The sequence below is a fragment of the Candidatus Avoscillospira sp. LCP25S3_F1 genome (genome assembly GCF_052117125.1).
Lineage (GTDB): Bacteria > Bacillota > Clostridia > Oscillospirales > Oscillospiraceae > Avoscillospira_A.
On the sequence record NZ_JBQKJT010000006.1, the window covers coordinates 111,857 to 169,527 of the forward strand.

The 57,671-nt window shown below is 58.0% G+C and carries 49 protein-coding genes, 1 tRNA gene and 1 riboswitch (2 of these 51 running past the window's edge); of the genes, 25 read left to right on the forward strand and 25 right to left on the reverse strand.

Features of this window, described 5'->3' with window-relative positions; genetic code table 11:
• The 3 genes from ACTQ33_RS07045 to arcC form a co-directional block, all read left to right on the forward strand.
• Window positions 1-1,376: the 3' portion of a YgeY family selenium metabolism-linked hydrolase gene (locus tag ACTQ33_RS07045; RefSeq protein ID WP_441463371.1), read on the forward strand. It extends 37 nt beyond the left edge of the window; 1,376 of the gene's 1,413 nt are visible here — the last part of the coding sequence; the start codon falls outside the window, past its left edge; the stop codon is at window positions 1,374-1,376.
• A gap of 47 nt (window positions 1,377-1,423) precedes the next feature.
• Window positions 1,424-2,617: a knotted carbamoyltransferase YgeW gene (gene ygeW / locus ACTQ33_RS07050; protein ID WP_441463373.1), complete on the forward strand. Its 1,194-nt coding sequence runs from the start codon at window positions 1,424-1,426 to the stop codon at window positions 2,615-2,617.
• A 70-nt stretch (window positions 2,618-2,687) separates the two neighbouring features.
• On the forward strand, window positions 2,688-3,629 hold the full coding sequence (arcC, locus tag ACTQ33_RS07055; RefSeq protein ID WP_441463375.1) for a carbamate kinase: 942 nt from the start codon (window positions 2,688-2,690) through the stop codon (window positions 3,627-3,629).
• Window positions 3,630-3,801: 172 nt separating this feature from the next.
• Here the strand turns inward: arcC and ACTQ33_RS07060 are convergent, their stop codons facing one another.
• Complete coding sequence (locus ACTQ33_RS07060; RefSeq protein ID WP_441463377.1) at window positions 3,802-3,948, reverse strand: hypothetical protein; 147 nt, start codon at window positions 3,946-3,948, stop codon at window positions 3,802-3,804.
• Window positions 3,949-4,308: 360 nt separating this feature from the next.
• Here ACTQ33_RS07060 and ACTQ33_RS07065 point away from each other — a divergent pair, with 360 nt between their 5' ends.
• The 4 genes from ACTQ33_RS07065 (at window position 4,309) to ACTQ33_RS07080 (ending at window position 9,313) form a co-directional block, all read left to right on the forward strand.
• Window positions 4,309-5,607 carry a BMP family ABC transporter substrate-binding protein gene (locus tag ACTQ33_RS07065; protein WP_441463379.1) on the forward strand — a complete coding sequence of 433 codons (1,299 nt, stop codon included), beginning with the start codon at window positions 4,309-4,311 and terminating at the stop codon, window positions 5,605-5,607.
• 75 nt (window positions 5,608-5,682) lie between these two features.
• Window positions 5,683-7,224: an ABC transporter ATP-binding protein gene (locus ACTQ33_RS07070; protein WP_441463539.1), complete on the forward strand. Its 1,542-nt coding sequence runs from the start codon at window positions 5,683-5,685 to the stop codon at window positions 7,222-7,224.
• A complete protein-coding gene (locus tag ACTQ33_RS07075; protein ID WP_441463381.1) occupies window positions 7,221-8,330 on the forward strand; it encodes an ABC transporter permease in 1,110 nt (369 codons plus the stop codon). The genes ACTQ33_RS07070 and ACTQ33_RS07075 overlap by 4 nt, the downstream gene beginning before the upstream one ends.
• The gene (locus tag ACTQ33_RS07080) at window positions 8,327-9,313 is read left to right on the forward strand and encodes an ABC transporter permease (RefSeq protein WP_441463383.1); all 987 of its coding nucleotides are present in this window, start codon (window positions 8,327-8,329) and stop codon (window positions 9,311-9,313) included. Before ACTQ33_RS07075 ends, ACTQ33_RS07080 begins: the two co-directional genes overlap by 4 nt.
• 106 nt (window positions 9,314-9,419) lie before the next feature.
• Here ACTQ33_RS07080 and ACTQ33_RS07085 read toward each other — a convergent pair whose 3' ends face one another.
• From ACTQ33_RS07085 to ACTQ33_RS07095, 3 genes are all read right to left on the reverse strand, one after another.
• Window positions 9,420-9,923 (reverse strand): hypothetical protein, encoded by a 504-nt coding sequence (locus ACTQ33_RS07085; RefSeq protein ID WP_441463385.1) that lies wholly within the window; start codon window positions 9,921-9,923, stop codon window positions 9,420-9,422.
• A gap of 247 nt (window positions 9,924-10,170) precedes the next feature.
• Window positions 10,171-10,707 carry a DUF4303 domain-containing protein gene (locus tag ACTQ33_RS07090; protein ID WP_441463387.1) on the reverse strand — a complete coding sequence of 179 codons (537 nt, stop codon included), beginning with the start codon at window positions 10,705-10,707 and terminating at the stop codon, window positions 10,171-10,173.
• 151 nt (window positions 10,708-10,858) lie between these two features.
• On the reverse strand, window positions 10,859-12,205 hold the full coding sequence (locus ACTQ33_RS07095; protein WP_441463389.1) for an MATE family efflux transporter: 1,347 nt from the start codon (window positions 12,203-12,205) through the stop codon (window positions 10,859-10,861).
• 222 nt (window positions 12,206-12,427) lie between these two features.
• Here ACTQ33_RS07095 and ACTQ33_RS07100 point away from each other — a divergent pair, with 222 nt between their 5' ends.
• From ACTQ33_RS07100 to ACTQ33_RS07125, 6 genes are all read left to right on the forward strand, one after another.
• On the forward strand, window positions 12,428-13,009 hold the full coding sequence (locus tag ACTQ33_RS07100) for a sugar O-acetyltransferase (RefSeq protein ID WP_441463391.1): 582 nt from the start codon (window positions 12,428-12,430) through the stop codon (window positions 13,007-13,009).
• Window positions 13,006-13,545: a flavodoxin family protein gene (locus ACTQ33_RS07105; RefSeq protein WP_441463393.1), complete on the forward strand. Its 540-nt coding sequence runs from the start codon at window positions 13,006-13,008 to the stop codon at window positions 13,543-13,545. The genes ACTQ33_RS07100 and ACTQ33_RS07105 overlap by 4 nt, the downstream gene beginning before the upstream one ends.
• Window positions 13,546-13,559: 14 nt before the next feature.
• Window positions 13,560-14,534 carry an alpha/beta hydrolase gene (locus ACTQ33_RS07110; protein WP_441463395.1) on the forward strand — a complete coding sequence of 325 codons (975 nt, stop codon included), beginning with the start codon at window positions 13,560-13,562 and terminating at the stop codon, window positions 14,532-14,534.
• An 18-nt stretch (window positions 14,535-14,552) separates the two neighbouring features.
• Complete coding sequence (locus ACTQ33_RS07115; RefSeq protein ID WP_441463397.1) at window positions 14,553-15,104, forward strand: cyclophilin-like fold protein; 552 nt, start codon at window positions 14,553-14,555, stop codon at window positions 15,102-15,104.
• A 14-nt stretch (window positions 15,105-15,118) separates the two neighbouring features.
• Window positions 15,119-15,871 (forward strand): carboxymuconolactone decarboxylase family protein, encoded by a 753-nt coding sequence (locus tag ACTQ33_RS07120; protein ID WP_441463399.1) that lies wholly within the window; start codon window positions 15,119-15,121, stop codon window positions 15,869-15,871.
• Window positions 15,872-16,442: 571 nt separating this feature from the next.
• Window positions 16,443-18,281: a methyl-accepting chemotaxis protein gene (locus ACTQ33_RS07125; protein ID WP_441463401.1), complete on the forward strand. Its 1,839-nt coding sequence runs from the start codon at window positions 16,443-16,445 to the stop codon at window positions 18,279-18,281.
• 408 nt (window positions 18,282-18,689) lie between these two features.
• Here the strand turns inward: ACTQ33_RS07125 and ACTQ33_RS07130 are convergent, their stop codons facing one another.
• The 8 genes from ACTQ33_RS07130 to ACTQ33_RS07165 all read right to left on the reverse strand — a co-directional run bounded on the left by ACTQ33_RS07130 (window position 18,690) and on the right by ACTQ33_RS07165 (window position 27,851).
• Window positions 18,690-19,799, reverse strand: coding sequence for a Gfo/Idh/MocA family protein (locus tag ACTQ33_RS07130; RefSeq protein WP_441463403.1), 1,110 nt, complete (start codon window positions 19,797-19,799; stop codon window positions 18,690-18,692).
• Between the two features lie 21 nt (window positions 19,800-19,820).
• A complete protein-coding gene (locus ACTQ33_RS07135; protein WP_441463405.1) occupies window positions 19,821-20,666 on the reverse strand; it encodes a carbohydrate ABC transporter permease in 846 nt (281 codons plus the stop codon).
• A gap of 2 nt (window positions 20,667-20,668) precedes the next feature.
• Window positions 20,669-21,556 carry a carbohydrate ABC transporter permease gene (locus tag ACTQ33_RS07140; RefSeq protein WP_441463407.1) on the reverse strand — a complete coding sequence of 296 codons (888 nt, stop codon included), beginning with the start codon at window positions 21,554-21,556 and terminating at the stop codon, window positions 20,669-20,671.
• Between the two features lie 67 nt (window positions 21,557-21,623).
• On the reverse strand, window positions 21,624-23,006 hold the full coding sequence (locus tag ACTQ33_RS07145; RefSeq protein ID WP_441463409.1) for an ABC transporter substrate-binding protein: 1,383 nt from the start codon (window positions 23,004-23,006) through the stop codon (window positions 21,624-21,626).
• A gap of 63 nt (window positions 23,007-23,069) precedes the next feature.
• Window positions 23,070-25,760, reverse strand: coding sequence for a sialidase domain-containing protein (locus tag ACTQ33_RS07150; RefSeq protein WP_441463411.1), 2,691 nt, complete (start codon window positions 25,758-25,760; stop codon window positions 23,070-23,072).
• 332 nt (window positions 25,761-26,092) lie between these two features.
• Window positions 26,093-26,968 carry an AraC family transcriptional regulator gene (locus ACTQ33_RS07155; protein ID WP_441463412.1) on the reverse strand — a complete coding sequence of 292 codons (876 nt, stop codon included), beginning with the start codon at window positions 26,966-26,968 and terminating at the stop codon, window positions 26,093-26,095.
• A gap of 155 nt (window positions 26,969-27,123) precedes the next feature.
• On the reverse strand, window positions 27,124-27,600 hold the full coding sequence (locus tag ACTQ33_RS07160) for a YhcH/YjgK/YiaL family protein (protein WP_441463414.1): 477 nt from the start codon (window positions 27,598-27,600) through the stop codon (window positions 27,124-27,126).
• A gap of 159 nt (window positions 27,601-27,759) precedes the next feature.
• Window positions 27,760-27,851 (reverse strand) — tRNA-Ser (locus tag ACTQ33_RS07165).
• A 161-nt stretch (window positions 27,852-28,012) separates the two neighbouring features.
• On the opposite strand from ACTQ33_RS07165, the gene ACTQ33_RS07170 reads away from it, so the two are divergent.
• A complete protein-coding gene (locus ACTQ33_RS07170) occupies window positions 28,013-28,357 on the forward strand; it encodes a hypothetical protein (protein ID WP_441463416.1) in 345 nt (114 codons plus the stop codon).
• On the opposite strand, the gene ACTQ33_RS07175 is transcribed toward ACTQ33_RS07170, so the two are convergent.
• Window positions 28,344-29,000: a GNAT family N-acetyltransferase gene (locus ACTQ33_RS07175; protein WP_441463418.1), complete on the reverse strand. Its 657-nt coding sequence runs from the start codon at window positions 28,998-29,000 to the stop codon at window positions 28,344-28,346. The two genes, ACTQ33_RS07170 and ACTQ33_RS07175, sit on opposite strands and share 14 nt — an antisense overlap.
• 53 nt (window positions 29,001-29,053) lie before the next feature.
• Here ACTQ33_RS07175 and ACTQ33_RS07180 point away from each other — a divergent pair, with 53 nt between their 5' ends.
• The gene (locus ACTQ33_RS07180) at window positions 29,054-30,232 is read left to right on the forward strand and encodes a class I SAM-dependent rRNA methyltransferase (protein WP_441463420.1); all 1,179 of its coding nucleotides are present in this window, start codon (window positions 29,054-29,056) and stop codon (window positions 30,230-30,232) included.
• 52 nt (window positions 30,233-30,284) lie between these two features.
• On the opposite strand, the gene ACTQ33_RS07185 is transcribed toward ACTQ33_RS07180, so the two are convergent.
• The 11 genes from ACTQ33_RS07185 to ACTQ33_RS07235 all read right to left on the reverse strand — a co-directional run bounded on the left by ACTQ33_RS07185 (window position 30,285) and on the right by ACTQ33_RS07235 (window position 43,311).
• Window positions 30,285-31,466 (reverse strand): sodium ion-translocating decarboxylase subunit beta, encoded by a 1,182-nt coding sequence (locus tag ACTQ33_RS07185; protein WP_441463422.1) that lies wholly within the window; start codon window positions 31,464-31,466, stop codon window positions 30,285-30,287.
• Between the two features lie 12 nt (window positions 31,467-31,478).
• Window positions 31,479-31,877 (reverse strand): biotin/lipoyl-containing protein, encoded by a 399-nt coding sequence (locus ACTQ33_RS07190; protein WP_441463424.1) that lies wholly within the window; start codon window positions 31,875-31,877, stop codon window positions 31,479-31,481.
• A gap of 1 nt (window position 31,878) precedes the next feature.
• A complete protein-coding gene (locus ACTQ33_RS07195) occupies window positions 31,879-32,220 on the reverse strand; it encodes an OadG family protein (RefSeq protein ID WP_441463426.1) in 342 nt (113 codons plus the stop codon).
• Between the two features lie 12 nt (window positions 32,221-32,232).
• Entirely contained in the window at window positions 32,233-33,618 is a 1,386-nt protein-coding gene (locus ACTQ33_RS07200; protein ID WP_441463428.1) for a pyruvate carboxylase subunit B, read from the reverse strand.
• A 161-nt stretch (window positions 33,619-33,779) separates the two neighbouring features.
• Window positions 33,780-35,384, reverse strand: a complete 1,605-nt coding sequence (gene pckA / locus ACTQ33_RS07205; protein WP_441463430.1) for a phosphoenolpyruvate carboxykinase (ATP) — start codon at window positions 35,382-35,384, stop codon at window positions 33,780-33,782.
• 476 nt (window positions 35,385-35,860) lie between these two features.
• On the reverse strand, window positions 35,861-37,357 hold the full coding sequence (locus tag ACTQ33_RS07210) for a xylulokinase (RefSeq protein ID WP_441463432.1): 1,497 nt from the start codon (window positions 37,355-37,357) through the stop codon (window positions 35,861-35,863).
• A 21-nt stretch (window positions 37,358-37,378) separates the two neighbouring features.
• Window positions 37,379-38,095 (reverse strand): MgtC/SapB family protein, encoded by a 717-nt coding sequence (locus tag ACTQ33_RS07215; RefSeq protein ID WP_441463434.1) that lies wholly within the window; start codon window positions 38,093-38,095, stop codon window positions 37,379-37,381.
• 16 nt (window positions 38,096-38,111) lie between these two features.
• Window positions 38,112-39,947, reverse strand: coding sequence for a polysaccharide deacetylase family protein (locus ACTQ33_RS07220; protein WP_441463436.1), 1,836 nt, complete (start codon window positions 39,945-39,947; stop codon window positions 38,112-38,114).
• Between the two features lie 12 nt (window positions 39,948-39,959).
• Window positions 39,960-41,516, reverse strand: a complete 1,557-nt coding sequence (locus ACTQ33_RS07225) for an MBOAT family O-acyltransferase (protein ID WP_441463438.1) — start codon at window positions 41,514-41,516, stop codon at window positions 39,960-39,962.
• 3 nt (window positions 41,517-41,519) lie between these two features.
• Window positions 41,520-41,747, reverse strand: a complete 228-nt coding sequence (locus ACTQ33_RS07230) for an acyl carrier protein (RefSeq protein WP_441463440.1) — start codon at window positions 41,745-41,747, stop codon at window positions 41,520-41,522.
• A 46-nt stretch (window positions 41,748-41,793) separates the two neighbouring features.
• Window positions 41,794-43,311, reverse strand: a complete 1,518-nt coding sequence (locus ACTQ33_RS07235) for an amino acid adenylation domain-containing protein (RefSeq protein WP_441463442.1) — start codon at window positions 43,309-43,311, stop codon at window positions 41,794-41,796.
• Between the two features lie 404 nt (window positions 43,312-43,715).
• Window positions 43,716-43,803: riboswitch (ZMP/ZTP riboswitch) on the forward strand.
• A gap of 55 nt (window positions 43,804-43,858) precedes the next feature.
• Between ACTQ33_RS07235 and purE the strand changes: the two genes are divergently transcribed.
• From purE to ACTQ33_RS07285, 10 genes are all read left to right on the forward strand, one after another.
• Window positions 43,859-44,353 carry a 5-(carboxyamino)imidazole ribonucleotide mutase gene (gene purE / locus ACTQ33_RS07240; protein ID WP_441463444.1) on the forward strand — a complete coding sequence of 165 codons (495 nt, stop codon included), beginning with the start codon at window positions 43,859-43,861 and terminating at the stop codon, window positions 44,351-44,353.
• A 43-nt stretch (window positions 44,354-44,396) separates the two neighbouring features.
• Complete coding sequence (gene purC / locus ACTQ33_RS07245; RefSeq protein WP_441463446.1) at window positions 44,397-45,113, forward strand: phosphoribosylaminoimidazolesuccinocarboxamide synthase; 717 nt, start codon at window positions 44,397-44,399, stop codon at window positions 45,111-45,113.
• Window positions 45,113-46,552, forward strand: a complete 1,440-nt coding sequence (purF, locus tag ACTQ33_RS07250) for an amidophosphoribosyltransferase (protein WP_441463448.1) — start codon at window positions 45,113-45,115, stop codon at window positions 46,550-46,552. Before purC ends, purF begins: the two co-directional genes overlap by 1 nt.
• On the forward strand, window positions 46,549-47,577 hold the full coding sequence (gene purM, locus ACTQ33_RS07255) for a phosphoribosylformylglycinamidine cyclo-ligase (RefSeq protein ID WP_441463449.1): 1,029 nt from the start codon (window positions 46,549-46,551) through the stop codon (window positions 47,575-47,577). The genes purF and purM overlap by 4 nt, the downstream gene beginning before the upstream one ends.
• Entirely contained in the window at window positions 47,574-48,176 is a 603-nt protein-coding gene (gene purN, locus ACTQ33_RS07260; protein WP_441463451.1) for a phosphoribosylglycinamide formyltransferase, read from the forward strand. The genes purM and purN overlap by 4 nt, the downstream gene beginning before the upstream one ends.
• A gap of 13 nt (window positions 48,177-48,189) precedes the next feature.
• Entirely contained in the window at window positions 48,190-48,930 is a 741-nt protein-coding gene (locus ACTQ33_RS07265) for an IMP cyclohydrolase (protein ID WP_441463453.1), read from the forward strand.
• 11 nt (window positions 48,931-48,941) lie between these two features.
• Window positions 48,942-50,117, forward strand: coding sequence for a phosphoribosylaminoimidazolecarboxamide formyltransferase (locus ACTQ33_RS07270; RefSeq protein WP_441463455.1), 1,176 nt, complete (start codon window positions 48,942-48,944; stop codon window positions 50,115-50,117).
• Between the two features lie 96 nt (window positions 50,118-50,213).
• Window positions 50,214-51,482, forward strand: coding sequence for a phosphoribosylamine--glycine ligase (gene purD, locus ACTQ33_RS07275; protein WP_441463457.1), 1,269 nt, complete (start codon window positions 50,214-50,216; stop codon window positions 51,480-51,482).
• Window positions 51,483-51,494: 12 nt separating this feature from the next.
• Complete coding sequence (locus ACTQ33_RS07280) at window positions 51,495-55,157, forward strand: phosphoribosylformylglycinamidine synthase (RefSeq protein WP_441463459.1); 3,663 nt, start codon at window positions 51,495-51,497, stop codon at window positions 55,155-55,157.
• Between the two features lie 21 nt (window positions 55,158-55,178).
• Window positions 55,179-56,669: an IMP dehydrogenase gene (locus tag ACTQ33_RS07285; RefSeq protein WP_441463460.1), complete on the forward strand. Its 1,491-nt coding sequence runs from the start codon at window positions 55,179-55,181 to the stop codon at window positions 56,667-56,669.
• Window positions 56,670-56,988: 319 nt separating this feature from the next.
• On the opposite strand, the gene ACTQ33_RS07290 is transcribed toward ACTQ33_RS07285, so the two are convergent.
• Window positions 56,989-57,671, reverse strand: the 3' portion of a protein-coding gene (locus tag ACTQ33_RS07290; RefSeq protein ID WP_441463462.1) for a tRNA dihydrouridine synthase. 277 nt of this gene lie beyond the right edge of the window; only the last 683 of its 960 coding nucleotides appear in the window; the start codon falls outside the window, past its right edge; its stop codon occupies window positions 56,989-56,991.

Here is a 57,671-nt window from a genome sequence, read left to right on the forward strand (position 1 = left end):
ATGAGGCCAACATGAGCCAGTTCCTGCGGGATATGATCGCCATTCCCAGCGAGAGCTGTGAGGAAGAGGGCGTCGTCAAGCGCATTGCCGCCGAGATGGAGAAGCTGGGCTACGACAAGGTGGAGTTCGACGGCCTGGGCAACGTCATCGGCTGGATGGGCCAGGGCGAGAAGATCATCGCCATCGACTCCCATATCGACACCGTCGGCATCGGCAACATCAACAACTGGGAGGCCGATCCCTACAAGGGCTTTGAGACCGACGACGTCATCTACGGCCGCGGCGGTTCCGACCAGGAGGGCGGTATGGCTTCCGCCGTCTACGGCGTCAAGATCATGAAGGACATGGGCCTGATCCCTGCCAACTACAAGATCATGGTGGTCGGCTCCGTTCAGGAAGAGGACTGCGACGGCATGTGCTGGCAGTACATTGTCAACAAGTATTTCCCCGCCAACGGCATCCAGAAGGAGCAGGTGGAATTCGTCATCTCCACCGAGCCCACCGACGGCGGCATCTACCGCGGTCACCGCGGCCGCATGGAGATCCGAGTGGACGTCAAGGGCATCTCCTGCCACGGCTCCGCCCCCGAGCGCGGCGACAACGCCATCTATAAGATGGCCGACATTCTCCAGGAGGTCCGGGCCCTCAATGAGAACCCCGCCGACGACTCTGTGGAGATCAAGGGTCTCGTGAAGATGCTGGACCCCAAATACAACCCCGACCACTACGAGGACGCCCGGTTCCTGGGCCGCGGCACCTGCACCACCTCTCAGATTTTCTACACCAGCCCCAGCCGCTGCGCCGTGGCCGACTCCTGCTCCATCTCCATTGACCGCCGCATGACCGCCGGCGAGACCTGGGATTCCTGCCTGGAGGAGATCCGCCAGCTGCCCAGCGTCAAGAAGTACGGCGACGACGTGAAGGTCTCCATGTACATGTATGACCGTCCCGCCTGGACCGGCGAGGTCTACGAGACCGAGTGCTACTTCCCCACCTGGATCAACAAGGAATCCGCCGCCCATGTGCAGGCCCTCGTCGATGCCCACCACGCTCTGTTCGGCGACAAGCGCATCGGACATGCCGACAGCGAGGCCAAGTACGACGCCATGCACCTGCGTGATGGCCGTCCCCTGACCGATAAGTGGACCTTCTCCACCAACGGCGTCGCCATCCAGGGCCGTTACGGCATCCCCTGTGTCGGCTTCGGCCCCGGTGCTGAGAGCCAGGCCCACGCCCCCAACGAGATCACCTGGAAGCAGGACCTGGTCACCTGCGCCGCCCTGTACGCCGCCGTTCCCGGTCTGTACAAGGAGGAGAACAAGACCGACGACGTGACCCAGTTCCGCGCCGGCAAGACCAACAACGACATCAAGTAATACGGCAACGCCACTGTTTTTGATACATATATAGGAGGAAAATAACTATGAGCAAAGCGATGGAACTGGCCCAGCACCTGGAAAAGCTGAAGATCAACAACATGTACAAGGACGACTTCTACTGGACCTGGGACAAGACCGACGACGAGATCGACGCTGTCTTCACCGTGGCCGACGCCCTGCGCGACCTGCGGGAGCGCAACATCTCCACCAAGATTTTCGATTCCGGTCTGGGCATCTCCATTTTCCGCGACAACTCCACCCGTACCCGCTTCTCCTTCGCCTCCGCCTGCAACCTGCTGGGCCTGGCCGTTCAGGACCTGGACGAGAAGAAGTCTCAGATCGCCCACGGCGAGACCGTCCGTGAGACCGCCAACATGGTCTCCTTCATGGCCGACGTCATCGGCATCCGCGACGACATGTTCATCGGCGAGGGCCACAAGTACCAGAAGACCTTCATGGACGCCGTGAAGGAAGGCTATTACGACGGCATCCTGGAGCAGCAGCCCACCCTGGTCAACCTCCAGTGCGACGTGGACCATCCCACCCAGGCCATGGCCGATATGCTGCACGTCATCCACTACTTCGGCGGCGTGGAGAACCTGAAGGGCAAGAAGGTCGCCATGAGCTGGGCCTACTCCCCCTCCTACGGCAAGCCCCTGTCCGTGCCTCAGGGCATCGTGGGCCTGTTCACCCGCTTCGGTATGGATGTGGTTCTGGCCCATCCCGAGGGCTATGAGATCATGCCCGAGGTGGAGGAGATCGCCAAGAAGAACGCCGCTGCTTCCGGCGGCAGCTTCTCCAAGACCAACTCCATGGCCGAGGCTTTCAAGGACGCCGACATTGTCTACCCCAAGAGCTGGGCTCCCTTCGCCGCCATGGAGGAGCGCACCAAGCTGTACGCCGCCGGCGACCAGAAGGGCATTGACGAGCTGGAGAAGAAGCTGCTGGCGCAGAACGCCGAGCACAAGGATTGGGCTTGCACCGAAGAGATGATGAAGCTGACGAAGGACGGCAAGGCTCTGTATATGCACTGCCTGCCCGCCGATATCACCGGCCTGTCCTGCAAGGAAGGCGAAGTCGACAACTCCGTGTTCGACCGCTATCTGGTGCCCCTGTACAAGGAGGCTTCCTACAAGCCGTACATCATCGCCGCCATGATCTTCCTGGCCAAGGTCAAGGACCCCGTCAAGGCCCTGATGGACCTGGACGCCAAGGGCGAGGCCCGCAAGGAGTTCTAATTCACAAACCAACCAAATCCCGGCGGCTTCAGCCGCCGGGTTCTGAATTAATTGAGGTGTAAGAATAGTTATGGGAAAGCGCATTGTCATCGCCCTGGGCGGCAACGCTCTGGGCAACACCCTGCCGGAGCAGATGATCGCCGTCAAAGAGACGGCCCGGGCTATCGCCGATCTCATTGAAGACGGAAACGACGTGGTCATCGCCCATGGCAACGGCCCCCAGGTGGGTATGCTGCAAAAGGCCATGGCCGAGCTGACCCGCTCCGATCCCGAAAAGTACATTCCCTGTCCCCTGTCGGTCTGCGTGGCCATGAGCCAGGGCTACATCGGTTACGATCTACAAAACGCCCTGCGGGAAGAACTGCTGGACCGTGGCATTCAAAAAGGCGTGTCCACGGTGCTGACCCAGGTGGAAGTGGACCCCAAAGACCCGGCATTTGCCCATCCCACCAAGCCCATCGGCGCGTTTATGACCAAGGAAGAAGCCGACAAGCTGGTGGCCGAACGCGGCTATGAGGTCATGGAGGACGCCGGCCGCGGCTATCGCCGCGTGGTGGCCTCTCCCCTGCCCCAGTCCATTGTGGAAATCGAGTCCATCCGCGACATGGTGGAGGCCGGTCTGGTGGTCGTGGCCTGCGGCGGCGGCGGTATTCCCGTCTTCCGCACCGAGGGCCATCACCTCAAGGGCGCCGCTGCCGTCATCGACAAGGATTTCGCGTCCTGCGTCCTGGCTGAACAGCTCAACGCCGACGCCCTCATCATCCTGACGGCGGTGGAGAAGGTCGCCATCCGCTTCGGCCAGCCCGATCAGGAATGGCTCAGCGAGCTGACCCCCGCCCAGGCCGAGCAGTACATTGCCGAAGGCCATTTCGCCCCCGGCTCCATGCTGCCCAAGGTCCAGGCCGCCGTCCGCTTCGCCAAGTCGGCCCCCGGCCGCACAGCTCTCATTACCCTGCTGGATAAGGCACGGGACGGCATCGCCGGTAAAACCGGCACGGCCATTCATCAATAATCTTTGTTATCCCCCCCACCGGGTGCGTCGCGATGATTTGCGGCGCGCCCGGTTTTTTGCGCCCTAAGCGATCCTGACAGCCAAAAAGATAAAAGTTTTACTCGATTTTTTTCAAAAAATCGTGGGGTCCAGGGGCAAAGCCCCGGTCGCCCGCCGCAGCGGGCGAAACCCCTCAAGCGTTCCAAAGCGCCATCCGCAGATGGCGCAATCCCCGGCCAACGGCCATGGACCACGCCGCCACCCCCACGGGGTGGACGGCGTGGTCCATCCACCAGCGCCGTACCAGGTGCCGTCCACCCACGCACCAGAGCAGATGCATACCGTGTTACGCGGCGGGAACAAGGCCCCGCCCTATAGGCAGTCCGACCATATTTTCAGGACGGCAACTACGTGCCAACGGCCAGGCGGCCCCGCCGTTCCTTGACGCCAATGGTATTATGGAATTTTTTGTTATTTTCCATCGCCTTTACCGGTAATTTGGCCGCCACCAAAAAAATATTTTAGTTTTTTCTCCATCATCACGCTTTTCCTCGTTCAATCTGCACAAATTCCACTTTTTTCAGGTTGCCATATTGTAACTTTGCCGTTTCTCCTGTAAAATAGAGTTGTTCACAGATAGGACATATGTCCCGTCTGACCGCCGGGCCTGCTGGCCCATCGTACAACAGGAGGAATGAAAATGAAAAAACTGCTTGCGCTTCTGCTGTCCCTGACCATGGTCTTCGGCATGGTCGCCTGCGGCAGCAAGACCGACGCCCCCACCGGCGACACCGCTCAGGAACCCGGCACCACCGAAACCACCGGCGACTCCACCGGAGAGACCACCGGTATGAGCCCTGAAGAAATCCAGGTGGGTGTAATCCTGCTCCACGATGAGAACTCCGCCTACGACATGGCCCACATTGAGGGCATCAAGACCGCCTGCACCGAGCTGGGCATTCCCGAAGAGAACGTCACCTACAAGATGAACATTCCTGAGGACGCCACCTGCTACGACATGGCCGCCGATCTGGCCGACGCCGGCTGTGACATCATCTTCTCCGATTCCTACGGCCATCAGACCCACATGATGCAGGCTGCCGCCGAGTTCCCCGACACCATTTTTGTGGCCTGCACCGGCGATCAGGCCGCCGTCTCCGGCATGTCCAACGTCAAGAACATTTTCCCCTATACGTATGAATCCCGGTACGTCTCCGGCGTTGTGGCCGGTATGAAGCTCAAGGAGCTGCTGGACAACGGCGAAGTCACCGAAGCCAAGGTGGGCTATGTGGGCGCGTTCCCCTACGCCGAAGTGGTTTCCGGCTATACCGCTTTCCTGCTGGGCATCCAGTCCATCGTGCCTGAGGCCACCATGGAAGTCCAGTACACCAACACCTGGTTTGGCCTGACGGAGGAGGCCGAGGCCGCCAACGTCCTTATGGACCGCGGCGCCGTCATCATCAGCCAGCACGCCGACTCCACCGGCGCTCCCTCTGCCGTCCAGGCTGCCTGGGAGTCCGGCAAGCCCGTCTACAGTGTGGGCTATAACATTGACATGCAGGCCGCCGCGCCCGATGCCGCTCTGACCTCCGCCCAGAACGTCTGGTCCGTCCTCTACAAGCACACGCTGGAAACCTTCCTGGCCGGTGAGGAAATCCCCGCCGACTTCGCCTGCGGCTACGCCGACGGCGCCCAGTCCATCTCCGCCCTGGGCAAGAACTGCGCCGAGGGCACCCAGGAGGCCGTGGACGCCGCCTGGGCCGGTCTGAAGGATGGCTCCCTCCACATCTTCGACACCAGCAAATTCACCGTGGACGGCGAGACCGTCACCACCGCTCCCTTCGACCTGTCCATTGTGGACTTTGTCACCGGCAACGTCATCTATGAAGGCGACACCGTGGAGTGCATCAAGGACGGCTACTTTGAGGAATCCGTCCACCGTGCGGCCCCGTACTTCTCCCTGCGTATCGACGGCATCACCGAACTGAATGCACAGTAATCTCTGAAACACCAGCCGCAAGGGGGGCATTTGCCCCCCTTTGTGATACCTGCAGAAAGGGTGATTTGTTTGGCTATGGAATACGCCGTGGAGCTGCGCGGCGTCACCAAAACCTTTGGCCCCGTGGTGGCCAACGACCGGGTGGATTTACAGATCCGCCGGGGCGAAATTCTGTCCCTGCTGGGCGAGAACGGCAGCGGTAAGACAACGCTGATGAACATGCTTTCCGGCATCTACTACCCCGATGCCGGTGAGATTCTGGTAAACGGCAAGGCGGTGACCATCCATTCCCCCAAGGACGCCTTTGATCTGGGCATCGGTATGATTCACCAGCACTTCAAGCTGGTGGATGTGCTGACGGCCACGGAAAACATCGTCCTGGGCCTCAAGGAGCCGGGCCGCCTCGATCTCAAAGCCGCCGCCCGGCGCATCCGGGAAATCTGCGACAAGTACGGTTTTGCCGTGGACCCGGAAAAGAAAATCTACGACATGTCCGTATCGGAAAAGCAGACGGTGGAAATCGTCAAGGTGCTGTACCGCGGCGCCAATATTCTGATTCTTGACGAGCCCACTGCCGTTCTGACCCCGCAGGAGACGGCCCGGCTCTTTGCCGTGCTGCGCAATATGAAAGCCGACGGCAAATCCATTGTTATCATCACCCACAAGCTCCACGAAGTCATGGAGATTTCCGACCGGGTGGCGGTGCTCCGCAAGGGCGCTTATGTGGGTGATGTAGCCACCTGTGACACGGACCCCCAAAAACTCACCGACATGATGGTGGGCCACGCCGTGACGCTGAATATCGACCGGCCCGAACCCAAGGAACGCATCAAGCGTTTGGAAATCCGTGGCCTGACGGTCCGGAACCAGTACGGCGTCAAGGCGCTGGACGACGTGACCTTCGACGTCTACGGCGGCGAAATCCTGGGGATTGCCGGTATCTCCGGCTGCGGCCAGAAGGAGCTGTTGGAATCCATCGCGGGATTGCAGCGCATTGAGACCGGCTCCATCCGCTACTTCCCCGCCGACGACGGCAGTCAGATGGAAAAAGAACTGGTGGGCATGAGCCCTCTGGCCATCAAAAAGGCCGGTGTGGCATTGTCCTTTGTTCCCGAAGACCGGCTGGGCATGGGTCTGGTGGGCTCCATGGGCATGACCGACAATATGATGCTCCGCAGCTACCGCAAGGGCCTGCCCATTTTCACCAACCGCCGGGACCCCAAAAAACTGGCCGAACAGGTCCGGGAGCAGCTGGAAGTGGTGACCCCCGGCGTCAATACGCCGGTTCGCCGCCTGTCCGGCGGCAACGTCCAAAAGGTGCTGGTGGGCCGCGAAATCGCCGCCGCCCCCAAAGTCCTGATGACAGCCTACGCCGTCCGGGGCCTCGATATCAACACGTCCTATACCATTTATAATCTGCTGACGGCGCAGAAGATGGAGGGCGTGGCCGTGGTCTATGTGGGCGAGGACCTGGACGTGCTGCTGGAGCTGTGCGACCGGATTCTGGTCCTGTGCTCCGGCAAGGTCAACGGCATTCTGGACGGCCGCACCACCACCAAGGAGGAAGTGGGTCTCCGCATGACCAATTTACAGGAAAAGGAGGGTGCTGCACAATGAGTTCTCCCGCCATCCATACGGCCCCCCTGGTGCGCATTGCCAAGCGGGACGGCATCGCCCTCTGGAAAAGCTGTCTCATTCGGCTGGCCGCCGTGTTTCTGGCCCTGGTCCTCAGCGGCCTGTTCATCTACTCCCTGACGAAGCTGAACCCCGTGGATGTCTACAAGGCCATGTATGACGGCGCGTTCGGCACCTCCCGCCGGACCTGGATCACAGTCCGGGAGGTTATGACGCTGCTGTGCATCGCCATCGGTCTGGCTCCGGCCTTTAAAATGCGGTTCTGGAACATCGGCGCAGAAGGTCAGGTCCTCATCGGCGGCATTGTCACCGCCGGTATGATGATCCACCTGGGCAACACCATGCCCACGCCGCTGCTGCTTGTGGTCATGGGTGTGGCCAGTCTGGCCGCCGGCGCTGTGTGGGGTCTGATTCCCGCCCTGTTCAAGGCCCGCTGGAACACCAACGAGACGCTGTTCACCCTGATGCTCAACTATGTGGCCATTCAGCTGACCAGCTATTGCGTCTCCCTGTGGGAAAATCCCTACGGCTCCAATGTGGTGGGCCAGATCAACCAGCAGACCCGCTCCGGCTGGTTCCCGGAGCTCTTCGGCATCAGCTGCGGCCTCAATGTGCTGCTGGTGCTGGTGCTGACCGTGGGCATGTACATCTATCTGCGCTACTCCAAGCAGGGCTATGAGATCGCCGTTTTGGGCGAAAGCGTCAACACGGCCCGGTACGCCGGCATCAAGCCCTCCAAGGTCATCGTCCGCACCATGATCCTCTCCGGCGCCATCTGCGGTCTGGCCGGATTCATCGCCGTGGCCGGCGCGGACCACACCATCTCCGTGGACACCGCCGGCGGACGGGGCTTTACGGCCATCATCGTGGCCTGGATCGCCAAGTTCAACACCTTTGTCATGTTGTTGATCTCTCTGCTGCTGGTGTTTTTGCAGCAGGGCGCCATTGAGATCGCCTCTCAGTTCGGTCTCAACGACTTCGCCGCCAACGTCATCACCGGCATCATTCTGTTCTGCATCATCGGCAGCGAATTCTTTATCAATTACCGTCTGATTCCCCGCAGCGGAAAGGAGGCCAAGGGCGCATGACGATTTTCAGCAGTCAGCTTTTCATGTCCGCCATCATCTTCGGCACCGTCATTCTCTACGGCGCGTTGGGTGAAATTCTGGCGGAGAAGTCCGGCAACCTGAACCTGGGCGTCCCCGGCATTATGTATTTGGGCGCCATCGCCGGTCTGGCCGGTGCGTTCTTCTATGAGATGTCCACCCCGGACCCCAACGGCTTCCTCTGTCTGGTGATCTCTCTGATCTTCGCCTTCGGCGCTTCCTGCCTGGGCGGTCTCCTCTACAGCTTTCTGACCATCACCCTGCGGGTCAACCAGAATGTCACCGGCCTGACGCTGACCATCTTCGGCGGCGGCATCGCCAATTTCTTTGGCGGCGCATTGAACACCCTGGCCGGTGGTGTGGGTCAGATTTCCGTGGCCTCCACCTCCGCCGTCTACCGGGCCAGCCTGCCCTTTGCCAACGACCTAGGCGCTTTCGGCAAGGTAATTCTGGGCCATGGCTTCCTGGTCTATGTGGCCCTGGTTCTGGCCGTCTGTATGGCCTGGTTCCTCAACCGCACCCGCACGGGCCTGAATCTGCGGGCTGTGGGTGAAAATCCCGCCACCGCCGACGCCGCCGGTATCAACGTCACCCGCTACAAGTATGTGGCCACCTGCCTGGGCGCTGGCATTTCCGGCCTGGGCGGTCTCTACTACACCATGGATTACGTCAAGGGCACCTGGGCCAGCGACGGCACCATCGAGTCCCTGGGCTGGCTGGCCGTGGCCCTGGTGATCTTCGCCACCTGGAAACCGCTCAATGTCATCTGGGGCGCGTATCTGTTTGGCTATCTCCGTTGGCTCTACAACTACATCGAAGGTCTGGGACGCAGCTCCCAGGAGATTTTCAAGATGATTCCCTATATCGTCACCATCGTTGTTCTGATTCTCGTCAGCATCCGCAAAAAGCGGGAAAATCAGCCGCCGGCCTCCCTGGGCCTCAGCTATTTCCGAGAAGAACGATGAAAAAGGCCCGTTGCAGAATCAAACGTTCTGCAACGGGCTTCTCCTTGTAGGTGTCTATTGCGTTTTGTTGTGTACCGGGCTGATGAGTAGGAAGGATATATAAAGTTTATTCCTCTGTAAATAGGTACGGTACTCCTCTCCAGGTCAGTTCGGGCATTTTGTCTACTTTCTCAAAATAAATATAAATGGTCTGATTATCTCCCCAATATCCTGACTCCGGCATACGGGTACATACTGCAATGCTATAAAAACCATCCTCCAGGGGAATCACTTGATCTTGCGGAAAGTTGGTAGTCCACCGAGAAGTCCAGAACATATCACAGAATTGCACAGATCCGCCTTGCACATCTAGCCCTAATCTTGCCGAAATAGGAAATTGTTCCATAATATCAGCAGTGGGTTGACCAGTTAAGAAATGCAAAATAAAATCTCCGCCACTTCCAGTGCAAAACGCTGTAATATCTCCCTTTCTGATATGCGCTGAAATTTGCTGCGGAGCGTCAAACTCGTTCGTCAGAAAATCGCTTCCCGGTTCAACATACTCCATTGTTTTTGCCGAAAACAATACAATTCCCATGCCATCAATCGTTAAATGAACTGTTTTATTCATATCTACATTTCTCCTATCCCAGTTTTGGCTTTTAACTTTGCTTTTGAAGACAGTCCAGTATAAGATTGTGAACCAATCTACATCCCTTTGGCCTGTGAGCGGTATTGCCTGCCCCAGGCCGCTTACATATTTTCATTATAGTTGGTCTTGCGATTTTCTTCAATCCTGCTTTTGGGGCTTGGGTGTTTCTATCAGCCTGTCAACATAGCAAGAGGGCAGTCGATTTCTCGGCTGCCCTAATAACAGTTTATATGGAACCTTCTGGAGGCTCTGCAATTTCTTCTATCCATTCAGAAAAAATCTCGGAATCAGTGCTATTCATTCTATAAGCCCGTATTGTATTTGTATAATCAGGCGGCATGACTTCTACTAATACAACAACATCACTTCTCTTTTGATTTATACCAAATATTCCTTCTTGATCTAAACGATTCATAGCCATTTCCATAGCTTCAAATCTTAATCTGCATTCCGTTTCAAAATCTTCTGCATCTAAATCCCATATGTTTTTTCTGGATGACAGTAACTTTTCAACCTTTTCAAATCTTTCCTGCCTCCAACAGCAATATGGTGAATCGGCATAAGACCATTTGATTTTCTCTTGTACTTCTGCACCGCACCTATATAACGCTTCGTAAGACCACGCCGAGATACAAGGAGTATGTGCTCCGCCATCTGTAGCTAAAGTAATATAATAATAGCGTTCTTTGTTACTAAATAAATCCGTCAAAATTGTTTTTACTGCGCTGTATAGTTCATTTGTTAATTCCTCTTGAAAGCCCATTTGAATAGCCTCCGTAAAATTCCGATTGGTAGCTCTGTATCTTCAAGTAAAATATAGTACAAGATTATGAACAACTCTAATCATTATCGCCTGTTGGCTGTATTGCCTGTCCCGGCTATCCTCGTACAGCAGGACTCGTTGCAGAACCGTTTTATTCTGCAACGGGTCCCTTTTTAATTTCGTTTGCCGGTTTGCGGCGGCCCAGCAGAATACCGGTGCCGTCGGCCAGTACCCAGCCGATGGGGATAGCCCACCAGATGGCAGCCACGTCGAATTGGGGAGCCAGAACATAGGCCAGCACCACCCGGGTACCCAGGGAAACCACCGTCAGCACCAGGGAGATTTTAGGCCGCTCCACCGCCCGGAAGTACCCGTACAACAGGAACAGTACGCCGATACCGCAATAACAGGCGCCCTCAATGCGCAAATACGACACGCCCACCGCCAGCGCCTCCGTCTCCTCAGGACTTAGAAAAATGCCCATGAGCTGGGGAGCCAGCAGCCAGACGGCCAGGGAGATCAGGGCGCAGAATACCAGTACCAGCGTCACGGCACTGCGGGTGCCGGAGCGAATCCGCTCCCGCTTCCCCGCTCCGTAGTTCTGGGATATGAAGATGGAATAGGCGTTGCCGAACTCCTGGGCGGGCATATAAGCCAGGGTGTCAATTTTCACACCGGCGGCAAAGGCTGCCATGACGGCAGTGCCGAAGCTGTTGACCAATCCCTGAATCATCAGGATACCGAAATTCATCACCGACTGCTGTGCGCCGGTGGCCGCCGCATAGGAGAGAATCTCCCCCATCCGACTCCGGCGGATGGCCACGCCCTGTCCCGGCCGGGGCAGCAGCGGTTCCCGCAGCAGCGTATACCCGGCGATGCCCAGCCCGGCCGCCGCCTGGGCGATGACCGTGGCCTCGGCGGCTCCGGCCACGCCCCGGTGCAGCACCGCCACAAAGACATAATCCAGGCCGATGTTCATAACGGTACTGATCCCCAGAAACACCAGGGGCACCACGGAATTTCCCGTAGCCCGGAGCACATAGGCAAAATAGTTATAGAGATAGACAAAGATCAGTCCCGCCAGAATGACGCGCATATAATCGCCCATGGCGTCAAAGACCTCCGGCGGCGTCTGCATCAGCCGCAGAATGGGCGTCAAAAAAGCGTAGGCCAACGCCGTCAGCACCGCCGTCATGGCCAGAATCAACACAAAGGAGGCGGCCATATACTCCCGCATGGCCTCCAGCTCCCGGCGTCCGTACCGAATGGAAAACAGCGCCCCCGCGCCCATACACATGCCGATGAGCAACGATGTGAGAAAGGTCATCAGGGTATAGGCGCTGCCCACGGCCCCCAGGGCGTCGGCGCCGATGTAGTGGCCCACCATCCAGGTATCGGCCAGATTATAGCATTGCTGCAAAATATTGCCCAGAATCATGGGCAGGGCGAAGGTCACCATAGTGGCCGTCACCGGTCCGGTGGTCAAATCCCGTTTCATCCTCTGTTCCGTGCCTCCGTCGGATGGAAACCGTCTCCATCCGCAAATTCCTTTCGTATTCTATCACAGAACCCCCGGCGGGAACAACCGTTCCAAGACAAACCCACACCGGCTTTTTGCCATAGTTTTTAAGCATAATAAGATATTCTATATAGGTATTTGTTATTCTCTCGGTTGAATGATACAATTAGATTGAAAAAACCATTGGAACAGGAGCGCAAGATGGAATTAGAAGCATTTTTGAATCATCTGAACAGCGGCGCACCCGTGTCCGGCGGCAGCGAAGCCCATCTGTTCATGCACACCGCCAGCCAGGAGGCCCTGCGCATCACGGCGGAACTCAATGGCCGGTACCATGAGCCGGAAGAACTGCGGACCCTGTTCTCCCAGCTCATCGGCCAACCGGTGGACGAGACCTTCGGACTGTTTCCGCCCTTTTACACCGACTGCGGCAAGAACATCCACATCGGCAAGCGGGTCTTTATCAACATGGGCTGTAAATTCCAGGACCAGGGCGGTATTTACATTGGGGACGATACCCTCATCGGCCACAATGTGGTGCTGGCTACCCTCAACCATGCCATGTCTCCCCGGAATCGGGCCGACATGGTTCCCGCCCCCATTCACATCGGCAACAAAGTCTGGATCGGCGCCGGGGCCATCGTCCTGCCCGGCGTGACCATTGGAGACGGGGCCATTGTGGCCGCCGGTGCCGTGGTCACCAAGGACGTCCCCGAAAACACCGTTGTCGGCGGCGTGCCTGCCAAACCCATCCGAACCATCAGCGAGGAGGAACTTCCATGAGCAAAACGGTTTTGGTCCTTTCCACCAGCCCCCGGAAGGGCGGCAACTCCGATGCCTTGGCCGACGCCTTTGTCCGCGGCGCCCAGGCGGCCGGAAACCAGGTGGAAAAGATTCCGCTGTACGATAAAACCATCGGATTCTGCAAGGGCTGTCTCTCCTGTCAGAGCACCCAACGCTGCATCCTGCGGGACGATGCCGACGCCATCACCCAAAAGATGCTGACCGCCGACGTCATCGCCTTTGCCACACCCATCTATTATTACGGCATGTGCGGTCAGATGAAAACCCTGCTGGACCGGGCCAATCCCCTGTTCCCTGCCGCATATCAATTCCGGGACATCTACCTTCTGGCCGCGGCGGCGGAAGCGGACGAACACACCGTGGACGGTGCGGTGACGGGTCTTCAGGGTTGGATTGATTGCTTTGAAAAAGCCCGTTTCGCCGGAACGGTCTTTGCCGGCGGCGTTACAGCTGTGGGCGAAATTCAGGGACACCCGGCATTGCAGCGGGCCTTTGAAGCCGGTAAAGCAATTTGAGGAGGATTGTGCATATGAAGTCCAGATACAACGGCTATTCGTTTCCCCTGCGGGAGACCATTACCCGGGAAAAAGTGCGTTTTCGCAACCGCTACGGTATCACATTGGTCGGCGACCTGTATTTGCCCCAGGAAAGTGCCGGAACGCTGCCCGCCGTGGCGGTAGCCGGTCCCTTCGGCGCAGTCAAGGAACAGTGCGCCGGACTGTACGCCGAGGAATTGGCCTCCCGCGGCTTTGCTGCCCTGGCCTTTGACCCCTCCTTTATTGGAGAGAGCGGCGGCGAAGCCCGAAATGTGGCCTCCCCCGACATCAACACCGAAGATTTCTGCGCCGCGGTGGATTTTCTGTCCACCCGGGACTTTGTGGACCCGGAGCAAATCGGCATTCTGGGCATCTGCGGGTGGGGCGGTATGGCCCTCAACGCTGCCGCCATGGACACCCGCATCAAAGCCACCGTCACCGCCACCATGTACGACATGACCCGGGTCAACGCCAAGGGGTATTTTGACGCCGCCGACAGCGCCGACGCCCGATTTGAGACGAAGCAGGCTCTCAACGCCCAGCGGACGGCGGACTATCGCAGCGGCAGCTGCGCCCGGGCAGGCGGCGTGGTGGACCCGCTGCCGGAGGACGCGCCGTTCTTTGTCAAGGATTATTATGACTACTACAAGACGGAGCGGGGTTACACCGAGCGGTCCTTGAACTCCAATGACGGTTGGAATGTCACCTCGGCCCTGTCCTTCCTCAACATGCCCATTCTGCGGTACAGCAATGAAATTCGCAGCGCCGTGCTGATGATTCACGGGGAAAAGGCCCACTCCTGCTACTTCAGCCGGGACGCCTACGCCGACATGGTAAACGGCAATCCCCATACAGAGAACAAGGAACTGCTGCTGATTCCCGGTGCGGTCCATACGGACCTCTACGACCGGAAAGATATCATTCCCTTTGACCGGATTACGCAGTTCTTCCAGACGTATTTGCATTAAGTCTACAGGAGGGATACCATGACGAAGCTGCTTTGCGTGCTTCTGGCCGCACTGGGTCTTTCCGCCTGCGGCACCGCCGGGGAAGCTCCAGCCGACCCCGTCACGCCCCCACCCCAGGTATCGGTCGAGGAACCGGAATCCACTGGTTCCGACACGTCTGAGGCGTCGGAACCATCCGATACCGCCGGTTCCGCTGCGGAATCCGAACCCGGTGCGGAGGAGCCCACCTTGAAAATCACCGTGGGAGACTATGAATTGACAGCCACCTTTGCCGATAACCCCTCCGCCGAGGAATTCCGGGAATTGCTGGCCCAGGGACCGGTGACCGTGACCATGGAGGATTACGGCGGCTTTGAAAAGGTCGGCCCCCTGGGCACGATGCTAACCCGCAGCGATACGCAGATCACCACGGAACCCGGCGACGTCATTCTATACCAAGGCAATCAAATTACCATCTATTACGGCACCAACTCCTGGAACTTTACCCGGCTGGCCCGCATCGACGATCCCACGGACTTGCTGGAAAAGCTGGGAGAAGGCATCGTACAGGTCACATTTTCTCTTTCCTAGGAGGGATTTTTCATATGGCAGTCAAACAGACGGCGGGCAGAGACGCATTGGGCCGGTTTGCACCCAAATTTGCCCAGCTCAATGACGATGTATTATTCGGCGAGGTCTGGAGCCGGGAAGAGGCTCTTTCCCTGCGGGACCGTTCTCTGGTCACGGTGGTGGCCCTGATGTCCCAGGGTCTGGTGGACAGTTCCTTTCAATACCATCTGACCACCGCCAAACAGAACGGCATCACCCGACAGGAAATCGCGGAAATTCTCACCCATGCGGCATTTTACGCCGGATGGCCCAAGGCCTGGGCGGCGTTCCGCATGGCCACGGCGGTCTGGACAGAGGACGGCGAGACGGACGAAAAGGCCCGGCACCAGCAGGCCATGGTCTTTCCCATCGGCGCGCCCAACGACGGATTTGCCCAGTATTTTGTGGGGCAGAGCTATTTGCAGCCCCTTGCCACCGGTCCGGTGGGGGTATACAATGTGACCTTTGAACCGGGCTGCCGCAACAACTGGCACATCCATCAGGCCCAGCAGGGCGGCGGTCAGATGCTGCTCTGCGTAGCCGGTCGCGGTTATTATCAGGAGTGGGGCCAACCGGCACGGGAACTGCATCCCGGCGATGTGGTCAACATCCCCACCGGCGTCAAGCACTGGCACGGCGCCGCCCCCGACAGTTGGTTCTCCCATCTGGCCCTGGAGGTCCCCGGCGTGAACTGCTCCAACCAATGGTTGGAGCCCGTCTCCGACGAGGACTACAATAAGCTGGGCTAAAATAACATCCCCATGCTGCCACCATCAGCAAAGCCGCCCACGGATGCAAATTCCGTGGGCGGCTTTGTCTGCGACCATGTCTCCGGCCCGTTCCGGAACTTGATTTCTATACTGCGGATTTCCAGTTGCTATTTCACGCCATGGCGGCTTACCAGAGTTGTTTGGTTGGACTGACCTGTGTCATTGTGGAATCCCTATACGTTCAGACCGCCGTTTTATGCCGCCCGGCCCCCTGTTTTTCGACCCTTTTCATCCCCTTGGTCCGCTTATTTTATTGGAAAATCCATCCATCCCCCTGCCCGCTGGAGCGGTGGTACCCGTTGGACGAATTCCATACAATATTATCGTAGAAACATACATTTGTTGACTTGCAAACGCTATGTGCATATGATAGAATTAGCATACAAATATTGTTACTTCATCTGTCCCTTGGAGCTGGCTGGAGGCAGGAGCTGTACGCCCCACGTCGGTGAAGGCCGGCAAGCTGTGCCGTCTGCGTGCGCAGTTTCTCGATGGACACCCTGAAAAATGAGTAAAAATACAGTGATTTTCCAAAAGGAGAGAGGAACGTATGGAAAAAACGCAGTCGGGCATTTCGGTCAAAAAGAGCATCCGCAGGCGGATTCTGGATGGATACTTTAAGGTACTCCTGCCGTCCGTTCTGCTGGGTGTAATCACAATTATATTTCTGGGCGTACTGTTTAAATTCTATGGAAATACCACCACAATGGACGCGGACCGAGCAGAGATTTCCAACACCATCTCCGCCCATTATCAGTGGCGCTCCGATCTCATCAACAGTCTGGAAACCGGCTCCGCTTTTACAGGCAGCCTCAATTCCAAAACCTGTTCTTTCGGCCAATGGCTGAGTGATTACCAGGCCAGCGGGGAGGCCGGCCAGATCGGCGCGACGGCGCAGCGCATTTCCAAAACCCATGATGAAATCCACAGTCTGGCCGAAGAACTGCTCAATCTGCGCAGTACCGATCCAGATCTTGCGGTGGAGCGTTTCTTCTCGGAGTTGGACCCCAAAACCGCCGATGTGATTGACGGGCTGTATGAAATCGACAGCATGTACTCTGCAAAGATTGCCGATAATATCCGCAGCTTTGAATCGCTGATGACCACGATTATTGTAATCATTGTAATTACAATCTTTGCCATCATTGCTTTCTCCTACTGGTACGGCAGAAGATTGGCCAGACAAATTGCGGCCCCCGTCATGATGATTGCCGACTGGTCCAAAGACCTGTCCATGGGTTCCGTCGATCTGGAAATTGCCGGTGACAAACTCTCCCAGATGGAGAAGGAAAACGCAGACAACGAAGTGGGCCTGATGATTTCCGCTTTCCACGTCATGGCGGACAACATCCGGGAGAATGTATCGGTGGTGCAGCGCATTGCCGACGGTGATATGACCGCTTTCGTCAAGATTCGTTCCCGTCGCGACAGTCTGGGCAGAAGCCTGTACCGTCTGGTGCAGTCCAACGACATCATGTTCAATGAGATTGTGGACTCCGCCCATTCCGTGGCAGCCGGCGCCGATGAAATCGCCACCGCCAGCCATATGCTGGCCGAAAGCAGCACCGTGCAGGCGGCTGCGGCGCAAAGTCTGTCCGATGAGATGAAGCACGTCAGCGAACTCATCCACTTCAATGATGAGCAGGCACAGTCCGCCTATGAACTCACCAAGGCCATCGAGGCTGATCTGAAGACCAGTGACGAGCATATGAAGGTGCTGTATGATTCGGTCATTCAGATGCGTGAAGCTTCCAAGAAGATCTCTTCCGTAATGAAGGCCATTGACGACATCACCTTTGAGACCAACATTCTGGCCCTGAACGCCGCCATTGAGGCGGCCCGTGCAGGCGCCGCCGGCAAGGGCTTTGCCGTGGTTGCCGATGAGGTCCGTGCCCTGGCTATGAAGAGTGCCGAGGCCGCTCAGGAAAGCCACCAGCTCATTGAGAACAGCATCAAGCAGACGGAGCACGGCTCCAATCTGGCAACCGAATCCGCTGCCATCTTTGAAGGCATCCATAAGAAAATCGCACAGATTGTTGAAATCGTCGAGAAGGTTTCCGGCTTGTCCACCGACCAGCTGCACAGCATTCAGCAGGTTACAAACTCGGTGTCCCAGATCACCGAGGCGGCCACCAAAAACGCCGCCATCAGCGAGGAATCGGACGCTTCCAGCCAGGAGATGCGCAATCAGGCAGCGTTTCTGCGGGATAAGATGCAGCACTTCAATCTGCGTAAGCGTGAAAAGGGCAAGGCCTATATTCCCGATGAAAAGCAGTATGATTCGGAATTCATTGAGTATGCCAATAAGGCGTACCACCTCAAGGAAACCACCGGTCACTACGGAAACGAGTACATCGACCCCAGCGGACGTGACACGGACGCCAACTAAAGAACAAAGGATACTGTACATAGAAAAAGCGATTTTCTCCAACGAGAAAATCGCTTTTTCGTGTATCCACCAGAATCCTATTCAGGACATCATCAGACCGCATCTGATACAATCTACTGCCGAGGATTTTACTCTTTGGCGCGGTATACAACACTCCGTGGAATTTACCAATGTTCTAATTAGCGGTTTCAGCCCTAGCGATAGACTGAGCCCCACCGGATTCCTGATCCGGTGGGGCTTCCATGCTGTACGGGATACTGTGCGATTCTTTGATGGTATGTCAGAATTTCAATATGGACAGGCTGTTTTCAGCAACACTTTGGTAAATGCACTTGCCGGAAGAATCCCATGAAATTTTTCCATCTGAATTATCACAATTTCTCCGTGTCATCCGTTTGTATTTCCAGATTACTTTGTGATTTCCGACACAGCGACTTTGCGGTTTTCCTTGAGCGACAGTGTGCAGGCATCTGCCGTTGCAATGGATGCTCTGGCAGCGCTGCCATTCAGCAGCGGCTTAAATTCATCCGTTACCTCGGCGCCATGCATGATGCTGTTGAGATACTCCATCTCCATTTCCATAATACCATGGAGCCACATGGGCGGCTTTTTGCCGGGTTTACCGTACAGTACGGCGCCATCCATTTCCATTTTCGTATGATAGGTCAGTGTGCGGTCGTCGTCCTCCTCCTTGGTACGATGGAGCAGGAAATGTTCCTCGCCCTCTTCCGTTCGCAGCGTCACACCGGTATCCTTCATATCCAGCCGGATCGCACCCTTGGTTCCCTGAATCAGCAGATAGTGCTCACTCCACCGGAATGCCGAGCCATATTCCAGCACAGCGTATGTACTGTTTCCGAATTCCAGTGTAATGAACAGCATGTCGTCCTCGTCACCGAAGTGCTCACCCTTATGGGCCACATTGCCGCCCACCATGGTGGCCTCTGTAGCCGGTCCCATGATAAACTGAATGCAATCCAGCTCATGGATATGGTGATACAGATGGCCACCGGACTTGGCGCGAATCTTCTTCCAACTGACCGACTCCTGCTGCTGTTCCCAACCGTTACGGGCAGAGTGACAATAGAGCACCTTACCGATTCGGCCCTCGTTGATCATCTGCTTGGCCAGACGAACACCGTTGAAGAAGTTCATCACATGGCCGGCCATAAAGGTCACGCCATTTTCTTCGGCGGTCTTTACCATCTCATCACAGTCGTGATACGACAGGGCAATCGGTTTTTCGCAAAAAACGTTTTTGTGATGCTTCGCCGCACAGATGACCGGGTCCTTGTGGAGATAGTTGGGCGATGCCACTACAACCACATCCACATCCTCACGGCCACAGAGGGTATCCAGATCGGTCTCCACATCGCATCCCAGCTCCTGTGCAACGGTCTGGGCGTTATCCGGGTCCAGCACGGCAATCAGGTTTGCGCCGTCCATTTTCTGAATGATGCGCCCCAATTCCGCGCCAAAATACCCTGTGCCAACGATTGCATATCCTATGGTTTTCATGATGTTATCTCCTTTTTTCACTCATTTTACCGCGCCGGCTGCCAAACCACCGGCAATTTTCTTTTGAATCAGCATGAAAAAGATCACAGAGGGAATCACAACCACGGCCGAGGCCGCCATCATGACGCCCCAGTCCAAAACTTCCTGGCCTTCCAGGGATTTCAGCGCCACTGCCACGGTGGCCTTTTCGCTGCTGTTGATCAGAATCAGAGAATAGAGGAACTCATTCCACGCATTGATAAAGGTGTAAATCGCTACAGCCACGATACTGGGCGCCACAATCGGCAGCACCACTCTGTAAAAAACCTGGAGCTTGTTGGCGCCGTCTATCCTTGCCGCCTCTTCAATGCCGATGGGTACGGTCTGGAAAAATCCCACCAGCAGCCAGATGGCGTAGGGTACGGAGAACGACATATAGACAATAACCAATCCGATGCGATTATTCATCATGCCAAATTTGCCCATGATGATGGAATAGGGCACGGCCAGCAGAATCGGCGGGAACATATAGGTCGTGATCAGCACTCGTGTGAGCTTTCGGCCGAATTTGGGGAAAAATCGCACGATGCCGTAAGCACCCAATGCCGAAATGGCAATTGCCACCAATGTGGTGCTGAGCGCCACCAGAACGCTGTTGCCCACATTTCTGCCGAAGTTCAACTGTTCAAAGACAATTCTGAAATTCTCAAAGGTAATGTGGGTTGGGAAAAATACCGTCGGGTCGCCTGCCAGTTCGCTCTTGCTTTTGACCGACGACAGAAGAATCCACACCAGCGGGAACGCCGCGACAATGGCCAACAGCGTAAGATAGATATAACTGATGGTGGTACCGAACCAGCCTCTTCGCAAAAACTTCTTTTTGCCCATTCTTACGCCTCCTTTTCCCACTTATTGAGGATACGGAAATACAACATACAAACCATCAGCAGGAATATCAGCAGCAGCACCGTAACCGCCGAAGATCTTCCCAGCATCTTCAAGCCCCAACCGACATTGTATGCGTAGATTGGGACCGTCTGCGTCAGTCCGGCCGGGCCGCCGCCGGTGATCAGATAGATCATGTCAAAGCTGTTGAAAATCCAGATTGTACGCAGGACAATCAGCAGTCCCATGACGATCCGAATATGGGGCAGCGTGATATGGAGGAAGGATTGCAGCGGCGAGGCACCGTCCACCTGTGCCGCTTCGTATTGATCTCTCGGTACCGTTTGCAGCGCGGAGAGCACATTGACCATTATCAGCGGTGCGCCAAACCAGACATTGATCATCACAAGGACGGGAAACGCCAGATTGGCACTGCTCAAAAACTGCGGAACCGTATCTACAATTCCCATTTTCACCAGGATATTGGGAAGATAACCGGACACTCCATTTAAAATCCATTTCCAGGACAGGGCAATGACAATGGAGGGAAATGCCCAGGGGATAATCAAAATGGTTCGGAAGAAGGACTTGCCTTTACGGATTCGATCCACGGCCAGCGCCGCCAGAAAGCCCACTACGATTTGGAAAAACAGAGATGTGACGGTCCATTTGATATTGGTCAGGAAAGACGTCCAGAAATCCGGGTCGGTTAAAACCGCGATATAATTTTTTAGGAACACAAACTCATAGTCCGCTTTGATCAGGTGTTTCGAGGTAAAGCTGTAAAAAATACTTGTCACAACCGGGTAAAGCAGAAGTAGCGCCAGCACAGTCAAGGCAGGCAAAATAAAGCAGAAACTAGTAATTTGCGCCTTGATATGTCTACTCTTCATCCGCTGCGCCTCCTTTCTTGAAGTACGGCGGAACAATCGTTCCGCCGTACTTTCCATATGCCGAGATTTAGCCTAACGTGCTGAACAGATCGTTCAGTTTGTTTTCTGCCGCCTTGGCGGCTTCCTCAACGGGAGTATCATTCATAACGATATCCTGGAACATCTCTTCAATGACTCTCTGAGAAGTCAGCAGGCCCGCCTCTGCACGGGGACCATACTCCATACCGATGGAGGTACTGCCCTCCAGCATCTGATTCAGGACCTCGTCGGCATGCTGGAAGTTCTGGACGGTCTCGTTGGACTGATAAATTTCGCTGTCGGTAACACCCTTGATACCGGACATCATACCCACAGGCACCGACAGAAGGAAGTCCACATAGCGGTCTTCTTCGTACATAAACTTGATGAACTCCTTGCAGATTTCGGGGTGTTCGGAGTTCTTCCAGATGACCAGCGGCGTCGTGTTGGTCTCCACGCCGACAACAGGATCCTCTTCATTCACACGGGGAATGGGAGCGCAGTCGATGTACTCCATCAGGTCGGGGCGGTTGGTTTCCACACCACTGATATGGAAGCCGGTGTTGAAGTCAAAGGCCAGCTTGCCCTGATAGTACAGGGTTGCTTCGTCCAGCGTATTGTAGTTGATGGCATCGGCGGGAGAGCACTCCTTGAAGACCTTGACCCAGTAGTTGATGCCGTCGATGGCCGTGGGGCTGGTCAGATTGGCCTTGCCGTCTTCTGTGATCAGCGTTTCGCCGGCGCTGCGGACATAGAGGTGCAGCCAGCGAGTGGCCAGCATGTCGTTGGTGCCCATGGGCATGGCAGCTCCGTAAACAGCGCCGTTTTCGCCCTCGGTGATGATCTTTGCAGCCTCATACATCTGTTCCCAGGTCTGGGGAACCTCCAGATTATACTTCTCCAGAAGGTCCTTCCGATACCACATGGCCTCGGTATTCAGATACAGGGGTACGCCGTAGCAGCTGCCGTCTTCGGCCGTCATCTCACGCAGCGCGTTCTCATAGAATTTGTCGCGGCCCACCTCATCGATCAAGTCGTCTACGGGGATGACGGCATCCGCGTCAATCATTTCCACCAGCTGAGTGGCAATCGTACTGCTGATATCGGGTACATTGCCGGAGGCCAGACCCGTCGTCCACTTGGTATAGAAGTCGGCCCAGGAGAAGGTCTCAATGGTGATATTCACGCCGGGATGGAGTTCCATGAACTCATCGGCCGCCGCCTGGATTTTTTCCATACGAGGACCCTGGGTAAACGAGTGCCAGAAGACGATATCGCCCTTCAGCTCATCGGTCGTCTGCGCGTTGCTGCCCGTCTGATCCGTCTGATTTCCCTGATCCGCGCTGGTCTCCTTGCCGCCGCAGCCTGTAAACAGGCTGAACGCACAAGCGCACGCGAGTACTGCCGAAACGATTTTTCTCATTTTTTTCATTTCATGTCTCCCCTTCTTTAAAAATTGATATGTGTAGTAAGGACGACTGTTGTCAGTTCCTGGCTACTCCTGCATTAACTCGCTCAATGTAAAGATGTCGTAGCGCATAATATTTTTCAAATGCAGCTCATCCCGCGACCAAGAATCATACTTTTCGTAGAGAATACCGATCTGACCATCCGGCAGTTCCGTCATACAGGAATACGAAAAACCATATGCCGGCAAGTCAACCTCGTATGCGTAATCCCACGATACCGTATACTTGTCATATCCCGTTCCACCGGTATCCGTTACCAGGCCAACGAGAATCTTACCGCCCCGTCTGCCGTCGGAGGCCGTAGGCGTGGACAGCAAAATAACAGATTTGCCATCTACCATCTGAGAATGGCGGATTACCGACAGCTGTGTACCATAGGACGCGACTGTAATGTCCGGCAAATAGGCGCTGGGGCTCCATGTCATGCCGCCGTCTACACTGGTAATATATGCAATCTTTCCGACGCCTGCGCGCATATATGTCTGGAGCGTTCCATCCGGGAACTCAATAATCTGGGCCTCCGCAAAGGTGCCGCTGCCGCCCAGGTCGGTGTTGACAAAACTCCAGGTTGCTCCATGGTCATCGCTATACAGATAACCATAGTCGCCGGACACACTGTTATAGGAGGAAATGATGAGTCTTCCCGCGTAGGGGCCGTTTTGAATCTGCGTACCAACGCCGGGCCCAAACAGAACCATTCTGCTGTTGACGTCGCGGAAGTCTCCCAGAATCTTCATATCCGACCAGGTCAATCCCTCGTCATCGCTGTACTTGTACACAAGATAGTTGGTGGGCAGCAGCTGGAAGAGTGAGTCTTTGTAGAATACGCACTGCTTGACATCCACATCCGTCTGCTCTTCTTTCAGAATCAATCCTTCAAAATGTACATTGTATTGTTTCTGTGTCAGGTACTCACCATTTTGCATGATTCTGTAATCGCCGTCTACCGCGTATTGCGTGGGCTGGCCGGTCGTATCATCATAGATCACGCCATTTTCACGGATGCTATAGTTATAGGCGGTAGGCAGATCGCCGCTCTTATGCAGTTTCAGATATTTTACACCATTGATTTCCTTAAAACCGGTGCCGCCTACCACATTGTTAAAACCTTTTCCGGAGGTAAAGGCGTCAGAAAACAGGAACAAGCGTCCAGTCTCCCGATCCTCCAGCAAAACCGTGTCAATAAACGACGCGCTGCCGGAAATCTGGATATTCTTTCCGATCAAATCGCGGGGCCACTCCACAGCCTGGGGCGCATAGTCATCGAAGACGAGGGGCAGTGTGGGGGCAGACCAGGTCTTGCCGCCATCGGTACTGCGGGAAAATCCGATGTCAATGTTGCTTCTTGCATCATGGGTGCCGCCGTAGCGCGTATCGATGCTGGAAACCACCACACCGCTTTCCAGCGTCAGCAAGGTAGGAATTCTGTAATAATTGGACCCGGTACCGTCACCGGCGTAGAAAATCTTTGTACCATGCGCTGTGGCGCCGGTCATCTCCAGCAGCGCTTCATCGCTCAACGGCTGGGTATAAACAGCAAAGTCTTGAATGGTGCCGCCGTAGGGATACGCTGCCGTTCCATTTCTGATCGTTGCGCCCAGCGCGATATTATTTACGCCTGCAATATCAGAAATAAACTTCCAGTCGTCTTCCTCCAGTGTGGTAATCAAATCACCGTTGGCAAACAGCTTATAGGTATGGCTGTCTGCGTCCGCCTTAAACGCGACGGTATTGACCGCAGGCGCTCCGTGGTCCAGTCCATCCAACACCGCCGGACGGCTCATGGTGTATTTGAAACTCAAATCCGTGTTTCTCAGTTCCATGCCCAGGGCGCCGGTATTCGTAAGATAGATGTGGAAATGCCGGTCCTGATTGCCGGAGGTACTGTTTCCTACACTGAAGAGGGATTGGACGCCGGCCGTGGAGGTGGTCGTAAACGAAATCACAATCGTTCCTTCCCGCAGGTGTTTCACAATCTCCGCATTGGCTTCGTTGGACAGATCGACGTAAGAACCCGGCGTAATGTCCACATTCGATTGTTCCATCACCGGCAAGCTGGTATCCACATAGGTTTTGTTGATCAGTTCCGCATCACTCAGCGCTGCTGTATACACCTGAACATTCGACACGGTACCGGCAAATGGATAATCTACTTCACCATTGCGGATGGTGCCGCCCAGGGATGCATTGGACAGCCCCAGAATATCCGCGAAAAACCGATAGTCGTCTTTGGACAGCTCCCCTACCATCTGGCCGTTTGCAAACAGTTTATAGGTCTTACTCTGGGAGTCGGCCTTGAAGGCGATCCGGTTCTGCGCACCATGCGTTACCGCCCCGGCAGCACTCATGGTATACTTAAAATCAGAATCTGTATTTCGCAGTTCCATTCCCAGCGTGCCGGTGGGCGTCACATAGAGGTGGAAGTGCCGATACATGTCATCGTTCGCTGTTCCCGGATTGGACACGCTGAACAGCGATTGATACTGCTCACTGCTTGTGGACTGGTATTCGATATAAATGGTTGCATCCCGCAGGCTGTACAGTTCGCCGGCTCCCGGTTCTGCCGACAGATCGTACACCGTTCCGGAGGCAATCGCAATATTCGACTTCTCGATGAGCGGCGTCGCCCCCTCCGTCGCCCCCACCATCCCGAGATTGGACAGAACGATTAAAACAGACAATAGTACAGAAAATATGCGTCGTAATTTCTTTCCCATTCTTTTTCTCCTTTCCAAATATTTTTTGTTTGCTTACCGGGATTTTCCATAAATTTGGGCAAATTTATGTATATTGCACATATTTTAATGTAATATTTTGTTTATTTTTATTTATATTATCTATCTCAATTATAAAGCCTATTCAGGATATTACCAGATAATAATTAGACTATTACTAGCACAAAACGTGCATAGGTTGATTTTTTTATAAGTTTCAAACAGGTCGGAAACAGCAAACAGCCTGTCCCAGAGCATGGAGTGCTCTGAAACAGGCTGTACAATTTTATCGAGAAAAGGTCGTGCATCCCACGGTTGCACGCAGAGGTGGTCCGCTATTTTCTGGCCTCTTTTCGATAGCGGTCCGGGGAAATGCCAAAGACGGATTTAAACACTCTGGCAAAATAATTCTGGTCGTTATACCCCAACTCATACGCAATAGTGGACACACGTTTATTGGTTACGAGCAGCCGCCTGGCCGCCGTCACCATGCGTAATTCTTTCATAAAGTCGAAGGGTGTTTTGCCGGTGTGCTCCTTGAAAAGCCGCCTGAGCGAACTGTCACTAAGACCCGTTATCTCGCAAAAATACTTTGTGTCAAAGGGGCGGGAGGGGTTGGCAACCAAATGGTCCACCACCATCTTGATACGGGAATCCCGCTTGATTCTGTTGGTTTTTTTGGCCCTGTGGCAGGATGCCTCCAAAGATGAGTCCCAGGTCCATTCCGGTACATTTTCCTGCGGTGACCCGGCTGAGGCACAACAGCCGTCAGACGTTCCATCGCATTCCGTATGCGCATGGGCCTGCTCCACAACCCATGCGATCAGGAGTTCCAGATTTCCTCTGATACGAAATAATTTCGCGATGCTGTCTCCCTTGGCATAGCTGTATATTTCTGCAAATCTCTGCTGGATGATCTGATCGGTATCATTCAGCACCGGCTGTAAATGGTAAAAATCCGTCAGAAGGTCCTTATCGTTAATACGAACCGTTGTTGTGAACCGGATGCTGAAAAACACCAGCTCATTGCCCGTTGCATAGCATGAAAGCCTGCAACCTTCCGGAATATAACATACTTGATTTTCTTTTACTTCATATTGTTTGTCATCGATGATAAAAATTCCACTGCCTCGGACTACATACCGCAGCATGGAATACGGAATATAGGATTCCGGATAAATCCATGCCTTTTTAAACTCATAGTAATCCACATATAGAAAATTAAAGCGCAGCGCGGTAAAGAAAGTCTATTCTATGTTCATCCTGGCGCCTCCAATATGCAGGTTCTATGGCGGTTCCTCCGGAAAAAGCCCTGACGGATAGCAGGCTTGGCGGACGCTGCCAGCTCTACACAATTCCTTTCCTCTTACGGTTCATCAAACAGCGTCATTTGAATTTTGATCACACATTTTCTGCTGGTGGCAGGAGCATCTCCCAGCATCAGGGCCGGACGGTGTGCATCCCAGGGGAAGAAAACCGCAAAATCGCCTTCCTTGGCAATCAGGAAGCTCTCGTCCACAGCGGACTCCAAAAAGGCAATGTCATTTTCCGGTTTGGCTTCGCAGATGGTCTCCTTGCCGGTATAGGCAGAGACACCGATCTTCTCTCCGCCCTCAGGCCAATAAAACAAATCGGCATACTTTTCATGAATTTCCGGGTGGGAACCCTCAAAGCCGTGGGTCGTCATATCCATGACATTCAGGAACAGGCGGTCGCCGTCGATCTCATAGCGTCCGGGGGCCAGTGCCATTACATCCGTATCCCGCAGATAGGCCAGGGCTTTTCGGAGGGCATTGGGATAAACTCTGTCGTTTGCACCGGGGTTTAATTTACCAAATATCATAAGTATCCACCTTTCCAGCCACCACAGATTTTTTGTGGGGCGGCTATACAGTTACATTATACCAAATGCGGTTTCCGACCGCAAGAAAGATTCCGCTTCCGAATTGTGTCGGCACAAAATGCAGAACACCGGCAAATCTCACGATTTGCCGGTGTTCCGTGGCGGAGATGGAGAGATTCGAACTCTCGCACGCTGTTTAGGCGCCTACCGCATTTCGAGTGCGGACCCTTCAACCACTTGGGTACATCTCCAGATTACTCTGTCCTCATCGGTGTACAGCGCATGTGCTACCCGAATATTATGCCACATCTACCGGAAATTTTCAAGTAGAAAATACGGGAGTCCCCCTTGGAAATTGACATTCGTCCCATGGACCGGTATACTGAAAGAAACACATGCAGGAGGAATCGCCATGAGCAAGCTACGGGAAGTCAATTTGGAACAGGGTATGCCCTATGTGGCCGACGCCGTAAAACGGCTCACCTTCGAGGTCCATCACAGCAAATCCATGGGCTGTGCGGTACTCAAGATCATCCATGGCTACGGCTCCTCCGGCAAAGGCGGTAAAATCCGCATTGCTGCCCGGGAACGGTTGGACTTCCTGCAAAAAAAGAATGAAATCCGCGGCTACATCACCGGTGAGAAATTCTCCATCTTTGATTCCACCACGCTCAAAGCCTTTCAATCCTGCCCGGAACTGCGCAAGGACCGGGATCTGGAACGCAGCAACAACGGCGTCACCTTTATTCTTCTGTAAGGTCGTACCACCGGGACAGGGTTTCCGCCTTTGTAAAGCCCAGCCGTTGATACAGCGCCACAGCCCGCTGATTGGCCGACGACACCTGTAATTCCACTGTCTCCGTTGTCATCCGATGCAGCACCGTCAGCGCCAGACGATACCCCAGGCCACGAAACTCCGGCTCCACACCGATTGCCTCCAGACAGCCGTCGGTCCACTGGGCCAGACCCGCCGTCTGCCCGTGCACCACCGCCAGCGCCGCCTGTTCCTCCTGCTGGATGCGCGCTGCCTCCTGAGACGTACAGGTGGCGGCATTGGGAACTTGAGCAAACAGACGGTTGTACAGCGTCCGGAATTCCTCCCGGTTGCCGTCATCCAGCGGCGTCAGGTCCACCGGTTCCAACAGCGGCGGCAGCGCCGCCCGCCGGCAGGTCCATCGCTCCATGGCGTGGACAAAGGGCAGACTGTGCAACGCCTCCTGTCCCGTCACATAGACGCTTTCCGCTCCGGCCATTCGGCAAAACGCCCGGCACTCAGCCAGAAAGGGCTGCAATCGCCAGACGGTCCGCAGCATCACATAGGCCCGCTGTTGATGGGGAATTTCCCGCAGAATCAACGTGGCCACGCCGTGTTCCCCTGTAAAAATGGGAATATCTTTCATTCAGGCACCTCACACTCCCCTGCCCTCGGGGCAGAGAAAGGATTTTTTTCGTTATGGACTATGCAAAGGTTTGTCTCCACCGGGGCGAAGAACGGGATATCCGCAGCGGCGGCTGGTGGGTTTATGACAATGAAATCGACTGGATCGACGACATCTGCACCGACGGCGGCATTGTGGATGTGCTGGACAGCCGGATGCAGTTTGTGGCACGGGGTTACTTCAACCGTCGCTCCAAAATTGCCGTCCGGGTGCTGACCCGGGACGAATCAGAGGTCATCGATCGGGACTTTTTCCGCCGCCGGGTGGAAACCGCCTGGAACTTCCGCCAAAGCCTGGGCTTTTCCAACGCCTGCCGGGTGGTCTTCGGAGAATCCGACGGTCTGCCCGGTCTGACCGTGGACAAGTTCGGCGACTATCTCAGCTTTCAGACCGTCAGCCTGGGCATCGAACAGTGGAAGCCGGACATTATTGAGATTCTGGTGGAGCTGTTTCAGCCCAAGGGCATCTATGAACGCAACGATGTGCCGGTCCGTGCCAAGGAAGGGCTGGAACAGATCACCGGCTGTGTCTATGGCGAGGTACCGCCCCTGACCACCATCCGGGAGCATGACGCCGCCATGCTGGTGGATATCGCCCACGGCCAGAAGACGGGCCATTTTCTCGATCAGCAGGAAAACCGGGGCCGCATTGCTCCCTATTGCCCCGGCCGCACGGTTCTGGATTTGTGCTGCCACACCGGCGGATTTTCCATCCATGCCGCCCTCTACGGCGCATCGTCTGTGGAATCGGTGGACGTGTCGGAAGAAGCCCTCCAGATGGTTCTGGACAACGCCAAAGCCAACGGCGTGTCCGACAAGATCACCACTACCTGTGGTAACGTATTTGACATCGTGCGAAAGTACGCCGATGACAGCAAGCAATACGGCCTGGTCATCTGCGATCCCCCGGCCTTTGCCAAGAGCCGCAAGGCGTTGGAGGGCGCCTACCGGGGCTACAAGGAACTGAACCTCCGATCCATGAAGCTGGTGGAGCCGGGCGGATTTCTCGTCTCCTGTTCCTGTAGTCAGTTTATGACGCCGGAGTTGTTCCTCAAAATGCTGCGGGAAGCCGCCGCCGACTGCGGCCGTCAGGCGCGGCTGCTGGAAATTCTGATGCAGTCCCGGGACCATCCGGCCACCATCAACGCCGAGCAATCCCACTATCTCAAGGGATATATTCTCCAAATCATATAAATTTTAACATCAAAAAGGACGAGGCGCAAGCCTCGTCCTTTTTTGTATGGGATTAGCCGAACACAGCCAGCAGGAAACCGGCGGCGATGGCGGAGCCGATGACGCCGGCCACGTTGGGGCCCATGGCATGCATCAGCAGGAAGTTGGCGGGGTTGGCCTTCTGGCCTTCCACCTGGGACACACGGGCCGCCATGGGAACGGCGGACACGCCGGCAGAACCGATCAGCGGGTTGATCTTGCCGCCAGTGACCTTGTACATGATCTTGCCCAGAAGCAGACCACCGGCCGTGGAGAAGCAGAAGGCCAGCAGGCCCAGAACCACGATCTTCAGGGTGTCGGGGGTCAGGAAGCGGTCGGCCACGGTGGTGGCGCCCACGGAGACGGACAGGAAAATGGTAACAATGTTCATCAGGGCGTTCTGCACGGTGTCGGACAGACGATCCACCACGCCGCACTCGCGCATCAGGTTACCCAGCATCAGGCAGCCGATCAGAGGAGCGGTGGAGGGCAGCAGCAGGATGACGAAGACGGCCACCACGATGGGGAACACGATCTTCTCGGTCTTGGTGACGGTGCGCAGCTGCTCCATCTTGGTCTCCCGCTCTTCCTTGGTAGTCAGAGCGCGCATGATGGGGGGCTGAATCAGCGGAATCAGGGCCATATAGGAATAGGCCGCGATGGCGATGGCACCCAGCAGTTCCGGAGCCAGTTTGGTGGTCAGGAAGATGGCCGTGGGGCCGTCTGCGCCGCCGATGATGCCGATGGAAGCGGCCTGGGGACCGGTGAAGCCCAAAACCACAGCCAGGATGAAAGCCATGTACACGCCCAGCTGGGCAGCAGCGCCCAGCAGCAGGGACTTGGGATTGGCCAGCAGCGGACCGAAGTCCGTCATGGCGCCGACGCCCATAAAGATCAGGGACGGATACACACCGGCCTTGACGCCGATGTAGAGGATGTCCAGCAGACCGCCCTCCATGAGGACGTCGTTATAGCTTTTGGTGTGGGCGATCACACCGTCCCACAGCTCCGGGTGGTACAGACCGCCGCCGGGCAGGTTGGTCAGCAGGGTACCAAAGGCGATACCCACCAGCAGCAGGGGCTCGAACTTCTTGACGATGCCCAGATACAGCAGCAGGCAGCCCACCAGGATCATGACGATCTGCCGCCAGTCGGAGGCGGCCAGGTAGAACCCTGAGGTTTCCCACAGGTTTTGCAGTGTTCCAAGGAGATCCATAGCAATACCTCCTCAGGACAGGACGATCAGAGGCGTACCGGTCTCCACCACAGCGCCCTTGGAGGTGACGATCTGTGCAATGGTACCATCACGGGGAGCGACGATCTCATTTTCCATCTTCATGGCTTCCAGAATCAGCAGCAGCTGGCCCTTCTTGACGGCGGTGCCCTGGGTCACTTCAATGCGCAGGACGTTGCCGGGCATGGGGGAAGCGATGGTCTCACCGGCCGCGGTGACGGCGGGAGCAGCAGGGGCAGCCGGAGCGGCGGCCGGAGCGGCAGCGGGGGCAGGTGCAGCGGCCGGAGCGGCGGGCGCCGGGGCATAGGCCTCGTACTCATCCACCAGCATGGCCTCGCCGGCCTCTACCTCGACCTCATACGTTCTGCCGTTGAGCGTCACTTTATATTTCATCTTATTTGACCTCCTTAATGGACTTGAAGCGCAGCTCGTTCAAGGGCCGGTTCATCTTGTGGGCCACAATGGCCATAATCATGGCGGCGTCGCGGTCGGAGACCGTGTGCAGCTTGATCTCACCGGCGGTGCCGGGGGCCTTCTTGGGGGCGGGCGCCGCTGCGGGAGCCGGTGCAGCAGCAGGGGCGGGCGCCGGGGCGGCAGCCTTGTTCTGACTGGTTTTCATCACGCGGGCCATGATGCCGATGACGATCATCAGGAGGATCAGGCCGAGAAACACAACGGCAAAGCCCAGAACCGAATAGGCCAATGCCACGCCTACAGAAATGTTTGTCAGATCCATAGCGCGCCCTCCTTATGCCTCTTCGATGGTATAGGTGGCCTTGTTCTCCTCGGCAGCCTTGCGCTTCTCAAAATACTTCTCCGCCAACTGCGGGAAGGCGATGTAGCTCAGAACATCCTCGTCATTTCTGGCGGTGTCGCCCAGTTCGGCCTTGGTCTTCTCAAACATGGGCTCCAGGGTATCGGCGTAGCGGCCCTCCAGGGGCTTCTCGTCGCCCAGGACCTTCTTCATAACCTCCGGATCAATGGGAGCCGGGGTCTTGCCGTACTCGCCGCGGCAGTAAGCCACGATTTCCTTGGAGACGTTCTTGTAACGCTCGCCGGCCAGGACGTTCTGCACGGCCTGGACGCCCACCATCTGAGAGGTGGGGGTGACCAGAGGAGGATAGCCCAGGTCTTTGCGGACCTTGGGGGTCTCCACCAGGGCCTCGTCGAAGCGGTCCAGAGCGTTCATCATCTTCAGCTGGCTCAGGAGGTTGGACAGCATGCCGCCGGGGACCTGATAGGTCAGGCACTGGGTATCGGTGGTCAGAGACTTGGGCATCAGCGTGCCGTCGGCAATGTAGCCGTCGCGGATGGGCTTGAAGAAGTCGGCGATCTCCTTGAGGATCTTATCGTCGGTGGTGACCTCGTAGCCCAGCTGCTTCAGGGCGTAGGCCATGGTCTCGGTGGCGGGCTGAGAGGTGCCGCCGGAGAAGGGAGAAATGGCGGTGTCGATGACGTCAACACCGGCTTCCACGGCCTTGAGGTAGGTCATAAAGGCCAGACCCGTGGTGGAGTGGGTATGCAGGTCGATGGGCAGGTCCACAGCGTCCTTGATGGCGGAAACCAGGTCATAGGCCTCCTGGGGACCCATGATACCGGCCATGTCCTTGATGCAGATGGAGCCGACGCCCATCTCTTTCAGCTCCTTGACCATCTTCACATAGTTTTCCAGGGTGTGGACCGGAGAGGTGGTATAGGAGATGGTGCCGGAGGCCAGAGCGCCGTGCTTGAGGGTCTCTTCGATGGCCACTTTCATATTGGTAGTGTCGTTGAGGGCGTCGAAAATCCGGATGATATCGATGCCGTCCTTGACACTGTATTCGACAAATTTACGGACCACATCGTCGGGATAGTGCTTGTAGCCCAGGATGTTCTGGCCGCGCAGCAGCATTTGCAGCTTGGAGTTGGGCAGCTTCTTGCGGAGCTTTTTCAGACGCTCCCAGGGGTCCTCGTTGAGGTAGCGGAGACAGACGTCAAAGGTGGCGCCGCCCCAGCACTCGACGGAGTAGTAGCCGGCCTGGTCGATCTTGTCCAGGATGGGCTCGTAGACGTCAAAAGGCAGACGGGTGGCGATCAGCGACTGGTTGGCATCGCGCAGCACCGTCTCCATAAACTGTACTTTTCTCTTACTCATGGATACACCTCCACAATATTGCACAGCGGCGGCCGGGCCGCTGCGGCGGGTTACAAAAGGGTCCGTGCGGAAAACACGGGAAAACAGGCATGCCGGGAACGGAGTCCGCAGCATGCCTGTCGGTTGCCGGTTATAGGATCGGCATGCTCAACGACGGTGCATTAAGCCTTGGGGCCGGCGGCGACCAGGGCCTTGCCCGCGTCATTGCCGGTGTACTTGACAAAGTTCTTCTCGAAGCGGCCGGCCAGATCCTTGGCCTTGGTGTCCCACTCCTCGGGGTTGGCGTAGGTGTTGCGGGGATCGAGGATGTTGGTATCCACGCCGGGCAGCTCGGTGGGAACCGCCAGGTTGAAGTAGGGGATGGTCTTGGTCTCGGCCTTCAGGATGGAGCCGTCCAGGATGGCGTCGATGATGCCGCGGGTGTCCTTGATGGAGATGCGCTTACCGGTGCCGTTCCAGCCGGTGTTGACCAGGTAGGCCTTGGCGCCGCTCTTCTGCATCTTCTTGACCAGCTCCTCACCGTACTTGGTGGGATGCAGCTCCAGGAAGGCCTGGCCGAAGCAGGCGGAGAAGGTGGGAGTGGGCTCGGTGATGCCGCGCTCGGTGCCGGCCAGCTTGGAGGTGAAGCCGGACAGGAAGTAGTACTGGGTCTGCTCGGGGGTCAGGATGGACACGGGGGGCAGAACGCCGAAGGCGTCGGCGGACAGGAAGATGACGTTCTTGGCGTCGGGGCCGGCGGACACGGGGCGCACAATCTTCTCGATGTGGTCGATGGGATAGGACACACGGGTGTTCTCGGTGACGGAACCGTCGGCGAAGTCACACTCGCCGTTCTCCTTGACGGTGACATTCTCCAGCAGGGCGTTGCGCTTGATGGCGTTGTAGATGTCGGGCTCGGACTCCTTGTCCAGGTTGATGACCTTGGCGTAGCAGCCGCCCTCGAAGTTGAAGATGCCGTTGTCGTCCCAGCCGTGCTCGTCGTCGCCAATGAGCAGACGCTTGGGATCGGTGGACAGGGTGGTCTTGCCGGTGCCGGACAGGCCGAAGAACAGAGCGGTGTTCTCGCCGTTCATGTCGGTGTTGGCGGAGCAGTGCATGGAGGCCATGCCCTTCAGGGGCAGGTAGTAGTTCATCATGGAGAACATGCCCTTCTTCATCTCGCCGCCGTACCAGGTGTTGAGGATGACCTGCTCACGGGTGGTCAGGTTGAAGACAACGGCGGTCTCGGAGTTGAGGCCCAGCTCCTTGTAGTTCTCCACCTTGGCCTTGGAAGCGTTGTAGCACACGAAGTCAGGCTGGAAGTTCTTCAGCTCCTCGGCGGTGGGCTCGATGAACATGTTCTTGACGAAGTGGGCCTGCCATGCCACTTCCATGATGAAGCGGATGGCCATGCGGGAGTCGTGGTTGGCGCCGCAGAACACATCCATGATGTACAGCTTCTTGTTGGACAGCTCCTTCAGGGCCAGCTCCTTGCAGGCCTTCCAGGCTTCCTGGGAAGCGGGCTTGTTGTCGTTCTTGAACTCGTCGGAGGTCCACCACACGGTGTCCTTGCTGTTCTCGTCCATGACGATGAACTTATCCTTGGGGGAGCGGCCGGTGTAAATGCCGGTCATGACGTTGACGGCGCCCAGCTCCGTCAGCTGACCCTTCTCATAACCCTCCAGAGCGGGGTCCATTTCCGCCTCGAACAGCTGCTCGTAGGTGGGATTGTACACAACTTCCGTTGTGCCGGTGATACCGTACTTTTCCAGACCATAGGTTTCCATGTTGAAGTCCTCCTTGTTTATTGCTAGTCCCGCCTCCAAAAACGGGACGTTGACTGGCTCAGAATCCGCGAATGCAATTCTCACCGCTTATCAGTATAACATAACCGATATCCCTTTTCCACGCTTTTCTCCGCTAAAAGACACCCGTTTCCACAATTCAGCAAAATACCCAATATTATTCATTTGAGTAAAGCAGTATTGCAATATTATTTATGCAGTTTCACCAAGGACTATGACAAACCCTGGCCGCCGGCTGTCCGGCAGCGGCGGACAGTCGAAGGCCAGGGTCTCACGGGCTTTTTCCCGTTTTTTTCAGGGGTTTTATGAAAATCAGCGGAATGCCCGATTCCCCTCCCGGGATTTTGTAAGCCTTTGCAAAAGTTTATAAGTTATCCACAACCTAACAGCTTTGTCCACAGGCTCTTCTATTCATAACGCCGATTTTACCTATACTTTCATTTTTCGACTTGACAGATTCAAAGAGAAAAGCCCCGCAGACGCGTATAGGCATCTGCAAACCGGGGCAGCAGATGGGCGTACCGTTCCGTGTGGTCCGGGCAGGGTTCCGTGACCTGCTCCACCCGCAGGAACCGGTCGATGGCCGCCGGTCCCGGCAGCACCCCGGCGCCGATACCCGCCGCCATGACGGCCCCCAGGGAACAGCCCTCCTCCAGCAGGTTCAGCTGCTCGATGCGGGCGTTGAGCACATCGGCCAGGACCTGCCGCCACACCGGTTCTCTCGCCGCCGCGCCGATGATGCGCAGGGTGTCGAAGGGGTGCTTCTCCCGAAACACCTGCAAAATCAGGGCCAGATTCATGGCCACGCCCTCCATGACGGCCCGCAGCAGATCGGCGTGGGCCGTCTCCTGCTTCAAGCCCAGGAAGGCCCCCCGGGCGTTGGCGTCCCACCAGGGGCTCCGCTCGCCCATCAGATAGGGCAGGAACAGGACGCCGTTGGCGCCCACCGGCGTTGCTGCAATCTGCCGGTTGATCTCGTCATAGATACTGCCGCCCTGCTCCTGGGCATTCCGGCGCTCCGCGCCGCAGAGTTGATCCCGCATCCAGCTGTAGGAGGAACCGGCGGCCTGCATGGTGCCTAAGGGGTAGACGCTGCCCTTCTCCATACCCGCCAGATTGAAGGTCCGCTGCTGCGGGTCCAGCAGGGGCTTTTCATCCCGATAAGAAATCCAGGCCGATGTGCCCAGACTGATGTAGCCCTGACCCACAGCGCTGACGCCGGTGCCCACGGAGGCCGCCGTGCCGTCTCCGCAGCCGCAATAGACCGGCGTCCCCTCCAGCAGTCCCGTCTCGGCGGCGGCTTGGGCCGTCACCCGGCCCGCCAGATCGGTGGAGGCATGAAGCTCCGGCATCACCGACGCCGGGACCCCGGCGGCCTCCAGAATCTCCGCCGACCAGGTAAAGGTATTCAAATCAAACGCGCCGGTGCCGGAGGCGTCGGAATAGTCGGTTCCGATGCTGCCCGTCAGCCGGTGGACAATAAAGTCCTTGCAGTTCACCACCTTGTGGAGCTTCTCGGCCAAGCCGTCATGCTCCAACGCCCACATGATTTTACAGATGGAGTTGGTGGGATTGTTGCGGTTGCCGGTGATGGCGTAGAACCGGTCGTCCCCCACCCGTTCCGTCAAGCGCTGCTGCTCTGCCGTGGCCCGCTGGTCGGCCCAGATGATGGCGCTGCGCAAAGGCTCTCCCCTGCCGTTGAGAAACACCGCGCCCATCATGTGGCCGCTGAAGCTCACACCCACGATATCCGCCGGTTGGACCTGGGCTGTCAGCGCCTTTGTGGCCCGGCAGACGGCGTCATACCAGTCGTCGGGGTTCTGTTCCGCCCAATTGTTGTTGTAATACTTGCAGGGATAGGACTCCACCACGCTGGCCACCAGTTTACCGTCCGTGGAAAACAGTGTGGCTTTGTCTCCGGATGTACCCAGATCGTGGGCCAGGATGTATTGCATATTGGGTTCCTCCTTTTTCAATTACACGGAAAACCGTTGAATTTCCGGATGATTGGACAAAAACGTGTTCATGGTTTGGAAGTCCAGGGGGTGGCGGCTGCGGACCGTCAGACGGTAGGTGGCCGGCCCGTCCTCCCGCCGCTCGATATCGCTCTCCAGAATCTGCGCTTCCATATGGTCCAGCAAGGCCTCCAGCGCCCGGTGTACCCCTTCGGAATCGTAGAAGACCACCACCAGCCGCTGGGTGCAGTAGGCATCGCCGCCCACGGTGCGCCGGTGGAGAATCAGCTGCATGACCACAATCACCAGTACGGTAAAGAGGCCGATCAGATAGAGCCCTGCCCCCACGGCCATGCCCACGGCCGCCGTGGCCCAGACGCCCGCCGCCGTGGTCAGTCCCTTGACCGTCAGGCCGTTGCGGAAAATCAGACCCGCCCCCAGGAATCCGATACCGGAGACAATTTGGGCGGCAATGCGGGACGGGTCCGCGCCGCGGCTGCCCATAAAATCCGTCTGTCCGTGCAGGGCCATGTCGGCAAAGCCGTATTTGGAGACAATCATCAGCAACGCCGCGGCACAGGCCACCACACAGTGGGTCCGGATGCCGGCTTCTTTCAGCCGCCGGGTCCGTTCAAAGCCCACGGCCACGCCGCACAGGGTGGCCACTACGACGCGGGCCAGCAACTCCAGTTGCTGGCCCATGGTAAAGGAATCGTTCATCATCGAAAAAAATGTCATGGGAACCCTCCTCCCCTCACGGTTGCAGAGACGCCAACAGGGTCTCCACGGTGGTTTCACTGCTCACGCCGATGCGCAGCATGGCGCAGAGACTCTGGGGCAGACCCCGGACCACGGTGTTGACCCCCGGATTGGTGGACAGGGTCACCTCCACGCCCAGGTCCCGCAGCACTGCCGACGTCAGCGTGGTATAGAGCCCCGTGGGGAACGCCAGCGCCGTCACAGGTTCCCCCGTGGCCGCTTCCAGCAGGTCCCGGCTGGTGGTAAAGTCCTCGGTCAGAGCCGCCACATAGTCGCTTTCCGACTCCCCGGCCAGGGGCAGGATATTCTCCCGAACCGGGCCGCCGCTTTCGTAGGGCGCCCACTGGTGCATATCATAGGTGTGGCTCTGGATGGAAATCAGGCCGGACGCCACCATTTCCGCCGCCTGTTCATAGGAGAAATGGGGCGTCATATCGTAGTCCGTATCCTTATAGGTATCCTTGCCCACGGACACCCCGATGACAAAAATGGTGGCTTTCAGATTCCGCTCCCGCAAAATGGGATAGGCCAGTTCATAATTGCTGCTGTAACCATCGTCAAAGGTGATCGCCACGGGCTTTTCCGGCAGGTCGCCGCCGTGGTTGACATAGTTTACCACTTCCTGTAGGGAAACGGTGGTGTAACCGGCGTCCACCAGGGCGTCCATCTGGGCCCGGAACTGGTCCACCGTCACGGCGCCGGAACCGTCGTCTTCCTCCACAATATGATGGTACATCAAAATGGGTACCTGGGCACTGTTCTCCGCCGCGTCCATGGGCTGGGCCGTCAGGCTCTTGGCCAGATGGTCCGAAACATTGTCCTCCGTCACATAGACGCCGAAGTCGTCGGGCATCCACACGGAATCGTCTCCGGCCATGCGGGCCACCATCATTTCCCCCACACAGTTGCGGAAGTGGGTGGCGTCATAGAAGTACCGGGGCTCCCAGCTGAGGGACGAGCAGGAAAAATCCCAATAGGGCGTCACCTGGGCCAGCTGGGTATAGAAGTGCTCCACCGAACCGGGCTGATACTTGTTGAAGTAGGCCCCGTAGATGGGCGCTGTGACCACCACGAAGTTGACGCCCTTTTCCGCGCAGGCGTCCCGGATGGCGGCCACGCTGCGCATGCAGTTTTCCGTCTGGTACAGGCCCACGGTCCCCGACTGGTCCAGGGTAGTGAAGTCGGAATAGGCGGCCAGATACGTCTCCAGGTTCCCGATGGGTTCCACATCCCGAACCCGCTTGTCATAGGTGCCCGTCTCCTCGTCGAAGACATCGAAGGACTGGGGCAGAAGGGTGTCGGTCTCCAAACTCTGGAGCTTGGCGTAACCATACCGGGGGTTTGCCAGCAGATACCGGGTGTAATAGGTGAACGCCGGCAGGTCCGGGTCCTCCAAATAGTGCAGTCCATAAGTCAGTGGGTCGCTTTCCGTATCATAGGAAGCGCCGTCGCTGATCTCAATGTTCAGAACCAGATTCTCCACCTGGTAGTTGTCCAACAAATAGTTGGCGATCTTCTCACAGTCGGCCATGTCGGCCCCGTACATGATCATATTGTAAAAGCTGGCGTCATACAGCGCGTTGAGGGCTTCCGTGGGCAGGGAGCTGCTGGAGGAACAGCCGATGACGTAGGAATTGTATTCCTCGTGGTGCTGCCGCAAATAGGAAACCTTGGCAACCCGGGGGTTGTTGGTCTCGTCATAGGAAAACCACTGGAAAAAGCGGTCCCCAAAGGCCCCGAAGGGGTCGGTCACATAGTTGAACGCCATCAGCGCCAGCACCAGGGCCGCCGCCGTGGCGCAGAACATCAAAAACCATCGTTTCGGTTGCAAGGGATCACCGCCTTAATACTGTCCGTAGATAAAGGAAGAGGAAATATAACCGGCCCGGAACACGCCCAGCAGCAGAATGACGATCAGTGGCACGGCAATGGCAAGCCACTGGACCAATCCGTTCTGCCGTTCCAGCGTCTCCCGCACCTTACCGCCCCGCTCCTGGAATGTCTCCACCGCCAGGACCACCGCCGTACCCAGGCCGATGATGGCCCAGTCGGTGCCGGTGATACCCAGCTGGAGTAGGGTGCCGTCCCACAGCTGGGAGGGTACCGGGTGCAGGATGGTGGTAGCCATGAGGCTCAGGGCCACCAGCAGCCGGGGCGACGAACCGATATACCGGCCAAAGAGCACAATCAGCCACGTCCGGGCCATGGTGAAGAAGTGATAGCCCCGGGACTTGTCGTTGATGTGCAATGCCTGTTTCCAGGCCAGGAACCGGTGCTCCATCAGCATGGAAATGGTAATCAGGGAACCGTTCCAGATGCCGTAGACAAAGTACCGGAAGTTGACGCCGTGCCAGATGCCGATGACCAGATAGACCACAAACGTGGCTGCCGACGTGGCCAGAATCTTGCCGGGCAGACCGCCCAGGTGGCGGCGGCCCCATTTGCCCAGCTTGGCAAAGGGTTTTGAGAGGGACAGGGGGTAAAAGAGGTAGTCCCGCATCCAATGGCCCAAGCTCACATGCCAGCGCCGCCAGTAGTCGGCCAGGGATGTGGCGAAAATGGGCCGCAGGAAGTTCTCAGCCATGTCGATGCCGAAGATCTGCGCCACGCCCCGGGTGATATCGATACCGCCGGAGAAATCACAGTACAGCTGGACGCTGTAGGCCAGAATGCCCACAAAAATCACCGCGCCGCCGTAGGGGCAATTCTCCCCGATGACGGTGTTGACCACCACCGCCGCCCGGTCGGCAATGACCATCTTTTTAAAGTAGCCCCACATGGCCAGCTGGATGCCCCGGTCCACCATGCGCCAATCCACAGAGCGCTGGGCCAGCAGCTGTGGGGCCAGCGCGTCATAGCGCCCAATGGGACCTTGGACCATCTGGGGGAAAAACGACACAAACAGCAGGTATTTGGCCAGATTCCGCTGGGCCGCATACTTGCTGCGATAGACGTCGATGACGTAGCCCACCGACTGAAAGGTGAAGAAGGACAGGCCCAGGGGCATCAGAAACTCCCACCGGGGCAGCACCTGCTCCACCGCCGCCGGAAAAAGGGCCACGGTTGTATTCCAGTATTTCATCACATAGACCAGGCCGAAGCACAGCAGGGCGGCGACGGCCACCACGGCTTTTTTCCGCCGTTTGATCCGCTGCTGTCCGGCCTTGTCCCCCTTTGGGAGGGCCTTGCGGGCATTGTTCATCCGTTCCAGCACCAGTCCGGCTCCCCAGGTGACGGCGGCAATGGCAAAGAGCCACACCATGGCCCCCAGGCCGCCGACCGCATAAAATACCAGACTCAGCGCCAGCAGCACCGGCCACTGGGTATGGCGGTGGAGCACATAGTACACCACCGCACCGGCGGCCACCAGCAGGAGAAACTCCCAGGAAGTGAACGCCATGGCTTACTCCTGGAGCTGCTCGATGAGCGCGGCGATGGCGTCCACAGAGTTGAAATTCTCCGGCAGCAGGTCCTCCACGTTGATCTCCACGTCGAAGACGTCCATCAGCTCGGTAACGATGTTGACAATGTCCAGGGAATCCACCAGCCCGTCGTCGATGAGGGCCGTCTCCGCAGCAAAATCCACACCGGGGCAGATTTCGGACATGATCTGGATGATTTTCTCTTTCATATACAAATTCCTTTCCTCCGGCCGGGCCGGATCGCATTGGTATGGGTTACTGACCGTCGCCCAGGAAACGGGCCTTGAGCTGTACCCGGTCGATTTTGCCGTTGCCGTTGTAGGGCATCTGCTCCAACCGCTCGTAGAGGTTGGGCATCATATATTTGGGTACCGCCTGCCGCATGGCCTTCGCCAGTTCCATCGGCTCCACGCTGCCCGTATAGACGCAGAGAATCCGGTCCCGGCCCTCGTCAAAGAGACAGGCCGCCGCCTCCACGCCGTCCTGGCCGTGGAGGGCCACTTCGATCTCTCCCAGTTCGATGCGGTAGCCCATGTGTTTGATCTGGCCGTCCCGGCGGGACAGAAAGTAGAACAGGCCGTCCCGCTCCACAGCCATATCGCCGGTGCGGTAGATGCGCCGGGGATAGTGGGGGCAGCGGGGATCGGGGATAAACGCCGCCGCCGTCTTCTCCGGGTCCCGATAGTAGCCGTGGGCCAGACCGGTCCCCCGGATGCACAGCTCGCCGGGCTGGCCGGGGGCCACAGGCCGCAGGTCCTCTCCCAGCAAAAACAGCTCCTTGTTGGCGCAGGCCCGTCCGATGGGAATGGATTCGTCATCGGCAAAGTCCCGCTCCACCCGGTACCATGCCGCGTCCACGGTGGTCTCTGTTGGGCCGTAGAGGTTGATATACGCGGCGTCGGGCATGGCCTGCCGCCACGCCCGCAAATCCGGCGCCCGCAGGGCTTCGCCGCCCACCAGCACCTTTTGCAGCGTGGGAATGGACCGGTCCACCAAAACACCGGAGGCCGCCACAAGATGGAAGGCCGAGGTGGCCCACTGGAGGGCCGTCACACCCTTTTCGTTGAGGAAGTCCACCAACAGTTTCGGGAACATAAACAGTTTTTTGGGGATGATCTCACAGGTGGCGCCGCATTGGATGGTCATATAGAGGTCCTTTACCGAACCGTCAAAGTAGAACGGGGCCTGATTGCCCAGGGTGTCCCGCTCCGTGAACTGTCCGGCCTCTGCAAGCCATTGGGCCAAATCCATGACGCCCCGGTGGTGGCAGACAATGCCCTTGGGCACGCCGGTGGAGCCGGAGGTAAAGATGATATACACCGGGTCCGTATCCACCACCAGCGCCCGCCGGGCCGCCAGCAAATCATTGTCCACCGGGTCCTCCGTGTGGGCGGAAATCGGCTCCAGAGGATACCGGTCCCGCAGCGCGGCGGCCAGCTTCTCCTGGCCATCGTCATAGAGGACCACCGGCGATTCCAGCTGATCGAGGATGGATTCCAGCCGCTGCCGGGGCATCTGCGGGTCCAGGGGCACGTAGCAGCAGCCGCATTGGAGGGCCGCCAGAAAGGCCACGGGACTGTTGACGCACCGGTCGGCCAGGACGGCAATGGGCGTGCCGTTGTCCGGGACCTTCCGGGCCAGCCAGGTACCCAGCCGTCGGGACCGGTCCTCCAATTCCCCAAAGGTCACCGCGCCGTGCTCGTCGGCAAAGGCCGTCTTGTCCCCCAGACGCGCCGCCGTGGCCTCCAGGTATTCCAGCACACTTCTCTGCATGGGCGTTCCATCTCCTGTCGCGGCATTTCTGCCGGATTTCTCCCCACCGCACCGGGGATTCCGGCAAAAATCGGGGCAAATACACACAATCTTCTGCCATATGGCGTTCCGATACAGTATACCATATTTCCCGGACGGAGTAAAGCCGCAATCTCCCGCAGTTTCCCTGCCGGCCATGGGCAAAAACTTTCCGCGCCCTATAGCCGGAACGCGGAAAAAATGGTATACTGTCACCGTGGGGAGACGCCATACTCCCTAAAAATTTGTTAGGTGCGCAAACTATCTGTAAAAGTCAAACTGCACAAGGTTTTTCGCCAAAAATCGCCGTTTTTTCTACGGCAATTTGTCAAGTTCATCCATTCCCCGCCTTGACAGGACCCGCCGGATTATTGTATTATGCAACCAGTGGTTTTTGTGACTGACGGAATTGAAGTGGAGTACCACAAGGGAGCAAAAACCGGGACATTCATGCCGACCGTCTGGGCAGTCCTACCGAATGGGGTAGGACTGCCCAGTTTTGTTTTTTCGGACACAGGAGGTACGATTCATGAAGAAAGTAGCCATTGTCATGGGCAGCGACAGCGACCGCCCCATTGTGGACAAAGCCGCCCAGACTTTGCGCCAGTACGGCGTACCCTTTGAGGTACACGTCTACTCCGCCCACCGCACGCCGGAAGCCGCCGGGACCTTCGCCCGGGAGGCCGCCGCAAGCGGCATCGGCGTCATCATTGCGGCCGCCGGCAAGGCCGCCCATCTGGCAGGCGCCATGGCAGCCAATACGGTACTGCCCGTCATCGGCCTGCCCATCAAAAGCAGCAATTTAGACGGCATGGACGCGCTCCTTTCCACGGTGCAGATGCCCTCTGGCATCCCGGTGGCCACGGTGGCCATTGACGGCGCAGTCAATGCCGCCTTGCTTTCCATTCAGATGCTGGCTCTCAGCGAACCGGAGCTGATGGAAAAGCTGCAAGCCGCCCGGCAGGAGGCCGCCGCCGCCGTGTTAGAAAAGAACCGCGCCATTGAGGCCGAATACGCCCAATAAGTTTTTACATAGAAAAGAACAATCGTTTCGGAGGTATTGTATCATGGAAAAGACCACCCAGCTGTACGAAGGCAAAGCCAAGAAGGTATTCGCCACCAACGATCCCCAGTACGTCATTGTATCCTATAAGGACGACGCCACGGCTTTCAACGGTGAGAAGAAGGGTACCATCGTCGGCAAGGGCGCCATCAACAATCAGATGTCCAACCTGCTCATGCAGATGCTGGAGAAGCACGGCGTGCCCACCCACTTCGTGGAGCAGCTCAACGAGCGGGAAACCGTGGTCAAGAAGGTCGCCATCGTGCCCCTGGAAGTCATCGTCCGCAACATCTCCGCCGGTTCCTTTGCCAAGCGCTACGGCGTCAAGGAGGGCATCGTGTTCGATCAGCCCACCTTTGAGTTCTCCTACAAGAACGACGACCTGGGCGATCCTCTGCTGAACACCAGCCATGCCCTGGCCCTGAAGCTGGCCACCGCCGAGGAGATCGACACCATCCGCACCATGGCCCTCAAGGTCAATGACCTGCTGAAAGACTATTTCGCCAAGCTCAACGTGACCCTGGTGGATTTCAAGCTGGAGTTTGGCCGTCTGAGTGACGGCACCATCGTTCTGGCCGACGAGATCAGCCCCGACACCTGCCGCTTCTGGGACAGCACCACCGGTGAGAAGCTGGACAAGGACCGTTTCCGCCGGGATATGGGCGGCGTCGAGGAGGCCTATCAGGAGATGATGCGCCGTCTGACCGGTGAGGGCAAATAATGGGAAGCCTGCGTGAAGAATGCGGCGTTTTCGGTATCTTTTCCCCGGAGAAGCAGGATCTCGCCGCCAAGGCTTACTATGGCCTGTTCGCCTTGCAGCACCGGGGCCAGGAGAGCTGCGGCATCGTCGTCGGGGATGACGGTCTGTTCCGGTCCTATAAGGACACGGGTCTGGTGGGCGAGGTGTTCACCCCCACAGTCCTCTCCAGCCTGGGACAGGGTACCATGGTGGTGGGTCATGTCCGATACGGCACCACCGGCGGCAACGACCGGGCCAACGCCCAGCCCATTGTGGTCAACCATATCAAGGGCCGCATGGCCCTGGCCCACAACGGCAACATCACCAACTCCGCAGAACTGAGAAAAGAGCTGGAGCTGTGCGGCTCCATCTTCCACACCACCTCCGACACGGAGGTCATCTCCTACATCATCACCAAGGAGCGGCTGACGGCCCCCTCCATCGAGCAGGCCGTCAACAAGGCCATGGAGCGGATTCACGGCGCTTACTCCCTGGTCATCATGTCCCCTTCCAAGCTCATCGCCGCCCGGGACCGCCACGGCTTCCGCCCCCTGTGCTATGGCCAGATGGACGACGGCAGCTATGTGGTCGCCTCCGAAAGCTGCGCGTTGGACGCCGTCGGCGCTCATTTCATCCGGGATATCCAGCCCGGTGAAATCGTGGTCTTCACCAAAGACGGCATCCGCACCATTGAAGACCACTGCGGCAAATCCCAGCAATCCATGTGTGTGTTTGAGTACATCTACTTCGCCCGGCCCGACTCCGTCATCGAGGGCTGCTCCGTCCACTCCGCCCGGGTTCGGGCCGGTGCGTATCTGGCGCTGGAACATCCGGTCCAGGCCGATGTGGTGGTGGGCGTCCCCGACTCCGGCATCGACGCCGCCGTGGGCTTCGCCCGGCAGTCCGGCATCCCCTACGGCGTGGGCCTGATAAAAAACCGGTACATCGCCCGGACCTTCATCGCCCCCGGCCAGAGCAACCGGGAGGACAAGGTCCGCATCAAGCTGAACCCCGTCCGTTCCACCCTGGAGGGCAAGCGGGTGGTCCTCATTGACGATTCCATTGTCCGCGGTACCACCTCGGCCCGTCTGGTAAAGCTGGTCCGGGACGCGGGCGCCAAGGAAATCCACATGCGGATTTCCGCTCCCCCCTTCCTGAATCCCTGCTATTTCGGCACCGACATCGACTCCCGGGATATGCTCATTGCCTGCCATCATACCATCGATGAGATTCGCGACATCATCGGTGTCGATTCCCTGGGCTATCTGAGCATTGACAGCGTCACCAAGCTGGCCGCCGAGGGCCATTGCAAGGGCTACTGCACCGGCTGCTTCAGCGGCGAGTATCCAGCCCCCATCCCCGAAAACACCGAAAAGAACAAGTTTGAGCGCAAGCTCTCGGAAAGTGAGGACGCAGAATGAACAATTCCCGTTCGGAAAGCTACGCCGCCGCCGGTGTGGATATCACCGCCGGTTACAAGGCGGTAGAGCTGATGAAGGCCCACATTGCCCGGACCATGACCTCCGGCGTCGTCTCCGATGTAGGCGGCTTCGGCGGCCTGTTTGAGCTGGACGTGAAGGGCATGGAGCGCCCGGTCCTGGTCAGCGGCACCGACGGCGTCGGCACCAAACTGAAACTGGCCTTTTTGATGGACAAGCACGATACCGTCGGCATTGACTGCGTAGCCATGTGCGTCAACGACGTCCTGTGCTGCGGCGCAAAGCCCCTGTTTTTCCTGGATTACATCGCCTGCGGCAAGAACATTCCCGAGCGCATTGCCCAAATCGTCTCCGGCGTGGCCGAGGGCTGCGTTCAGTCCGGTTCCGCCCTCATCGGCGGCGAGACCGCCGAAATGCCCGGCTTTTATCCGGTGGATGAATACGATCTGGCAGGCTTCTCCGTGGGCGTCGTGGACAAGGCCAAGATTCTCGATAAAAACACCATGGCCCCCGGCGATGTGATTCTGGGCCTGCCCTCCAGCGGCGTCCACTCCAACGGTTTTTCCCTGGTCCGCAAGGTCTTTGACGTGGAGCACGCCGACCTCAAGACTCCCATGGCGGAGCTGGACGGCCGCAGTCTGGGCGAAGCCCTCCTGTGTCCCACCAAGATTTATGTGAAGCCCATGCTGGCGCTCATGGAGCAGGTCACGGTCAAGGCCGTGTCCCACATCACCGGCGGCGGCTTCTTTGAAAACATTCCCCGCAGCTTGAAAACCGGCTGCGCCGCCCGCATCGACCATGTGGACATTCTGCCCATCTTTAATCTGATCGCCAAAGCCGGCAACGTGCCGGAGCGTGACATGTTCAACACGTTCAATATGGGCGTCGGCATGACCGCCGTCGTCTCCGCCGCCGACGCCGACCGGGCTCTGGAAATCCTCCACGCCAACGGTGAGAAAGCCTACCGCCTGGGTGAGATCGTCGAGGGCGAAGGAGTGCTCCTGTGAGCCGCGCCCGCATTGCCGTCCTGGTCAGCGGCGGCGGCACCAATCTGCAAGCATTGCTGGACGCCGAGCAAAGCGGCATCCTCCACAACGGTGAGATTGTTCTAGTCATCGCCAACAACGAGAACGCCTACGCGTTGCAGCGGGCCGCCAAGGCCGGTGTGGCCACTTCCGTGGTCACCAAGAAAGATTGCGGCTCCCAGGCGGCTTTTGAAGACGAGCTGGCCCGGCAGCTGGAGCATGCTCACATCGATTTAATCATTCTGGCCGGTTTTATGAGCATTCTTACCAAGTCGTTCACCGACCGGTTTCCCAATCAGATTATCAACGTCCATCCGTCGCTGATTCCCTCCTTTTGCGGCGAGGGGTTCTATGGGCTGCGCGTGCATCAGGCGGCGCTGGACTATGGCGTGAAAGTCACCGGCGCGACGGTCCATTATGTCAATGAAATTCCCGACGGGGGCAAAATTCTGGCCCAAAAGGCCGTAGACATATTGCCGGAGGACACAGCGGAGACGCTACAGCGCCGGGTTATGGAGCAGGCCGAATGGGTGCTTCTGCCGCAGGTAGCGGAAACGTTGTCTGCCGCTCTGCGTAAGTGAGGAGGTTTTTCCAATGAATCAAAACCTGTATGAGCTGCTGCGGGCCAACCCCTACCCCGGCCGCGGCATTGTCCTGGGCATGAAATCTCTGCCCGGCGCTTCCGCCGCTGTCATGGCCTACTGGATCATGGGCCGCAGTGCCAATTCCCGCAACCGCATTTTCTCCCTTACCAACGACGGTATCCGCACGGAAGCCTATGACCCGTCCAAGGTGGAGGACCCCTCCCTCATCATTTACCATCCGGTACGAATGGTGGGCAGCCGCACCATCGTCACCAACGGCGACCAGACCGACACCATCCGGGATTATCTGACCGACGGCAAGACCTTTGCCGACGCCCTGCGGACCCGGGAGTTCGAGCCGGACGAGCCCAATTTCACCCCCAGAATCTCCGGCCTGGTGGAACGGGACGGCAGTTATGCCCTGTCCATTCTGAAAGCCAGTCCCAACCGCTGCCCCATGCGCCAGTTCTTTGAATATGTGGCCGAGGGCGACGCGGGCCACTTCATCAGCACCTACCAGGGCGACGGCAACCCCCTGCCTTCTTTTGCCGGTGAGCCCATTCGGGTCGCCATCGACGCCCCCGACGCCGATACCTTCACAAAAGAGCTTTGGGACGCCCTCAACGAGGACAACCGCATTTCCCTTTTTGTCCGCTATACCGATCTGCGCAACGGTTTTGCCCAGACCCGCATCATTAACAAATTTGGCGAATCCCTGTCCGTTGACACCAAGGAACCCATTTGGAAGTGAGGAAGCAGAATATGAAGGAATTGGAACTGAAGTACGGCTGTAACCCCAACCAGAAGCCCTCGAAGATTTTTGTCCGTGATGGCGAGCTGCCCATTACCGTTCTCAACGGCAAGCCCGGCTACATCAACTTTATGGACGCCTTCAACTCCTGGCAGCTGGTGATGGAGCTGAAAAAGGCCACGGGCCTGCCCGCCGCCGCCAGCTTCAAGCACGTCTCCCCTGCCGGCGCCGCCGTGGGCCTGCCCCTGAGCGACGTGGATAGAAAAATCTACTTTGTGGAGCCGGATGCCGAGCTGAGCCCCATCGCCTGTGCCTACATCCGCGCCCGCGGCGCCGACCGTCTCTGCTCCTACGGCGACTGGGCCGCTTTGTCCGACGTCTGCGACGCCGCCACGGCCAAATACCTCAAGGAGGAGGTCTCCGACGGCATCATTGCCCCCGGCTACACCGACGAGGCGTTGGCGATTCTCAAGACGAAGAAAAAGGGCAATTACAACGTGATTCAGATGGATGTCAACTACGTCCCCGCTCCCCAGGAGTACAAGGACGTGTTCGGTATCACCTTTGAGCAGGGCCGCAACAACTTCAAGATTGACGAAGCGTTGCTGAGCAATATCGTCACCGAGAACAAGGACCTGCCCGAAGCCGCCAAGATCGACCTGATCGTGGCCCTGATTACCCTCAAGTACACCCAGTCCAATTCCGTCTGCTATGTCAAGAACGGCCAGGCCATCGGCGTGGGCGCAGGCCAGCAAAGCCGCATCCACTGCACCCGTCTGGCCGGTTCCAAGGCCGACAACTGGTATCTGCGTCAGTGTCCCAAGGTGCTGAATCTGCCCTTTAAGGCCGACGTGCGCCGCCCCGAACGGGACAACGCCATCGACGTCTACATCTCCGATGAGTATGAGGACGTTCTGGCCGACGGTACCTGGCAGACCCTGTTCGCCACCAAGCCCGAAGTTCTGACCCGGGAGGAGAAAAAAGCCTGGATCGCCACCCAGAGCGGCGTATCCATCGGCTCCGACGCGTTCTTCCCCTTTGGCGACAACATCGAACGGGCCCGCAAAAGCGGCGTCCAGTATGTGGCCGAGCCCGGCGGCTCCATCCGCGATGACAATGTCATTGCAACGGCCAACAAATACGGCATGACCATGTGCTTCACCGGCATGCGCCTGTTCCATCATTAAAAGTTTTGATACAACGACCCGACAGGAGTATTCCATGCCGGGTCGTTGTGGCACCCTATGGACCCCCATTTTATTACCATTCGGAGGTAACGATCTATGAAGGTATTGGTCGTTGGCGGCGGCGGCCGCGAACACGCCATCATCAAAAAGCTGCGGGAAAATCCCGAGATCACCGAACTTTTCGCCCTGCCCGGCAACGGCGGCATGGCCGGTGACGCCGTCTGTGTCCCCATTGCCGCCACCGACGTGGCAGCCATCACGGACTTTGCCAAAAAAGAAGCCGTTGACTTCGCCGTGGTGACCCCCGACGATCCCTTGGCCCTGGGCTGCGTGGACGCCCTGGAGGACGCGGGCATCCCGTCCTTCGGTCCCCGGCAGAACGCCGCCATCATTGAGAGCAGCAAGGCTTTCTCCAAAGAATTGATGGCCAAGTACCACATTCCCACCGCTGCCTATGCGATTTTCACCGATCTGCAAAAGGCCCTGGAGTATGTGGCCACCTGCCCCATCCCTACGGTCATCAAAGCCGACGGCCTGGCCTTGGGTAAAGGCGTGGTCATCGCCCAGACGAGAGAAGAAGCCGCCGCTGCCGTCCGTTCCATGATGGAGGACAAGGTCTTTGGCGACAGCGGCAGCCGTGTGGTCATCGAGGAGTTTCTGGAAGGCCCCGAGGTCAGCGTTCTCAGCTTTACCGACGGTGAGACCGTCGTCCCCATGGTGTCCTCCATGGATCACAAGCGGGCCGGAGACAACGACACCGGTCTGAACACCGGCGGCATGGGCACCGTCGCCCCCAACCCCTACTACACCCCCGCCGTGGCTGAGCGGTGCATGAACGAAATTTTCTTGCCCACCATCCGGGCCATGGCAGCCGAGGGCCGTCCCTTCCGGGGCTGCCTGTACTTCGGCCTGATGATTACAAAAGACGGCCCCAAGGTCATCGAGTATAACTGCCGGTTTGGCGACCCGGAAACCCAGGTGGTGCTTCCCCTGCTGAAAAGCGACCTGTTGACCATTTTCCGGGCCGTCCGCGATGGCAAGCTGGCCGAAACGCCCGTGGAGTTTTCCGACGGCGCGGCCTGCTGCGTGGTTCTGGCTTCCAAGGGCTATCCCGGCAAGTACGAGAAGGGCTACCCCATCGCCCTGCCGGATACCGGCGCACACGAGGCCATCTATATTGCCGGCGCAACCCGGGATGAAAGCGGCGTCCTCCGCACCAACGGCGGCCGCGTTCTAGGGGCTGTCGCCACCGCCGATACCCTACAAAGCGCCGTCACCGCCGCCTATGCGCTGGCCGACCGCATCCACTTTGAAAACGCCTACTGCCGCCGCGACATCGGTCGCCGCGCCTTGCAGGCCTTATAAGGAGAATCAACTGTGGTTTACAGAATTTATTCCGAGAAAAAGCCCGGCCTCAGTCCGGAGGCCGCCTCCGTTCTTTCCGATCTTCGGTCCTTCCTGGGCATCGACGCATTGCAGGGCGTCCGGGTCCTCAATCGCTACGACGTGGACCGCATCGAAAAAGACGTCTTCGAGCAGGCCCGGGGCGTGGTGTTTTCCGAGCCGCCTGTGGACGTGACCTATGACGAGACGTTCCCCCTGCCGGAGGGTCCCCACCGCATTCTGGCTGTGGAGGCATTGCCCGGCCAGTTCGACCAGCGGGCCGACTCCTGCGCCCAGTGCATCCAGCTCCTGTCCGGCGCGGCCCGGCCCCTGGTGGCCTATGCCCGGATCTATGTACTGGAGGGCATCCTCTCCGGCGAGGACATAGAGAAGATTTCCAAGTACCTGGTGAACCCCGTGGAGAGCCGTGTGGCCTCCATGGACAAGCCCGAGACATTGGAACGCACCTACGAAACTCCCAGCCAGGTGGCCACGGTTTCCGGCTTTACCGCCATGGACGAAGCGGCTCTGACGGAACTGCTCAACTCCCTGGGCCTGGCCATGGACCTGGATGACCTCACGTTCCTGCAAGCCTACTTCCGGGACGAGGAGCGTCGGGACCCCACCATCACCGAAATCCGCGTGGTGGACACTTACTGGTCCGACCACTGCCGCCACACCACCTTCTCCACCCATCTCGATACCATCGACCTTTCCGATGAAGCCGTGAAAGCCGCCTACCAGCGGTATCTGGATGCCCGCGTGGAGGTCTATGGCGCGGAAAAAGCCGCCGCCCGGCCCCAGACCCTCATGGACATGGCTACCATCGGCACCAAGACCCTCAAAAAGCGCGGTCTCCTGCCGGAGCTGGACGAAAGCGAGGAGATCAACGCCTGCTCCATCCATGTTCCCGCCATGGTAGACGGTAAAGAGCAGGATTGGCTGCTGATGTTCAAGAACGAGACCCACAACCATCCCACGGAGATCGAGCCTTTCGGCGGCGCTGCCACCTGCATTGGCGGCTGCATCCGCGATCCCCTGTCGGGCCGTGCCTATGTCCATCAGGCCATGCGCGTCACCGGCGGCGGCGACCCCCGTGTGTCTTTCAGTGAAACCACCCCCGGCAAGCTGCCCCAGAGAAAAATTGCCCAGACAGCAGCCGCCGGTTACTCCTCCTACGGCAACCAGATCGGCCTGGCTACCGGTCATGTGGCCGAGGTCTACCACCCCGGCTACATCGCCAAGCGGCTCGAGTGCGGCGCGGTGGTGGGCGCGGCTCCCGCCGACCATGTGCGCCGGGAAGTCCCCGCTCCCGGTGATGTGGTCATCCTTCTGGGTGGCCGTACCGGCCGCGACGGCATCGGCGGCGCGACGGGTTCTTCCAAGAGCCACAATATGAAATCTCTGACCACCATGGCCTCCGAGGTCCAGAAGGGCAACGCCCCCGAGGAGCGGAAGCTCCAGCGGCTCTTCCGCAACGGCGACGTCACCCGCCTTATTAAGCGGTGCAACGACTTCGGCGCCGGCGGCGTGTCCGTTGCCATCGGCGAGCTGGCCGACGGCCTGACCATCGATCTCGACGCCGTCCGCAAGAAGTACGACGGCCTGGACGGCACCGAACTGGCCATCTCCGAGAGCCAGGAGCGTATGGCCGTCGTCGTGGCCCCCGAGGACGCCGAGGCCCTCATGGCCGCCGCCCGTATGGAAAATCTGGAAGCCTATCCGGTGGCCACCGTCACCGAACGCCCCCGCATGGTCATGACCTGGAAGGGCAAGACCATCGCCGACCTGAGCCGCGACTTCCTCAACACCAACGGCGCCGTCAAGCATGCCGCCGTGTCCGTAAGCGCCGCCGAGCATAAGGCCCCGGCCCTGCCCTTCTCCAATCTGCGAGACATGGCCGCCAGCCTCCGCTGCGCCTCCCGCCGGGGCCTGACGGAGCGCTTCGACGGCTCCATCGGCGCGGGCTCCGTCCTGATGCCTTTCGGCGGCCAAACCCAGCGGACTCCGGCCCAGGCCATGGCCGCCCTGTTTCCCGTGGAGCCGGGCCAGAAAACGAAGCAAGCCAGCGTCATGGCCTGGGGCTTCGATCCCGACCACATGAGCGCCGACCCCTACGGCGGCGCCAAAGCCAGCGTCTACACCTCTGTCGCCAAGATCGTAGCGGCGGGTGCTGACTATCAGAAAGCCTATCTGACGTTGCAGGAGTTCTTTGAGCGGCTCCGCACCGAGCCCAACCGTTGGGGCAAGCCCTTCGCCGCGCTGCTTGGCGCGCTGGATGCCCAGCTGGAACTGGGCTGCGCCGCCATCGGCGGCAAGGATTCCATGTCCGGCTCCTTCCTGGACCTGGACGTACCGCCCACGCTGATCTCCTTTGCCATTGCCCCCATTGCTTCCAACGAAGTGCTGACCACCGAGTTCAAAGCCGCCGGTCACCCGGTGTATCTGTTCGGAGCCAAGGAACCCAAGGCCGGATGGGAACAGTTCCACGCATTGTGCAAGGCCGGTAAAGTACAGGCCGCCTGGGCCGTTGAAAACGGTCTGGCCGAGGCCGTCACCAAGATGACCTTCGGCAACGGCGTGGGCTTCTCCGGCGAGGGCGTCCACGACTGGTATGGGTCCATGCCCGGCGCCATTGTAGCCGAGCTGACGGAGGACGTGGACGCGACGCTGCTGGGCCACACCACCGACGACGGCCATGTGACCATCGGCTTCGAGCGGGTACCCGTTTCCGAGCTGCTGGCAATCAACGACGGTGTTCTGGAGACGGTCTACCCCACTGTATCCGGCAACGGCGGCAGCGTGGAGCCCATCACCTATACCGCTGCCGCACCCATGGTGGCAAAAACCAAGGTGGCCCGACCCAAGGTGGTCATTCCCGTATTCCCCGGCACCAACTGCGAGTACGACTCCGCCCGGGCCTGCGTGGACGCCGGTCTTAACCCGGAGATCTTCGTGGTCCGCAATCTGACCCAGGAGGACCTGCTGGCCTCCGCCCAAGCCCTGGAGCAGGCCATCCGCAGCGCCCAGATTGTCTTTCTTCCCGGCGGCTTCTCCGGCGGCGACGAGCCGGAAGGCTCCGCCAAGTTCATTGCCTCGTTCCTCAGAAGTCCCCAGCTCCGGGACGCCGTCACCGATCTGTTGGACAACCGCGACGGCCTGATGCTGGGCATCTGCAACGGTTTCCAGGCTCTCATCAAGCTGGGCCTTGTCCCCTATGGTAAAATTGTTCCCATGGACGGCACTTGCCCCACCCTGACCTACAACACCATCGGCCGCCACCAGTCCTCCATCGTCCGCACCCGGGTCTGCACCAACAACTCGCCCTGGCTGCTGGAGGCCCCTGTGGGCGCAATTTACAGCGTGCCCATCTCCCACGGCGAGGGCCGCTTCCTGGCCTCCGACGAGGTCCTGGAGCAGCTGAAACAGCACGGTCAGATCGCCACCCAGTATGTGGATTTGAACGGCAACCCCACCCTGGACACCGCGTTCAACCCCAACGGCTCCCTGTGGGCCATCGAGGGCATCACCAGCCCCGACGGCCGTGTTCTGGGCAAGATGGGCCACAGCGAGCGCGTGGGCGCGGAGCTGTACCGCAATGTTCCCGGCAACTACGATATGGGCCTGTTCCGCAGCGCCGCCCGGTATTTCCGTTGATATTTTAAGGAGGAGTTTCCCATGGCTTTTTACTATTCCGAACCGTCCCGCACCTTCAGTGAGTACCTGCTGATCCCCGGCTACACCGGACCCGACTGCATCCCCGGCAACGTCAGCCTGCAAACCCCTCTGGTCAAATACCGCAAGGGCCAGGAGGTGTGCCCCATCTGCCTGAACATACCGCTGGTCTCCGCCATTATGCAGTCCGTGTCCAACGACACCCTGGCCGTAGCCCTGGCCAAGGAGGGCGGCATGTCCTTTATCTTCGGCTCCCAGTCCATTGAGAGCGAGGCCGCCATGGTGGAAAAGGTCAAAGCCTACAAGGCCGGTTTTGTTGTCAGCGACTCCAACGTAACCCCCGACAACACTCTGGGCGATGTGCTGGCCATGACCCGCCGCAGCGGCCACTCCACCCTGGCCGTCACCGAAGACGGCACCCCCAACGGCAAGCTTCTGGGCGTGGTCACGGGCCGCGACTACCGGGTGTCCCGCATGACTGAGGACATCCCCGTCCGGGACTTCATGACCCCCATTGAGCGGCTTATCACCGCCCCTGCCTCCACCAACCTCAAGGAGGCCAATGACATCATCTGGGAGCACAAGCTCAACTCCCTGCCTATCATCGATGACAACGGTTGCCTTATGTACTTCGTCTTCCGCAAGGACTACGCCGACCACAAGGACCATCCTCTGAGCCTCCAGGACGCCAACAAGCGCTATATGGTGGGCGCCGGCATCAACACCCGCGACTTTACCGAGCGGGTTCCCGCCCTGGTGAAGGCCGGGGCCGATGTGCTGTGTATCGACTCCTCCGAGGGCCACTCCATCTGGCAGAAGCGGACCATTGACTACATTCGGGAGAACTACGGCGACTCCGTCAAGGTGGGCGCGGGCAACGTCGTTGACCGGGAGGGCTTCCTCTATCTGGCCGAGGCCGGAGCCGATTTCGTGAAGGTCGGCATCGGCGGCGGCTCCATCTGCATCACCCGCGAGCAGAAGGGCATCGGCCGCGGCCAGGCCACGGCGCTGATTGAGGTGGCCGCCGCCCGGGACGAGTATTTCCAGGAGACCGGCATCTATGTGCCCATCTGCTCCGACGGCGGCATCGTCCATGACTACCACATGACCCTGGCCCTGGCCATGGGCGCGGACTTCCTGATGCTGGGCCGCTACTTTGCCCGCTTTGACGAAAGCCCCACCAATAAGGTCCTGGTGGACGGCGTCTACCGCAAGGAGTACTGGGGCGAAGGCTCCAACCGCGCCCGCAACTGGCAGCGTTACGACCTGGGCGGCGCGGCCGGTCTCAGCTTTGAGGAGGGCGTGGACTCCTACGTCACCTACGCCGGTTCCCTCCACGACGGTGTGGAAAAGAGTATGTACAAGGTCAAGTCCACCATGTGCAACTGCGGCGCGGTCACCATTCCCCAGCTCCAGCAGGACGCCCGCATTACCCTGGTGTCCGCCACCTCCATCGTCGAGGGCGGCTACCACGACGTGATTTTGAAGAAGTGAAATAGTTTTTTCGGGGGCTCTGCCCCCCAAACCCCCTCGATTTTTTGAAGAAAATCGAGTAAAACTTGCACTGGCCCTGGATTTCTTTAAAATCCAGGGCTAACCTTACAAAAAAGGGGTATGCTCATGAAACCGTTAAAGCAAAAGGTCAGTCTGACCCTGGATGAAGATTTGATCGCCAAGCTGCGGGTGCTGGCTGAGGACTGCGACCGTTCCCTATCTCAGTACATCAATGTAACAGGAGCATGTAGCCAAGCTGAAGCAACAGAAAAAAGCGTAAAAATATCCCGGATGCGATGCATCCGGGATATTTTTGTCATTACCAATCAATCTGCGGTGTCTCCCGCAGGGGCAGGGTGTCGATGGCCAGGCGGGACAGGTCCCGGAACTCCCTGGGGTCCGAGGATTTCCGCAGCTGTTTGGCCAGCTTCTTGTTCTCGTCCAGCAGCAAAATCAGATACCGCCAATGGGCTTTCATACGCAGCATGGCGTTACCGGGTCCGCCGAAGGACACCTCATAGCCGTCGAACAGTTCCTCATTGAACCGCCGCAACTCCTCCCGGGTGATGGGGCCGCCGCCCCGCAGTCTCCGGCCCATGGCCGGGTCAGCCAGAAATCCCCGGCCCGCCATGAATCCGGCGGCGGCGGGATACCGTTCCATGGCAACGCGGCAATCGTCTACGGTTTTCAGATCGCCGTTGCAGATCACCGGGCAGGAACAGCGCTCCAACGCCATTGTAAAACCCTCGGGCCGCACCGGGTGGCGGTACATATCCGTCGTAATGCGGGGGTGGACCGTCAGCTCCGTCATAGGGTAACGGGTCAACAGGTCCAGAACGGGCCCAAATTCCTCCGGCGACTTCATGCCCATGCGGGTCTTGATGGAGATGTCCACCGGGCATTGTGCAAAAATCGTATCAAGAAATTCCTCCAGCTCCGGCAGACGGCCCAGAAAGCCGGAACCTTTCCCCTTGGCCGTCACGGTACCCGAGGGGCAGCCCA

Bases quoted from the DNA above. Each gene is read 5' to 3' on its own strand.
- arcC (WP_441463375.1), top strand. From the start codon at position 2,688: ATGGGAAAGCGCATTGTCATCGCCCTGGGCGGCAACGCTCTGGGCAAC.
- ACTQ33_RS07285 (WP_441463460.1), top strand. From the start codon at position 55,179: ATGGCTTTTTACTATTCCGAACCGTCCCGCACCTTCAGTGAGTACCTG.
- ACTQ33_RS07225 (WP_441463438.1), bottom strand. From the start codon at position 41,516: ATGGCGTTCACTTCCTGGGAGTTTCTCCTGCTGGTGGCCGCCGGTGCG.
- ACTQ33_RS07070 (WP_441463539.1), top strand. From the start codon at position 5,683: ATGGAATACGCCGTGGAGCTGCGCGGCGTCACCAAAACCTTTGGCCCC.
- ACTQ33_RS07090 (WP_441463387.1), bottom strand. From the start codon at position 10,707: ATGGGCTTTCAAGAGGAATTAACAAATGAACTATACAGCGCAGTAAAA.
- ACTQ33_RS07140 (WP_441463407.1), bottom strand. From the start codon at position 21,556: ATGAAGAGTAGACATATCAAGGCGCAAATTACTAGTTTCTGCTTTATT.
- ACTQ33_RS07190 (WP_441463424.1), bottom strand. From the start codon at position 31,877: ATGAAATATAAAGTGACGCTCAACGGCAGAACGTATGAGGTCGAGGTA.
- ACTQ33_RS07095 (WP_441463389.1), bottom strand. From the start codon at position 12,205: ATGAAACGGGATTTGACCACCGGACCGGTGACGGCCACTATGGTGACC.
- pckA (WP_441463430.1), bottom strand. From the start codon at position 35,384: ATGGAAACCTATGGTCTGGAAAAGTACGGTATCACCGGCACAACGGAA.
- ACTQ33_RS07110 (WP_441463395.1), top strand. From the start codon at position 13,560: ATGAAGTCCAGATACAACGGCTATTCGTTTCCCCTGCGGGAGACCATT.
- ACTQ33_RS07230 (WP_441463440.1), bottom strand. From the start codon at position 41,747: ATGAAAGAGAAAATCATCCAGATCATGTCCGAAATCTGCCCCGGTGTG.
- ACTQ33_RS07195 (WP_441463426.1), bottom strand. From the start codon at position 32,220: ATGGATCTGACAAACATTTCTGTAGGCGTGGCATTGGCCTATTCGGTT.
- ACTQ33_RS07125 (WP_441463401.1), top strand. From the start codon at position 16,443: ATGGAAAAAACGCAGTCGGGCATTTCGGTCAAAAAGAGCATCCGCAGG.
- ACTQ33_RS07170 (WP_441463416.1), top strand. From the start codon at position 28,013: ATGAGCAAGCTACGGGAAGTCAATTTGGAACAGGGTATGCCCTATGTG.
- ACTQ33_RS07180 (WP_441463420.1), top strand. From the start codon at position 29,054: ATGGACTATGCAAAGGTTTGTCTCCACCGGGGCGAAGAACGGGATATC.
- purC (WP_441463446.1), top strand. From the start codon at position 44,397: ATGGAAAAGACCACCCAGCTGTACGAAGGCAAAGCCAAGAAGGTATTC.
- ACTQ33_RS07145 (WP_441463409.1), bottom strand. From the start codon at position 23,006: ATGAAAAAAATGAGAAAAATCGTTTCGGCAGTACTCGCGTGCGCTTGT.
- ACTQ33_RS07175 (WP_441463418.1), bottom strand. From the start codon at position 29,000: ATGAAAGATATTCCCATTTTTACAGGGGAACACGGCGTGGCCACGTTG.
- ACTQ33_RS07265 (WP_441463453.1), top strand. From the start codon at position 48,190: ATGAATCAAAACCTGTATGAGCTGCTGCGGGCCAACCCCTACCCCGGC.
- ygeW (WP_441463373.1), top strand. From the start codon at position 1,424: ATGAGCAAAGCGATGGAACTGGCCCAGCACCTGGAAAAGCTGAAGATC.
- ACTQ33_RS07235 (WP_441463442.1), bottom strand. From the start codon at position 43,311: ATGCAGAGAAGTGTGCTGGAATACCTGGAGGCCACGGCGGCGCGTCTG.
- ACTQ33_RS07270 (WP_441463455.1), top strand. From the start codon at position 48,942: ATGAAGGAATTGGAACTGAAGTACGGCTGTAACCCCAACCAGAAGCCC.
- ACTQ33_RS07160 (WP_441463414.1), bottom strand. From the start codon at position 27,600: ATGATATTTGGTAAATTAAACCCCGGTGCAAACGACAGAGTTTATCCC.
- purF (WP_441463448.1), top strand. From the start codon at position 45,113: ATGGGAAGCCTGCGTGAAGAATGCGGCGTTTTCGGTATCTTTTCCCCG.
- ACTQ33_RS07185 (WP_441463422.1), bottom strand. From the start codon at position 31,466: ATGGATCTCCTTGGAACACTGCAAAACCTGTGGGAAACCTCAGGGTTC.
- ACTQ33_RS07210 (WP_441463432.1), bottom strand. From the start codon at position 37,357: ATGCAATACATCCTGGCCCACGATCTGGGTACATCCGGAGACAAAGCC.
- purE (WP_441463444.1), top strand. From the start codon at position 43,859: ATGAAGAAAGTAGCCATTGTCATGGGCAGCGACAGCGACCGCCCCATT.
- purM (WP_441463449.1), top strand. From the start codon at position 46,549: ATGAACAATTCCCGTTCGGAAAGCTACGCCGCCGCCGGTGTGGATATC.
- ACTQ33_RS07100 (WP_441463391.1), top strand. From the start codon at position 12,428: ATGGAATTAGAAGCATTTTTGAATCATCTGAACAGCGGCGCACCCGTG.
- ACTQ33_RS07130 (WP_441463403.1), bottom strand. From the start codon at position 19,799: ATGAAAACCATAGGATATGCAATCGTTGGCACAGGGTATTTTGGCGCG.
- ACTQ33_RS07060 (WP_441463377.1), bottom strand. From the start codon at position 3,948: ATGCATCTGCTCTGGTGCGTGGGTGGACGGCACCTGGTACGGCGCTGG.
- ACTQ33_RS07200 (WP_441463428.1), bottom strand. From the start codon at position 33,618: ATGAGTAAGAGAAAAGTACAGTTTATGGAGACGGTGCTGCGCGATGCC.
- purD (WP_441463457.1), top strand. From the start codon at position 50,214: ATGAAGGTATTGGTCGTTGGCGGCGGCGGCCGCGAACACGCCATCATC.
- ACTQ33_RS07080 (WP_441463383.1), top strand. From the start codon at position 8,327: ATGACGATTTTCAGCAGTCAGCTTTTCATGTCCGCCATCATCTTCGGC.
- ACTQ33_RS07115 (WP_441463397.1), top strand. From the start codon at position 14,553: ATGACGAAGCTGCTTTGCGTGCTTCTGGCCGCACTGGGTCTTTCCGCC.
- ACTQ33_RS07105 (WP_441463393.1), top strand. From the start codon at position 13,006: ATGAGCAAAACGGTTTTGGTCCTTTCCACCAGCCCCCGGAAGGGCGGC.
- ACTQ33_RS07120 (WP_441463399.1), top strand. From the start codon at position 15,119: ATGGCAGTCAAACAGACGGCGGGCAGAGACGCATTGGGCCGGTTTGCA.
- ACTQ33_RS07075 (WP_441463381.1), top strand. From the start codon at position 7,221: ATGAGTTCTCCCGCCATCCATACGGCCCCCCTGGTGCGCATTGCCAAG.
- ACTQ33_RS07215 (WP_441463434.1), bottom strand. From the start codon at position 38,095: ATGACATTTTTTTCGATGATGAACGATTCCTTTACCATGGGCCAGCAA.
- ACTQ33_RS07135 (WP_441463405.1), bottom strand. From the start codon at position 20,666: ATGGGCAAAAAGAAGTTTTTGCGAAGAGGCTGGTTCGGTACCACCATC.
- ACTQ33_RS07150 (WP_441463411.1), bottom strand. From the start codon at position 25,760: ATGGGAAAGAAATTACGACGCATATTTTCTGTACTATTGTCTGTTTTA.
- ACTQ33_RS07085 (WP_441463385.1), bottom strand. From the start codon at position 9,923: ATGAATAAAACAGTTCATTTAACGATTGATGGCATGGGAATTGTATTG.
- ACTQ33_RS07065 (WP_441463379.1), top strand. From the start codon at position 4,309: ATGAAAAAACTGCTTGCGCTTCTGCTGTCCCTGACCATGGTCTTCGGC.